Origin of the sequence: Halomonas sp. SL1, from assembly GCF_003030865.2 — a bacterium.
Taxonomy (GTDB): Bacteria; Pseudomonadota; Gammaproteobacteria; order Pseudomonadales; family Halomonadaceae; genus Halomonas; species Halomonas halophila.
Genome location: NZ_PYUQ02000031.1, coordinates 1 through 56,739 on the forward strand (window position 1 = coordinate 1; position 56,739 = coordinate 56,739).

Annotated in this window: 50 protein-coding genes, 1 CRISPR repeat array and 1 riboswitch (1 of these 52 only partly in view); of the genes, 25 read left to right on the forward strand and 25 right to left on the reverse strand. The window is 69.2% G+C overall.

Going from position 1 to position 56,739, the window contains the following annotated elements; genetic code table 11:
• Positions 1-201: 201 nt before the first annotated feature.
• The gene (locus tag C9J49_RS16335; RefSeq protein ID WP_046077947.1) at positions 202-1,416 is read right to left on the reverse strand and encodes an ABC transporter substrate-binding protein; all 1,215 of its coding nucleotides are present in this window, start codon (positions 1,414-1,416) and stop codon (positions 202-204) included.
• Between the two features lie 229 nt (positions 1,417-1,645).
• On the opposite strand from C9J49_RS16335, the gene C9J49_RS16340 reads away from it, so the two are divergent.
• From C9J49_RS16340 to C9J49_RS16350, 3 genes are all read left to right on the forward strand, one after another.
• Positions 1,646-2,392, forward strand: a complete 747-nt coding sequence (locus C9J49_RS16340; RefSeq protein WP_107182481.1) for a dienelactone hydrolase family protein — start codon at positions 1,646-1,648, stop codon at positions 2,390-2,392.
• A 107-nt stretch (positions 2,393-2,499) separates the two neighbouring features.
• On the forward strand, positions 2,500-3,756 hold the full coding sequence (locus tag C9J49_RS16345; protein WP_035595784.1) for a dicarboxylate/amino acid:cation symporter: 1,257 nt from the start codon (positions 2,500-2,502) through the stop codon (positions 3,754-3,756).
• A 108-nt stretch (positions 3,757-3,864) separates the two neighbouring features.
• Positions 3,865-4,917: a C45 family peptidase gene (locus tag C9J49_RS16350; RefSeq protein ID WP_107182482.1), complete on the forward strand. Its 1,053-nt coding sequence runs from the start codon at positions 3,865-3,867 to the stop codon at positions 4,915-4,917.
• Between the two features lie 20 nt (positions 4,918-4,937).
• Here the strand turns inward: C9J49_RS16350 and C9J49_RS16355 are convergent, their stop codons facing one another.
• Entirely contained in the window at positions 4,938-5,201 is a 264-nt protein-coding gene (locus tag C9J49_RS16355) for a hypothetical protein (RefSeq protein ID WP_107182483.1), read from the reverse strand.
• A gap of 193 nt (positions 5,202-5,394) precedes the next feature.
• Here C9J49_RS16355 and C9J49_RS16360 point away from each other — a divergent pair, with 193 nt between their 5' ends.
• Positions 5,395-6,936, forward strand: a complete 1,542-nt coding sequence (locus tag C9J49_RS16360) for an alkaline phosphatase (RefSeq protein WP_107182484.1) — start codon at positions 5,395-5,397, stop codon at positions 6,934-6,936.
• A gap of 58 nt (positions 6,937-6,994) precedes the next feature.
• Here the strand turns inward: C9J49_RS16360 and C9J49_RS16365 are convergent, their stop codons facing one another.
• Positions 6,995-7,585: a DUF4202 domain-containing protein gene (locus tag C9J49_RS16365; RefSeq protein WP_107182485.1), complete on the reverse strand. Its 591-nt coding sequence runs from the start codon at positions 7,583-7,585 to the stop codon at positions 6,995-6,997.
• Positions 7,586-7,751: 166 nt separating this feature from the next.
• On the opposite strand from C9J49_RS16365, the gene C9J49_RS16370 reads away from it, so the two are divergent.
• Positions 7,752-8,678: a glycerophosphodiester phosphodiesterase gene (locus tag C9J49_RS16370; protein ID WP_107182486.1), complete on the forward strand. Its 927-nt coding sequence runs from the start codon at positions 7,752-7,754 to the stop codon at positions 8,676-8,678.
• 59 nt (positions 8,679-8,737) lie between these two features.
• A CRISPR array of direct repeats spans positions 8,738-11,754; the repeat unit is 29 nt; unit sequence CGGATCATCCCCGCGCCTGCGGGGACCGG.
• Positions 11,755-11,860: 106 nt separating this feature from the next.
• Here the strand turns inward: C9J49_RS16370 and cas2e are convergent.
• From cas2e to C9J49_RS16410, 8 genes are read right to left on the reverse strand one after another with little or no spacing between them, the layout of a single operon-like run.
• Positions 11,861-12,157, reverse strand: coding sequence for a type I-E CRISPR-associated endoribonuclease Cas2e (cas2e, locus tag C9J49_RS16375; RefSeq protein ID WP_107182487.1), 297 nt, complete (start codon positions 12,155-12,157; stop codon positions 11,861-11,863).
• Position 12,158: 1 nt separating this feature from the next.
• Positions 12,159-13,079, reverse strand: a complete 921-nt coding sequence (gene cas1e, locus C9J49_RS16380; protein ID WP_107182488.1) for a type I-E CRISPR-associated endonuclease Cas1e — start codon at positions 13,077-13,079, stop codon at positions 12,159-12,161.
• Positions 13,080-13,104: 25 nt separating this feature from the next.
• Positions 13,105-13,797 (reverse strand): type I-E CRISPR-associated protein Cas6/Cse3/CasE, encoded by a 693-nt coding sequence (cas6e, locus tag C9J49_RS16385; protein WP_107182489.1) that lies wholly within the window; start codon positions 13,795-13,797, stop codon positions 13,105-13,107.
• Positions 13,797-14,552 carry a type I-E CRISPR-associated protein Cas5/CasD gene (gene cas5e, locus C9J49_RS16390; protein ID WP_107182490.1) on the reverse strand — a complete coding sequence of 252 codons (756 nt, stop codon included), beginning with the start codon at positions 14,550-14,552 and terminating at the stop codon, positions 13,797-13,799. The genes cas6e and cas5e overlap by 1 nt, the downstream gene beginning before the upstream one ends.
• A 10-nt stretch (positions 14,553-14,562) precedes the next feature.
• The gene (cas7e, locus tag C9J49_RS16395) at positions 14,563-15,636 is read right to left on the reverse strand and encodes a type I-E CRISPR-associated protein Cas7/Cse4/CasC (protein WP_107182491.1); all 1,074 of its coding nucleotides are present in this window, start codon (positions 15,634-15,636) and stop codon (positions 14,563-14,565) included.
• 29 nt (positions 15,637-15,665) lie between these two features.
• The gene (gene casB, locus C9J49_RS16400; RefSeq protein WP_107182492.1) at positions 15,666-16,322 is read right to left on the reverse strand and encodes a type I-E CRISPR-associated protein Cse2/CasB; all 657 of its coding nucleotides are present in this window, start codon (positions 16,320-16,322) and stop codon (positions 15,666-15,668) included.
• Positions 16,319-18,007, reverse strand: coding sequence for a type I-E CRISPR-associated protein Cse1/CasA (gene casA, locus C9J49_RS16405; RefSeq protein WP_258394096.1), 1,689 nt, complete (start codon positions 18,005-18,007; stop codon positions 16,319-16,321). The genes casB and casA overlap by 4 nt, the downstream gene beginning before the upstream one ends.
• Positions 17,998-20,694, reverse strand: a complete 2,697-nt coding sequence (locus tag C9J49_RS16410; protein WP_107182493.1) for a CRISPR-associated helicase/endonuclease Cas3 — start codon at positions 20,692-20,694, stop codon at positions 17,998-18,000. The genes casA and C9J49_RS16410 overlap by 10 nt, the downstream gene beginning before the upstream one ends.
• A 146-nt stretch (positions 20,695-20,840) precedes the next feature.
• On the opposite strand from C9J49_RS16410, the gene C9J49_RS16415 reads away from it, so the two are divergent.
• Positions 20,841-21,707 carry a WYL domain-containing protein gene (locus C9J49_RS16415; protein WP_107182494.1) on the forward strand — a complete coding sequence of 289 codons (867 nt, stop codon included), beginning with the start codon at positions 20,841-20,843 and terminating at the stop codon, positions 21,705-21,707.
• 31 nt (positions 21,708-21,738) lie between these two features.
• On the opposite strand, the gene C9J49_RS16420 is transcribed toward C9J49_RS16415, so the two are convergent.
• Entirely contained in the window at positions 21,739-22,290 is a 552-nt protein-coding gene (locus tag C9J49_RS16420) for an outer membrane protein (RefSeq protein ID WP_107182495.1), read from the reverse strand.
• Positions 22,291-22,531: 241 nt separating this feature from the next.
• On the opposite strand from C9J49_RS16420, the gene C9J49_RS17225 reads away from it, so the two are divergent.
• The 7 genes from C9J49_RS17225 (at position 22,532) to C9J49_RS16450 (ending at position 27,771) form a co-directional block, all read left to right on the forward strand.
• Positions 22,532-22,681, forward strand: coding sequence for a hypothetical protein (locus tag C9J49_RS17225; RefSeq protein ID WP_173834991.1), 150 nt, complete (start codon positions 22,532-22,534; stop codon positions 22,679-22,681).
• Positions 22,681-23,415 carry a metal ABC transporter ATP-binding protein gene (locus C9J49_RS16425; RefSeq protein WP_046077881.1) on the forward strand — a complete coding sequence of 245 codons (735 nt, stop codon included), beginning with the start codon at positions 22,681-22,683 and terminating at the stop codon, positions 23,413-23,415. Before C9J49_RS17225 ends, C9J49_RS16425 begins: the two co-directional genes overlap by 1 nt.
• Entirely contained in the window at positions 23,399-24,292 is an 894-nt protein-coding gene (locus C9J49_RS16430; RefSeq protein ID WP_046077882.1) for a metal ABC transporter permease, read from the forward strand. The genes C9J49_RS16425 and C9J49_RS16430 overlap by 17 nt, the downstream gene beginning before the upstream one ends.
• A gap of 40 nt (positions 24,293-24,332) precedes the next feature.
• Positions 24,333-25,370, forward strand: coding sequence for a metal ABC transporter solute-binding protein, Zn/Mn family (locus C9J49_RS16435; RefSeq protein WP_107182496.1), 1,038 nt, complete (start codon positions 24,333-24,335; stop codon positions 25,368-25,370).
• 108 nt (positions 25,371-25,478) lie between these two features.
• Positions 25,479-26,435, forward strand: coding sequence for a LysR family transcriptional regulator (locus tag C9J49_RS16440; protein ID WP_107182497.1), 957 nt, complete (start codon positions 25,479-25,481; stop codon positions 26,433-26,435).
• Between the two features lie 76 nt (positions 26,436-26,511).
• Positions 26,512-26,937 (forward strand): DoxX family protein, encoded by a 426-nt coding sequence (locus C9J49_RS16445; protein WP_107182498.1) that lies wholly within the window; start codon positions 26,512-26,514, stop codon positions 26,935-26,937.
• Positions 26,938-27,018: 81 nt separating this feature from the next.
• Complete coding sequence (locus tag C9J49_RS16450) at positions 27,019-27,771, forward strand: class III extradiol ring-cleavage dioxygenase (RefSeq protein ID WP_107182499.1); 753 nt, start codon at positions 27,019-27,021, stop codon at positions 27,769-27,771.
• Between the two features lie 75 nt (positions 27,772-27,846).
• Here C9J49_RS16450 and C9J49_RS16455 read toward each other — a convergent pair whose 3' ends face one another.
• Together C9J49_RS16455 and gloA are read right to left on the reverse strand one after the other, a co-directional pair.
• Positions 27,847-28,803, reverse strand: a complete 957-nt coding sequence (locus C9J49_RS16455) for an ABC transporter substrate-binding protein (protein WP_107182500.1) — start codon at positions 28,801-28,803, stop codon at positions 27,847-27,849.
• 110 nt (positions 28,804-28,913) lie between these two features.
• Positions 28,914-29,447, reverse strand: coding sequence for a lactoylglutathione lyase (gene gloA / locus C9J49_RS16460; RefSeq protein ID WP_046077888.1), 534 nt, complete (start codon positions 29,445-29,447; stop codon positions 28,914-28,916).
• 268 nt (positions 29,448-29,715) lie between these two features.
• Between gloA and C9J49_RS16465 the strand changes: the two genes are divergently transcribed.
• From C9J49_RS16465 to thiE, 12 genes are all read left to right on the forward strand, one after another.
• On the forward strand, positions 29,716-30,060 hold the full coding sequence (locus C9J49_RS16465) for a DUF6482 family protein (protein WP_035595751.1): 345 nt from the start codon (positions 29,716-29,718) through the stop codon (positions 30,058-30,060).
• Positions 30,061-30,132: 72 nt separating this feature from the next.
• Entirely contained in the window at positions 30,133-30,648 is a 516-nt protein-coding gene (locus tag C9J49_RS16470) for a C40 family peptidase (protein WP_046077889.1), read from the forward strand.
• An 83-nt stretch (positions 30,649-30,731) separates the two neighbouring features.
• Complete coding sequence (locus C9J49_RS16475) at positions 30,732-31,367, forward strand: peroxiredoxin (RefSeq protein WP_046077890.1); 636 nt, start codon at positions 30,732-30,734, stop codon at positions 31,365-31,367.
• A gap of 127 nt (positions 31,368-31,494) precedes the next feature.
• Complete coding sequence (locus C9J49_RS16480) at positions 31,495-32,130, forward strand: thermostable hemolysin (protein ID WP_107182501.1); 636 nt, start codon at positions 31,495-31,497, stop codon at positions 32,128-32,130.
• Positions 32,114-33,478, forward strand: coding sequence for an AMP-binding protein (locus C9J49_RS16485; protein ID WP_107182502.1), 1,365 nt, complete (start codon positions 32,114-32,116; stop codon positions 33,476-33,478). Before C9J49_RS16480 ends, C9J49_RS16485 begins: the two co-directional genes overlap by 17 nt.
• Positions 33,479-33,482: 4 nt before the next feature.
• Positions 33,483-34,175 (forward strand): TenA family transcriptional regulator, encoded by a 693-nt coding sequence (locus C9J49_RS16490; protein WP_107182503.1) that lies wholly within the window; start codon positions 33,483-33,485, stop codon positions 34,173-34,175.
• Positions 34,162-34,980: an SDR family oxidoreductase gene (locus C9J49_RS16495; protein ID WP_107182504.1), complete on the forward strand. Its 819-nt coding sequence runs from the start codon at positions 34,162-34,164 to the stop codon at positions 34,978-34,980. The genes C9J49_RS16490 and C9J49_RS16495 overlap by 14 nt, the downstream gene beginning before the upstream one ends.
• Before the next feature lie 71 nt (positions 34,981-35,051).
• Complete coding sequence (locus C9J49_RS16500; RefSeq protein WP_107182505.1) at positions 35,052-35,747, forward strand: response regulator transcription factor; 696 nt, start codon at positions 35,052-35,054, stop codon at positions 35,745-35,747.
• Positions 35,744-37,105 (forward strand): ATP-binding protein, encoded by a 1,362-nt coding sequence (locus C9J49_RS16505; protein ID WP_046077894.1) that lies wholly within the window; start codon positions 35,744-35,746, stop codon positions 37,103-37,105. The genes C9J49_RS16500 and C9J49_RS16505 overlap by 4 nt, the downstream gene beginning before the upstream one ends.
• 110 nt (positions 37,106-37,215) lie before the next feature.
• Complete coding sequence (locus tag C9J49_RS16510) at positions 37,216-37,506, forward strand: hypothetical protein (protein ID WP_046077895.1); 291 nt, start codon at positions 37,216-37,218, stop codon at positions 37,504-37,506.
• A 48-nt stretch (positions 37,507-37,554) separates the two neighbouring features.
• Positions 37,555-37,657, forward strand: a riboswitch (TPP riboswitch).
• A 32-nt stretch (positions 37,658-37,689) separates the two neighbouring features.
• On the forward strand, positions 37,690-38,508 hold the full coding sequence (gene thiM, locus C9J49_RS16515; protein WP_046077896.1) for a hydroxyethylthiazole kinase: 819 nt from the start codon (positions 37,690-37,692) through the stop codon (positions 38,506-38,508).
• On the forward strand, positions 38,498-39,118 hold the full coding sequence (gene thiE, locus C9J49_RS16520) for a thiamine phosphate synthase (RefSeq protein WP_046077897.1): 621 nt from the start codon (positions 38,498-38,500) through the stop codon (positions 39,116-39,118). The genes thiM and thiE overlap by 11 nt, the downstream gene beginning before the upstream one ends.
• Positions 39,119-39,197: 79 nt before the next feature.
• Here the strand turns inward: thiE and C9J49_RS16525 are convergent, their stop codons facing one another.
• From C9J49_RS16525 to C9J49_RS16575, 11 genes are all read right to left on the reverse strand, one after another.
• Entirely contained in the window at positions 39,198-40,073 is an 876-nt protein-coding gene (locus tag C9J49_RS16525; protein WP_046077898.1) for a DMT family transporter, read from the reverse strand.
• 91 nt (positions 40,074-40,164) lie between these two features.
• Positions 40,165-41,580, reverse strand: coding sequence for a serine hydrolase (locus C9J49_RS16530; protein ID WP_107182506.1), 1,416 nt, complete (start codon positions 41,578-41,580; stop codon positions 40,165-40,167).
• Positions 41,581-41,618: 38 nt separating this feature from the next.
• Positions 41,619-44,606 (reverse strand): HD domain-containing phosphohydrolase, encoded by a 2,988-nt coding sequence (locus C9J49_RS16535; protein WP_107182507.1) that lies wholly within the window; start codon positions 44,604-44,606, stop codon positions 41,619-41,621.
• A gap of 129 nt (positions 44,607-44,735) precedes the next feature.
• Entirely contained in the window at positions 44,736-45,509 is a 774-nt protein-coding gene (locus tag C9J49_RS16540) for a sulfite exporter TauE/SafE family protein (protein WP_107182508.1), read from the reverse strand.
• Between the two features lie 90 nt (positions 45,510-45,599).
• Positions 45,600-46,967, reverse strand: a complete 1,368-nt coding sequence (locus C9J49_RS16545) for a VOC family protein (protein ID WP_107182509.1) — start codon at positions 46,965-46,967, stop codon at positions 45,600-45,602.
• Positions 46,968-47,082: 115 nt separating this feature from the next.
• Complete coding sequence (locus C9J49_RS16550; protein ID WP_107182510.1) at positions 47,083-47,805, reverse strand: peptidylprolyl isomerase; 723 nt, start codon at positions 47,803-47,805, stop codon at positions 47,083-47,085.
• A 26-nt stretch (positions 47,806-47,831) separates the two neighbouring features.
• On the reverse strand, positions 47,832-48,509 hold the full coding sequence (gene narI / locus C9J49_RS16555; RefSeq protein ID WP_107182511.1) for a respiratory nitrate reductase subunit gamma: 678 nt from the start codon (positions 48,507-48,509) through the stop codon (positions 47,832-47,834).
• Positions 48,506-49,288, reverse strand: coding sequence for a nitrate reductase molybdenum cofactor assembly chaperone (gene narJ, locus C9J49_RS16560; RefSeq protein WP_046077904.1), 783 nt, complete (start codon positions 49,286-49,288; stop codon positions 48,506-48,508). Before narJ ends, narI begins: the two co-directional genes overlap by 4 nt.
• Positions 49,281-50,849, reverse strand: a complete 1,569-nt coding sequence (gene narH / locus C9J49_RS16565; protein WP_046077905.1) for a nitrate reductase subunit beta — start codon at positions 50,847-50,849, stop codon at positions 49,281-49,283. The genes narJ and narH overlap by 8 nt, the downstream gene beginning before the upstream one ends.
• Positions 50,846-54,640, reverse strand: a complete 3,795-nt coding sequence (locus C9J49_RS16570; protein WP_107182512.1) for a nitrate reductase subunit alpha — start codon at positions 54,638-54,640, stop codon at positions 50,846-50,848. Before C9J49_RS16570 ends, narH begins: the two co-directional genes overlap by 4 nt.
• A 13-nt stretch (positions 54,641-54,653) precedes the next feature.
• Positions 54,654-56,739, reverse strand: partial view of an MFS transporter gene (locus tag C9J49_RS16575; RefSeq protein ID WP_046077950.1) — the 3' portion only. Its footprint extends 617 nt past the window's final position; 2,086 of the gene's 2,703 nt are visible here — the last part of the coding sequence; its start codon lies beyond the right edge, outside the window; the stop codon is at positions 54,654-54,656.

Below are 56,739 nucleotides of genomic sequence, written 5' to 3' on the forward strand. Positions count from 1 at the left end.
CATTACCGCCTGCAACGTTGCCCGTCGCCGGCAGCGGATGCGTATCCTACGGGCTATCACCGGGGTAGTGCAAGGACTTTCTGATCCGACCTCCCGAACGGATCGTACCTCGCCCCGTGTCGTGGCGAAGCGGCCGCAGCCAAAAACGCCCCGCCCTCTGAAGACGAGGGCGGGGCGTTCGTTGGAACGGTACGGTCGCGCTTATTCCTCGGCGTCGACGTAGCCCTGGATGGTGAAGGTGCCGTCCTCGACCAGCATCTCCTGCACGACGCCCGGCACGTCGCCGTTGGCATCGAACTCGTGGGTGCCGGAGGCGCCTTCATAGTTGATCTCGGTGCCGGCAGCGATCAGCTCTTTGGCCTTCTCCCATTCACCGGGCAGGATCACCTCGCCCGGGGCGCTGGCGACGCTGCGCAGCGCCTCGTTCAGACCCTCGCGGTCGGCACTGCCATTTTCCTCGATGGCCAGACCCAGCAGGAAGGCGGCGTCGTAGGCCTGGGCGGCAAACACCGCACTGGGATCGATGCCGGCCGCGTTGGCCTGCTGGTTGAACATGGCCGTGCCCGGCAGCTCCGGGCTGCCCGGACGAGTGGCGATCATGCCGTTGAGCACGTCGGCGCCGATGGCCTCGACCAGGCTGTCGCCGACCATGCCGTCACCGCCCACGTACTGGGTGAACATGCCGCTCTCGTAGGCCTGGCGGACCACGGTCTGGCCGGAGGTATCGGCGTAGGCCAGCACCACCAGTGTCTGGGCACCGGTGGCGGCCAGCGAGCCGAGCTCGGAGCGGTAGTCGGCGCGGTTATCCTCGTGGGCGAGGTTCTCCAGCACCATGCCGCCACCGTTCTCGTAGGCGGCCACGAAGGCATCGGCCAGGCCGCGGCCGTAGTCATTGTTGACGTAGGTGACCGCGACTTCCTGGATGCCCTTGTCGAGCAGCAGCTTGGCCAGCATCTCGCCCTGGAAGGCGTCGGAGGGCACGGTGCGGAAGACCAGGTCGTTGTCATCCAGCTCGGTGACCGCCGGCGCGGTGGACGCCGGGGAAACCATGGTCACGCCGCCCGGGATGGCGGCATTGTTGGCCGCGGCCACGGTGGCGCCGGTGCACAGGGCGCCGACGATGGCGGTGACCTGCTCGGTGTTGACCATGCGGTCGGCCGCGTTGGAGGCCGCCGAGGCGTCGGAGCAGGTGGTATCGCCGGTCGGCATGACAATGTCCTGGCCATCCAGCAGACCACCCTGCTCGTTGATCTGCTGTACCGCCAGATTGGCGCCATCGAAGATCGGCGGCGTCAGGCTCTCGATGCCGCCGGTGAAGCCGCCGAGGAAGCCGATCTTGACCTCGGCCTGGGCCATGCCGGAGAGGGCCAGGGTGGTCGCGGCCACCGCCGATGCTAGAACGCGTTTCTTCATGATTGTTGGTCTCGCTCTGGTTGCTCGAATCATCCGCTGCGCGAATCACACCCCCTCAATCTGGAAGGCCTCCGCCTAAAACACAACCCGTGGCTGCCAACGCTGGAAACCGCCAAGCCGCCTGCAACATCTTGATTGGCAAGCCTCCCTTCCCGCGTTTCAGCGATCGAACGAGCGCTTCAACGCTGGCCGCCTATACTGAGGATCCATTCCTCCATCGCCGAGCCCCACGATGCGACCGCTGACGTTTCTGACCCTGGCCGCGCTGGCCAGCACCGCCCAGGCCGACGGCCGGGAAATCGACTATCGCGTGAACGACGAAGCCTTCACCGGCTACTTCGCCCCGGCCGACGACGAACCCCGCGGCACGGTGTTGATCGTCCATGACTGGGACGGCCTGACCGACTACGAGCGCCGGCGCGCCGAGATGCTTGCCGAACAGGGCTATGACGCCTTCGCCCTCGACCTCTACGGCCAGGGCAACCGCCCGGTGGAAACCGACGCCAAGAAGGCCGAGACGGCGAAGCTCTACCAGGACCGCGAGCGCATGCGCGAGCTGACCCTGGCCGGGCTGGCCGAGGCCCGCGCCCAGGGCGCGGCAACGCCGACCGTGGTGATGGGCTACTGCTTCGGCGGCGCCGTGGCGCTGGAGCTCGCGCGCAGCGGCGCGGCCGAGGACGTGCACGGCTACGCCACCTTCCACGGCGGCCTGGCGACCCCCGAGGGCCAGGGCTATGGGCCGGACACCCCGCCGATCCTGATCGCCCACGGCGGCGGCGACGAGGCCATCCCGCTGGAAGACGTGACATCGCTGGCCCGTCAGCTGGAAGGCGCGGGCGTCGACTACGAGATCGGCATCTACGCGGGCGCGCCCCACGCCTTCACCGTCCTCGATACCGACCGCTATCGGCAGCGCGCCGACGAGCGCTCATGGTCGGCCTTCATGGCACTGCTGGACGAGGTGCTGCCACAGCAGTGAATCACTGCCGCACTTACGTAAGTTTTTAAATACTCCTTTCTGTAGAATCGCGCTCCGGCATGATTTCCCGCTACTAAAAGCCGATAAAACAGAAAGGAGCCATTCCCTTGACCGATTCCACGACGACCACCGGCGGCGGCCTCTGGCGGCGCATCCCGCTGTGGCAGAAGATCCTCGCCGGCCTGGCGCTCGGCGTCCTGACCGGCGCCCTGCTCGGCGACGATGCCAGCCTCTTCAAGCCGCTCGGCGATATCTTCATCAACGCCATCAAGATGCTGATCGTGCCGCTGGTGTTCTCGACCCTGGTGGTCGGCATCACCGCCATGCGCGACCCGCAGAAGATGGGCCGCATCGGCGCGCGCACCATCGCTCTCTACCTGCTGACCACGGCCTTCGCCATCGCCATCGGCCTGTTCGCCTCCTGGCTGTTCCAGCCCGGCACCGGCCTGGAGATGAGCTTCGACGGCGGCGTCGAGGCCAAGGAGGCGCCCAGCCTGCGCGAGATCCTGGTCGGCCTGGTGCCGCAGAACCCGATCGATGCCCTGGCCAGCGGCAACATCCTGCAGATCATCGTCTTCGCCATCGGGCTCGGCATCTCGCTGACCCTGATCGGCGACAAGGGCGAGCCGGTGGTGCGCGTGTTCGAAGGCTTCGCCGAGGCCATGGTCAAGCTGACCAACATCGTCATGGCCTTCGCGCCGATCGGCGTGTTCGGCCTGATCGCCCATGTGGCCGGCAGCTACGGCCTCGAGGTGCTGCTGCCGCTGGCCAAGGTGATCGGCGTGGCCTACCTGGCCAGCGCCCTGCACGTGCTGCTGGTCTACTCCGGCCTGCTGGCGCTGATCGGCCGGCTGAATCCGCTGCGCTACCTGCAGGGCATCCTCGACGCCCTGGTGGTGGCCTACTCCTCGGCCTCGTCGTCCGGCACCCTGCCGGTATCGCTGCGCTGCGCGCGCAACAACCTCGGCGTCTCCGAGGGCGTGTCCGGCTTCGTGCTGCCGGTGGGCGCCACCATCAACATGGACGGCACCGCCATCTATCAGGGCGTGGTCGCGGTGTTCATCGCCCAGCTGATCGGTTTCGACCTGAGCCTGGCCGACTACGGCATGATCATCGTCACCGGCACCCTGGCCTCGATCGGCACCGCCGGCGTGCCCGGCGCCGGTCTGGTGATGCTGTCCATCGTCATGGCCCAGATCGGCCTGCCGCTGGAGGCCATCGCGGTGATCGCCGGCATCGACCGCCTGCTCGACATGGCGCGCACCAGCGTCAACGTGGCCGGCGACCTGATGGTCACCACCCTGGTCGGCAAGAGCGAAGGCGAGCTGGACGAAAGCGTCTACAACGCCCCGCGCAAGAGCTGATGCCACCCCACTGCCCAGCATGAAACGGGGCGCCGGGCGGCTTCCGCCCGGCGCCCCTCTCGTCCCTGCTAGGCTGAGCGCACTCCCTCTCTTGCTCTGGAGGCCAGCATGCTCAGCGTCTTTTCCGGTTCCCGCGCCGAGATCGGCGAGGCCCACGGCCGCACCCACGCCGCCCTGATCACCTCGAGCATCGAGGTCTACGATCGGCTGTTCCACGACTTCGTCGGCCTGCGCTGGGCCGAGGCCCGCCGCGTCGCCGAGCGCTTCGTGCCGATGATCGAACGCGGCTTCCCCGAGATGCTCGACGAGATGGCCGGCATCGCCCGCGGCGCCGGGCTCGATCTCGAGGACATCCTCACCCTCAACTGCCGCAGCGAGATCTCGCTGACCCAGGCCAGCGGCGGCTGCACCGCGCTCTCGATCAACCGAGACGGCACCCAGTGGCTGGCCCAGAACTGGGACTGGCGCAGCGACCAGCTGCACAACGTGGTGGCGATGGAGCTGCGCCCGACGGGCGCCCCGGCGCTGGTCAGCGTCGGCGAGGCGGGCATGGTGGCCAAGATCGGCCTGAACGAGAACGGGGTGGGCGTGTGCCTCAACGCCATTCGCTCGCGGACCCTGGGCGAGGGGCTGCCGATCCACGTGGCGCTGCGCAAGATCCTCGAGGCCGAGTCGTTCGACGCGGCGACCCGGGTGGTCACCCACGACCGGGTCTGCTCGCCGGCCCACTTCCTGATCGCCAGCGGCGACGGCCGCTCCGCCGGCTTCGAGGTGCATCCCGGCCTGCCCGGCGTGCTGGAGCCCCGCGGCGGCGCGGTCACCCATACCAACCACCTCTACGCCGAGACCGCCACCTGCCAGGTGGAGGACTTCCCGCGGCCGGACTCCGACACCCGGCTCACGCGCATCGACGCGCTGCTGCGCGAACGGCTGCCGCTAGGCGCGGCGGTCGATGCCGAGGCGCTGTTCGCGATGCTCGCCGACCACGACAACGCCCCGCTCTCGATCTGCCGCCACTTCAACCCCGACCAGCCGGCCGAGGAACGCATGGAGACGCTGTTCGCGGTGGTCATGAACCTGCGCCAGCGGCGCCTGGTGCTGCGCCACGGCAAGCCCTGCGAGGGCGAGGACACGCTGACGGTGACGCTCGGCGACGCCTGAGTGCCGGCTCGGCCGCTCGCTCAGCTTCGGCGCCAGGCGCCCAGGCGAGGCATGCCATCCAGCTCGCCCTTGAGATAGCGCTCGGTGGTCTGCAGGAAGCGGCGCAGATGCTCGGCGATGGCCTCATCGCGACGCAGCGCCTCCAGCTCGGCCTCATCCTCTTCTTCGCCCGACGCCACGCACGGCTGCCAGGCCATGCGTACGGAACAGGCGCTGACATCGCAGATCTGCAGGCTGGGGCTGGGGCTGGTACCGCGAGACGCCGCCCGGATGTGATAGGCCATGTCACCCTCCCGATAGGGCTATTTAATGATAACGATTATCAAGTGCAAATATGGGGAGGGAGGGGCCGATCTGTCAAGCGAGGGCAACGATGGCATGACGCAGGTCAAGGTCACCGCGACGTCACACGGCTGCCAAGCCAGCGTCATCGACCGCCGCCATCCTAGGGGATTCACCCCTGAGGAGAGACGGATCATGCGCATGACGCGACGCGGCGTACTCAAGCTCGGCCTGGCCGGCGGCGCCACGCTGGGCACCGGCCTGGTCGCCCCCGGCATCGTGCTGGCCGAAGCCCGGCGCCCGGTCGTCGACGGCGGCGTGATGAGCGGCGACATGCTCGCCGACCGCGCCATGCTGTGGTCGCGGGTCGACCGCCCGGCCCGGATGCTGCTCGAGATCGCCGACAACCCCGAGTTCCGCGCCGCCCGCCAGCTTCACGGCCCCGAAGCGCTGCCGACCGGCGGCCTCACCGCGAAGCTGGACGCCACCGGGCTCGGCGGCATGGACGAGGTGCACTACCGGGTGCGCTTCGCCGCCCTGGGCGACCACCGTGCGATCAGCGAACCGGTCACCGGCCGGCTGCGCCTGCCGCCGCAGACGCCACGCGACGTGCGCTTCGTGTGGTCCGGCGACACCGTGGGCCAAGGCTGGGGCATCGACGAGTCGCGCGGCGGCATGACCACCTACGCCACCATGCTCGACCAGCGCCCCGACTTCTTCATCCACTCCGGCGACACCGTCTACGCCGACGGCCCGCTCCAGGAGAGCGTCGAGCTCGCCGACGGCAGCCTGTGGCGCAACCGGGTGACGCCGGAGAAGCTCAAGGTGGCCGAGACCCTGCAGGAATTCCGCGGCCAGCACGCCTACAACCTGCTGGACGCCAACGTGCGGCGCTTCAACGCCGAGGTGCCGATGCTGGCCCAGTGGGACGACCACGAGACCACCAACAACTGGTATCCCGGCGAGCTGCTGGAAGACGACCGCTACACCGAGAAGAACGCCTCGCTGCTGGCCGCCCGCGGCCGCCAGGCCTTCCTCGAGCACATGCCGCTGCGTCAGCGCCCCGAGGCGCCCGGGCGCATCTACCGCCGCTTCGCCTACGGCCCGGGCCTGGAAGTGTTCATGCTCGACATGCGCACCTTCCGCGGCGCCAACGACCGCAACCGTCAGGAGCGCGGCGCCGATCTGCTCGGCGCGGAGCAGCTGCGCTGGCTGCTGAATTCGCTGCGCGATTCCACCGCCACCTGGAAGATCGTCGCCTCCGACATGCCCATCGGCCTGGTGGTGCGCGACGACGATCGCTTCGAGGCCGTGGCCAACGACGAGCCCGGCCAGCCGCTGGGCCGCGAGCAGGAGATCGCCCGGCTGCTCAAGGCGATCCGCGACGAGGCGATCCACAACGTGGTGTGGCTGACCGCCGATGTGCACTACACGGCGGCGCATCACTACTCGCCCGAGCGCGCGAGCTTTCAGGACTTCGCGCCGTTCTGGGAGTTCGTCAGCGGCCCGCTGCACGCCGGCACCTATGGCCCCGGCGAACTCGACGCCACCTTCGGCCCCGAGGTGGTGTTCCAGAAGGCGCCGCCGGAAGGCCAAGCCAACCTGCCACCCTCCGACGGCTACCAGTTCTTCGGTCAGGTCGACCTGGACGGCGAGAGCGAGACACTGACCGTGACGCTGAAGGACGCGGCCGGCCAGTCGCTGCATCGCCAGGTGCTGGAGCCCCAACGGGCCTGAGCCCTGCACCGCCGCCGGGCAATCCGGCGGCGGCGCGCCCGTGACGACGGGCCGGCGCTCAGCCCGCCAGCGCTTCCTCCACCAGCCGGCGCGCCTCGTCGCTCATCGGCAGCCCCAGGGCCAGCTCGTGGGCCCGGGGCGACATCTTCTTCCAGGTCTTCTGCACGATGCGGATCAGGTGGTCGTGATCGACCTGCTTCGAGAAATCGGCGAAGTAGTTCTCCAGGAACACCAGGCAGGCGCAGTCCTCCACCGCCTGGGTGCCCGCGTCGCGCCCCAGGCCCTGCTTGCGGATCATCGCCGCCACCCGCTCGGCGTCCTCCTCCGCGTAGCCGGCCTCGCGCATCGCCCGGGCGGTCGTCTCGCCGGCGCGCTTGCCCTGGTCGCGGCGCCAGGTCAGGTAGCCCACCCGGCCTTCGGGATAATCGCCCCGCGGCACCTGCCAGCGCTGCAGGTGCTGGTTGTGCACCGCCAGGCGCACCAGCTCGTCCGGCGCCTCGTCGAGCGCGTTCAGCCAGTCGCTCATGCGTCCGGCGTGCCACAGCTCCAGCGGCAGCGTTTCCCCCGCCACCTCCACCCGGCGCGGGTCCTGTGCGTGCAGGGCATCCAGCGCGGCCTGGGTCCGCTCATAGGGGGACGAATCGCTCATGGTGTCTCCTCGTGCTGATGGCAGGGTGATGGCACGGCCGCGAAGCGGTCATCTTCCCATGGAAGCATGTCGAGGCAGCGTTGACAGCCCGCACGTCGAACGGCCGTTTGCTCACTCGGGCCAGGCGCGCTACGTTGTTGTACGATCATTCAATAAAAGGACTCCCATGACGATCGCCATCCGCCTTCCCCTCGCCACCGCCCTGGCCCTCGGCCTCGCCGCCCCGCTCGCGGCCCAGGCCGACGCCCTCGAGCAGCAGCTCGACGACCTGCAGGACTTCCAGATCATCGCCCACCGCGGGGCCAGCGGCCACGCCCCGGAGCACACCTGGCCGGCCTACCAGCAGGCCCGCCGGATGGGCGCCGACTACCTCGAGCTGGACCTGCACATGAGCGCCGACGGCGAGCTGATGGTGATCCACGACGACACCCTGGACCGCACCACCGACGGCAGCGGCCCGGTGAAGGACCACAGCCTGGCCGAGCTCAAGACGCTGGACGCCGGCAGCTGGTTCAACGAGAGCCACACCGACCGCGCCGAGGAAGCCTACGCCGGCGCCGAGCTGCTGACCCTCGACGAGGTGATCGACCGCTACGGCACCGACGTACGCTACTACATCGAGACCAAGTCGCCGGAGCGCTACCCGGAACTGCAGCGTGCCCTGGTCGAGACCCTCGAGGCCGAGGGGCTGGTGGCCTCCGGCTCGGTGGTGATCCAGTCGTTCAGCCAGGACAGCCTCGAGCAGGTCCACGCGCTGAACGCCGACATCCCGCTGGTACAGCTGGTGTGGTACTCCCCCGCCGAGGACGGCAGCGGCCTGACCGAATGGACCGGGGTGACCCCGCCGCCCGCCGAGATCAACGACGCCGACTTCCAGGCCATCGCCGACTACGCCATGGGCATCGGCCCCAACGTCGTCTACGACGGCGAGGGCGTGATCGACGCCGGCTTTGTGGAACAGGCCCACGACAACGGCCTGCTGGTGCACCCCTACACCATCAACGACCCCGAGCAGATGCAGCGCCTGCTCGACTGGGGCGTGGACGGGATGTTCACCAACTTCCCGGATCGGTTGAACGGGCTGGTGGAGTAAGGGAGGCTCGAAGCCTCAAGGCGTCTACGGGCAGATTGCCACGTGCCATTAGCCTGACTGGCAAGCGCCCCGCGTCTGCGGGGATCGGGGCACCGCATCGATGCCGTTATCCTTGTGGAACGGCTCATCCCCGCGTCTGCGGGGACCGGAACCTGATGGGGCTGGCCATCGAGGCCCGGGACGGATCATCCCCGCGCCTGCGGGGACTGGGCCGGTCTCCTTATATCTGAGCTCGCTGGCGACGGATCATCCCCGCGCCTGCGGGGACCGGCGCTCGCCGGCGACGGGGTTAGTGTCGAGCTCCGGATCATCCCCGCGCCTGCGGGGACCGGGCACCGACTTCTCCGGGTTATGAGCCCGGCGTCGGATCATCCCCGCGCCTGCGGGGACCGGCCACCAGGGCCAGGGCGCCCCGACGCCGACCGCGGATCATCCCCGCGCCTGCGGGGACCGGAACATCACCAAGCCCGTGGAGCCCGCCGTTAACGGATCATCCCCGCGCCTGCGGGGACCGGTTGACCACGCGCCACGGGCGCACCGGCTGACCCGGATCATCCCCGCGCCTGCGGGGACCGGCCGATGAAGTCGGAATTCGGGCCGCTGAGATACGGATCATCCCCGCGCCTGCGGGGACCGGTTCATCGGCCACGAGCACAACTCGAAGGAGCACGGATCATCCCCGCGCCTGCGGGGACCGGCTCGAGGCCCAGAAGGAGGTGGACAGCGCCACCGGATCATCCCCGCGCCTGCGGGGACCGGTGTGAACGGGAAGCTGGTCTACGGCCGGCGCACGGATCATCCCCGCGCCTGCGGGGACCGGCAGCGATCCCGCTCCATGACCAGCTGACGCAGCGGATCATCCCCGCGCCTGCGGGGACCGGATCACCACCCATGAAGAGCCCAACCACGGGGCTGGATCATCCCCGCGCCTGCGGGGACCGGGCGGGCTTGGTGTCGCCGCCCTTCTCGGCCGGCGGATCATCCCCGCGCCTGCGGGGACCGGCTCAGCTACCCGTAAGAACAAGAGCCTGACCCCGGATCATCCCCGCGCCTGCGGGGACCGGGTGAACACGGTGTAATCGTTGTAGTCCTTCACCGGATCATCCCCGCGCCTGCGGGGACCGGCCGAATGGTTCACCGAGATGAGGGCGCGTCGACGGATCATCCCCGCGCCTGCGGGGACCGGAGGAGAGTATTGTCGAGTACGCCAACGCCTCGCGGATCATCCCCGCGCCTGCGGGGACCGGAGGCGGCCACGTCGTCCCATAGCTCGTTTCCTCGGATCATCCCCGCGCCTGCGGGGACCGGTTGATTATTGCTGGCGAACCTGGCCTTCATCTCGGATCATCCCCGCGCCTGCGGGGACCGGCTTCTGGGTGCGTTGGAAACTCACTCGGCAGGCGGATCATCCCCGCGCCTGCGGGGACCGGCGTGAGTCGTACAACTACTACTCGCAGCAGACCGGATCATCCCCGCGCCTGCGGGGACCGGATCGCGGCCAGTGGATTGATTAGCCCGGCCAGCGGATCATCCCCGCGCCTGCGGGGACCGGTCCAGCGCGATCATGGCGTCGATCAGCTCGGGCGGATCATCCCCGCGCCTGCGGGGACCGGAATTCCGACTTGATCGGACATGGCGCCGCCGGCGGATCATCCCCGCGCCTGCGGGGACCGGTATCGCCACGGCGGCAAGCAACAGCGCGTGGACGGATCATCCCCGCGCCTGCGGGGACCGGTCAAATAAGTCCGCGCCCAGGGGCCGCGAAGACGGATCATCCCCGCGCCTGCGGGGACCGGCAGAAACTGGCATAGGGTGTGCTGATATCCGCCGGATCATCCCCGCGCCTGCGGGGACCGGCTCCGCGTTGCTGATTCCGTAGTCGATGCCATCGGATCATCCCCGCGCCTGCGGGGACCGGATGAGCATCGGCAACGTCGCTCTTCCTCTTGCCGGATCATCCCCGCGCCTGCGGGGACCGGAAAACAATAATCCCAATAGTCATCGACTATTACGGATCATCCCCGCGCCTGCGGGGACCGGTCGGCGATCCCCGCCGTGACCGTCCCCCCCGCCGGATCATCCCCGCGCCTGCGGGGACCGGTGGAACGGGCATGGCCACAAGCATGGCCACAACGGATCATCCCCGCGCCTGCGGGGACCGGCGCCGTAGATCAGGTAGAAGTCGGCGAAGAACGGATCATCCCCGCGCCTGCGGGGACCGGGGACGATGAAGAAGCGCCTGCCGAATGGGGTGCGGATCATCCCCGCGCCTGCGGGGACCGGGGACGGACGCCTGGGTTATCGACCACAGATTTCGGATCATCCCCGCGCCTGCGGGGACCGGGCCGGCGGCAGGCCCTCGCCATTCCACTCCTGCGGATCATCCCCGCGCCTGCGGGGACCGGGACACCAGGCCCATCATCGTGCGTAGCGAGTCCGGATCATCCCCGCGCCTGCGGGGACCGGTGGTCCGCTGTGACGCCCACCTTGGGCGCGATCGGATCATCCCCGCGCCTGCGGGGACCGGGGCTGCAAGCGCGTGGCCGGCGGCACCTCCGGCGGATCATCCCCGCGCCTGCGGGGACCGGTGATTCCTCCTGCCAGCTCAAGGCACAAGTGCCGGATCATCCCCGCGCCTGCGGGGACCGGTTGCTGGTCGATAACCGCGAGCGGCTGGCCGCCGGATCATCCCCGCGCCTGCGGGGACCGGATTGCCGGCCGGCCCCTTGTTGCGCGCGGTGACGGATCATCCCCGCGCCTGCGGGGACCGGGACGCCAAAGCCCGAGGTGCCCGAGGCGGCTACGGATCATCCCCGCGCCTGCGGGGACCGGGAAGCCCGGCGCGCTGGGGAGCGAGGACCGGGCGGATCATCCCCGCGCCTGCGGGGACCGGGAGACCTGGCCGGCACCCCACCAGCTGGCCAGCGGATCATCCCCGCGCCTGCGGGGACCGGTTCTTTAAAGGACTTCTCAAGGTTAGCTTTTTCGGATCATCCCCGCGCCTGCGGGGACCGGGCCCCAGAGCGGCCCTGTGAGCCGTTCTGGGACGGATCATCCCCGCGCCTGCGGGGACCGGACTAATTGTAGCCACTTGTTTATAAAGAGGAAAATCGCCAGCGGAATTTCCACCAGCGATTTTGCTTACTTTTTGATCAGACTATATTGTTAAAGATCCTGAAAAATCAGCCAGTTGGCTCTGGCGGCAGAAAACGCACCAGCCGCAGTCCATCATGCTCGACCGGTTCACGCCGGTTGGCGCCATAGGTCTGGAATTCGAAGCCCGATTCATGGCTACTGGCCCAGGCCATCGCGACATTGCCATCCTCGGCCAGTGCATTGATCTGTTCCCAGATCATCTCACGCACACGCTTGGTGACATCCCCCACATACACACCGGCGCGAATCTCCAGCAGCCAGACGGCGAGCCGGCCACGTAGGCGCGGTGGCACCGCCTCGGTCACTACGACCAACATCGCCATATCACTTGCTCCGGTGTCCCTGGTCGCCGACGGAATCCGGTTCGGGAATCGCCGGCGGCATGGCCTCGGGCGCAGGCGGCGGTGGCTCGATGTCGCCGGCCGCCAGCACCTCCTCGATCATCGGGATCAGTCGCTGCAAAAGTTTCGTCTGCTTGAAGGCATCGCGGCAGGCAATACGCACTTCACGCTCAGGCGCGACCGGATTGCGCGCAGCCACCCGAAAGGCGGCGGGCACCACCGTCTCGAACTTCACGATATCCGCGATATCGTAGACGAAGCTCTGTGGCTTGCCGGTATGCAGGAAACCGATAGCCGGCGCATACCCCGCCGCCAGAATCGCCGCCTCGGTGATGCCATACAGGCACGCCGTCGCGGCAGACAGGCACTGGTTGGCCACGTCCGACGCGCTCCACTGCGTCGGATCATAGCGTCGCCCCTGCCACTTCACGCCGTACTGCTTGGCGAGCAGCTGATAGGTCTTGCGAACCCGGGCGCCCTCCATGCCTCGCAGCTGATCGACGCTGCGCCGCGAGGGTGGCGGCTCCCCGAAGCGCAGCTCGAACATCTTGCGCACGACCTTCAACCTCAGCGAATCATCCAGCGCCAACTGCGCCTGATACAGCAGCTTGTCGGAGCGTGCCCCACCGGGCTGGCCAGCGCTGTAGAGACGTACGCCGGCATCGCCGACCCAGATCAGCAGCGTCCCGGCGACCGACGCCAGCTTGACGGCGGCGTGCGAGATGCGAGTGCCGGGCTCAAGCAACAGGCAGGCCACCGAACCAACGGGGATATGCATCCGCTCTCCGTTGACCTCATCAATGACGACAAAGGCGCCGTCGCGCACATCGATCTGCCCCATGCCAACGAAGATCATCGACATGCGATCCTTCTCGGGAATCGGCTTGATCGGAATGAATCCCATATGGCCTCCCTGCCGCAACGTAGCGCTATGGACGACGCAGCAGCATCAGGCCACAACCGAAGGCCTTGGCACGCCCGACGCCTTGCGCCATGGTTTCGATCAACCGCCCGGGGTCAGTCACCTCGAGCAGGCCCTCATAGTCGACGCTGGAAAAGCGAATGGGGCGCCCCTTGTCCTTCGATAACGCATGCTGCCGATAGGCCCCCACCTCAGGGTCGACTGGCAGACGAAACCCGAATGACTCGGCGCGAGCCACCAGCCACTCTCGGGCCGCCGCGTCCATCGCGGCGCCACAGGCCTGGCTTTTCCTCTCGCCACCAGCCTCAAATGGGTACTTGGCCGCCATCAGTACATCGGCACGACGCCCACGCTGGCCCGCCACCGATTTCGCTACCGTGGGGTTCGCGCGCAGGCGAAAGGCCAGCCGCTCCCCCGGCTCCAGCGTCGGAGAAAAGGGTTTGCACTGCGCTTCCAGAAGACCGGCAATCGGCACCGGCTCTCGATCGGAGAGCACATAGAACAACGGCAGCCCTCGCGGCGCTCCCTCGCCTTCGGGCTCCTCCATTTCCTGACGGAACAGAAACGGCCTCTCCCCCTGATGCTCCGGAAACAACCGCCAGAGCAGTTGGTGGGCGGCATAGGCCCGGCCGTCCATGATGTCGAATAATGCTCCACGAGAGAGGCCATTGAGATCGACACGCACTCGAGAAAGGTACATCAGCGCTCCTCCTCTACCCGGACCATGCGGCGATATTCGGTGCGCGGTCCGAACTGCCAGCGGCGGCGATTGAGCGGGACGTCCCAAGTCTCGCTGGACTCCACGCCTCGGCCATCACCATCAAGACATGCCGCGTCACCCTCCCAGGCGTACAGCACGTTATCCGGCAGCCTCAATGCCCGGCGCTCTTCTTCGGCGTTCCTGCCACACAGCAGTGGAAACTCAGCATCCAGCGCGTCACGCAGCCGAGAAAACGCCACGCACCGTGGTGCGAGCGGCGCCCCCGGCGGACAGGCCTTGCGTCCCAGATAGAGCGGAAACTGCGGCGTCTTGAGTGCCTGCTCCAGCGTCTCGAGCGCCAGTTCCGCCTGCGGTGTCAACCAGACGGCGACGGTCCAGAGACCGTCGCAGCGGTAGTCACGGCTGGAAAGAATGGTATTGATGATCCTCTTCGGGGCACTCAATTCGTCCCGTCGAGTGCGGTAGGTCACCTTGGACTGCGACGCCGGCACCTGCACCGTGTGATAGTCACGCAGCAGGCTGCCCGGCGAGCGCTGTTTGATGGCGATACCGACGCTATCGCGCAGCCGGCGCTGCCCCTCGTCGTCGTCGCGGCGAACGCCCAGTGCCGCCCCCAGCAAGCCGACGATGGCGCTGCGCCCGGGGTAAGTGGCGGTGGGGCGCGACTCCCCCACCGCCGCCTCGCCCCAGCTGGCAAGCGGCGCATAGAGCCGAAAGACCAGATACTCCGTCATGACGACTCCTTCAGTGATCCCGGTTGAGGAACTCGACCAGCTCCGACAGGCTGCCCTTGAGCACCCCGCCTGAAAGCTGCGGCTCCCGGTAGTCGGGGTCGGCCGCCACGACGAAGCGCTGATCGGCGCCGGCGCCGTAGGCCTCATCGAAGGCTCGGGCCTGGCGCTCCAGACGGGTGATGGCATCCAGCGTCTGATCCTGCCCCGCCACGGGGCGCAGGAAGGCCGGTGCCAGCGAACGCGGCTGCTGATCACCCTTCTCGGCGAGCACATAGCTCGCATGGGCCCGGGAACCGAAGCTGTTCTGCTTGCCCTTGGGCGAGGTCTTCACGGCCGCCTCGGCCAGCGCCGCGATGGCACGGTCGGCCAACGCTTCGTCGCCATTAAGGTTCTCGATCAGCTGCTGGCGGTCGATGCACACGTAGCTATAGAAAAGACCCGCACCGAAACCCGCTTCACCGACGTGGGCCGCCCCGCGATGCTCGTCGCCGGTATTCAGGTCATCCACCGCCGTGAAGTAGTCATCCTCGACTTCCGCAGCATGCACGGTAACGGCATGGGCGACCTGGCAGGCGGCCTCAACGTTGAAGGCCGGCGACGCCGCCAGCATGCGGCCGAACAGCGCGATGTCCACGGCCGAGGGCTTGTGGCGCAGCAGATCGAGGTCTTCCTTCTCCGGCGCACGATTCTCGTGGGCCAGCTTCTCGACCAGGGCATCGACCGCTGCCTGCTCCTCGGGGCCGATGTGGACCAGCTGGCTGGTTTCCAGCTCGCCCTTGGCTACATCGCCGAAGACCTTGGCAATCTCCGTGGCCCAGGCTCGGGCATCTTTGTCTTTTACGCCCTTCTCCTGGAGGCGCTTTTCGGCCTGGACGCCCACCTGTTTGGTACGCATTCCGCGATGCTGACCCACGGCGTCCTCGAACAGCGCCGAGGTTCGCCAGGTCCGCTTGAGGCTCTGCGACGAGACACGAAGTCGCTTGGCACCGCCCATGATGGCGGTCTTGGGCCGCCCCAGATCATCGCGGTTGAGATTGGCCGGCGGATAGGCGGTCAGCAGATGCAATTGAATGAAGTGGCTCATGTGCTTGGCTCCCTGTCATGGTTGACGAGTTACTGGTTATCTTGCCGATAGCCGGCCGTAGCGCCGAAGTAGTCGTTGGCCCAGATGAAACCGAGCCGCTGGGTCGGTTTAGGTGAAACCCCACCCTGATATTCGCGCCACCACAGCGCGATATTGTCGGCCAGATGTACGACGCTGACGCCGCGTTTGTCGATCAACGCCAGAGCTCGGCGCAGGCGCTGCACCAGTTCCTCCGGCGTACGCGAGGTCATCAGCTGCTGAAAGCGAAGCTCGCTCATATATGGCTTGCCGGTCTCGCGCTTCTGCTGGCCGAGGCGGGCACCCAGCGGCACCTTGGGCGCGTCCTCGCGCAGTTCAGCCACCACCAGGGAGATACAGGACCAGGCCTGAAGTCGGTGATCGCGCTGCCTATCTGACTGATCTTCCCTCGTCGGCAGTAAGTTCCATAGGTGGCGGAAGGCTTCCGTCAGCATCGCCGCCTCGCCGGTATCGCAGCGGCGCAGCGTCGCCCGCATGCCCTTGGGCCAGGTCGGGGCATCGGTATGGGCCTTCAGCGCCTCGGCGGACAGCGTCAGACGCTGCCACCAGCGCCGCAGGGCATCGGCCTCCCGGCGCTCGATGGCATAAGGCCGCTCCGGCACGCGCGAAGGCGCCTCCGCTTCGGGGGCAAGTTCTGTTTCACTCACGACACGCTCTCCTCGGTGGCTACCGGCTCGGCGGTTAATGAAAATCCGCCGGTCTCGGCAAATTGACGAATGACCTTGCTGCCCTTGCTGCGCCCGGCCAGGAATCCCTGCAGCTGGCGCCGGGCCGCAGTAGCGCGCTTCAGGTCTGCCGCTTCCAGGGCGCCGCTCAGTGCCTGCTCCTCGAATAGCGCCATCCCTTCGCGCTTCAATGAGAGATACCACTGTTTGGCAACGTCGGCGGGCAGAAAGGAATCGGTCTCTGTCTCCCCCAGAACCGCCTGAAAATCATGCAGGATCTTGAAGAATGCATGGCGAGTGGCGTCGTAGAAGGCGAGATCGAGATAGCTCATATCGCCCTTGGCCTCGCTGGGCCGGTCGAACCAGGCATTCTTGATCTGGGTGCGCACCATCCAGGCAATCTGCCGAGCCAGGTCGGTGAACTGCTGGACCCAGGCGCGCAGCCGTTCCTGCTGCGTGGGAGGCACTGCCACCAGCGGCATCTCGACGCTGTACCAGCCGCGCGGTTTCATGTTGTCCATGTCGTAGCCGAAGGCCCACAGCCGAACATGCTTGAGCAGTGCGTCGATCTCTTCGCCGGCGCGACGCTCCTCATCGACGTCTCGCACCTTCTGCGAGACGTAGTCCTGCACCGCCAGTGCGGGCAGCGCGCCGCTGCCGTCGGCATCTTGCAGTACCAGGTTCGACCAGTGCTGATAGCCCAGGCCACCCGGCTGCCCCTTGGTGGATAGCGGTGGCTCGTTGGGCTTCTTGGGATCGCGCCGATAGGGCGTCAGCGGGTGAAGCCAGGGGCCGTCATAGTTGGCCCCCTGTTTCTTGCCACGGATGCGGCGCACGCGGCGCTCGGTTGCTCGGCCACAGACATCGCAGCGACATGGTTCATCCTCGAACAGCAGCCTGAAGCGGCGCGGCATCGACCAATAGGGGTGCAGCGAATGCATGCTCTCGGGCAGCACCTCGGCCCCCTTCTTGTCGCTGACCCGCGTCGGCGCCATCCACAGGAACAGGCTGTCGTCATCGACTCGCGGCGCCTGCCATGACTGGCCGGAACGCGTCAGCGTATTGGGCGTCACGACGTTCAGCCACAGCCGAGACCACAGGCTGGCGTCGGTCGACTCGGGCAATACCAGCGTGGTCAGCGGCCCACCGCCTCGCAGACCAACGCGTATGCCCGCCCCGCCTGCCGGGGCATTGATCTGCATGGCGAACAGGGCGAGTGCTGCGCAGTCCTCGCACATCGTCTCGACACGACCGCGCTTGACGAAGAAATCGGTGTTGTTCTTGATGCCGTTCGCACCGGGCGCATCGATCAGCAGGCCGCTGACCGTGGCCTCCTTGACGTCGTCCAGCGGATCGAGGTCCTGCATGAAGCGCGGCCCGTCACCGTCCAGCTCGAAGGCAGCGGCAAAGGGCACTAAGGCGGCTTCCAGCTCTTCGACACTAGGCGGCTCGATAAAGCGGTCCAGCCAGTCGCCGTGATCCTGCGGCGGCAGCGCTGTCTGTAACAGGCCGATCAGGAACTGGTAGGCGGCGCCCTGGAAGTCGGCCCGCGGCAGGGCGAGATCGACGACCTCGGGATCGGCCAGCGCAGTGGGCGGCCGGTAGTCGATGGCACCGTCCTTGGTACGGAAAGGCAGCCATGGATCATTGAGCAGATTCACATCCATCCCCCCTGATTGTCCGAGTTCATTGAAAACCTCACCCCCCACTGGGCGTCGTAGACACAGCCGGTATCGGCCTCGACCAGCCATGGCCGCGTAAAGCGCAGTGCCTTGTAACGTTCCTGAAGCACTTCCCACTGGGCCTGCTCATCGGCAGGCAGCTCCGCCAGCTTCTCCGCCTGGCTCTGGCGTAGCTTGACCTGGCTGAGCATCGCGGCGTGATGCTCGTCTTGCGCCCACAGCGCCATTTCGCCGTTGGCATCACGCTTGAGCAGCACGATGTTGAGCGTCGGCTCGTCGACCAGGCGCGTGCCGATCTCCAGTTCCTCCTGCCACTGATCGATATCCAGCTGGCGAAGATAGCCCCGCTCAAGCGACAGGGCGTTGAAGTTGGCCATCGAGACGGCCACGCCCTGCATGCCGCGCTGCTCCCATCTCGCCTCTTGCAGTCCATCCGGCACCAGGTCGGCGACCGGACCATAGACGCCCTCGATCAGCGATCGGGCCTGATCGGGCATGCGGATCGTGCCGAGTTCGCGTAGCACACGCTGGGTCAGCCAGAGCAGGGATGTATCGCGATAGACCGCCTGAGTGCCCGGCAGAGCGTTCTTGAGCCACTGGGCATCCGGCTCATCGCTCCATTCGGGCGCCAGCACGGACAGTACAGGCGCACGACGCGGGCCGCGCACGTGACGCTGCAGGCGCCCGGCGCGCTGAACCAACAGATCGATAGGGGCCAGATCGCTGATCATGAGGTCCACATCGCAGTCGAGCGACTCCTGGAAGACCTGCGTGCTGATCAGCACCTGACCGCGGCGCTGATCGGAGGTGGAGGCTTTGCCCAGCCGCTCGATGACATCCGACTCGATGCGCTGACGATCTACCATCGCGAAGCGGCTGTGGAACAGCAGGCATCGTTCGGGGTCGGGATGACGTTGGCTTAGCTGCTCATAGGCACGTATGGCATCGTCGACGGTATTACGCACCCAGGCGACGCACTCGCCTGCCTCGACGGCCGCCATCACGGCATCGAGCGCCTGCTCCTCAGATGTCAGCCAGTCGATGCCGACCTCGCGCGCAACCTCGGGACGCGTGGCCAACGGAGCCTCCCGGACACTGTCATGGCCGACTTGCGTCAACAGCGGGAATGCATCGTCCTGAAGCGCGGGTAGCTCCTGTGCCAAGCCCTGGCGCCATGCCGCGGTCAGCGCCTCGCGCATGCCTCGCGGCATGGTGGCAGTCAGCAGAATGGCGCTACCGCCCTGGCGGGCGTGATGCGCCAGCAGTTGATTGAGCAGCGTCTGCATGTAGTGGTCGTAGGCGTGCACCTCATCGACGATCAGCACCTTGCGTGCCAGCCCATAGAGGCGCAGCGACTGATGCCGAAACGGCAGCAGCCCCATCAGCGCCTGGTCGATGGTGCCGACGCCGACGTCGGCCAGCATTGACTTCTTGCGCGAGTCGGCCAGCCAGCGGTTGCAGCGCGTGGTGGCCGTCATGTCATCAGCGGCGTAATCCCAGTCTTCGGGCTGCTCCGCGGCCACGGCCTTCATGAAGGTGTCATTCAGCTCTCTGGCACCGTGTGCCAGAACACAGGACGGCTGAGACGCCTCGGTATAGAAACGTCGATGCAGATGACCGAGGCGTTCATACATGGCGTTGGACGTGGCCATGGTCGGCAGCGCGAAATAAAGTCCTTCGCCATGGCCGGCCGCAAGCAGCCGCTGGGCGAGTATGCAGGCCGCCTCGGTCTTGCCGGCGCCAGTCACGTCTTCGAGGATAAATAGCTGAGGACCATCGCCAAGTGCCAGGCGCTCGGCCTCACCCTGAAGCGGGGTCGGCGTGACCGACTGACCGCCGAACCAGCTGCCTAGTCCGGCATAGGGCACCGGCTCGGGAGGCTGCGCGAAGCCGCTTTCCTGCAATGCCTCCTCGGCACGCTTCAGCGCTAACGGCCAGTAGTCGGCCAGCGATATCTCCTGCTGACAGTAGGTGAAATGATCGCGGTTCGAGCCAATCCAGTCGCTGAGGGTCGCCCAGCCGGCGACGGTCCAGCTCACCGTCAGGAAGGCCTCTCGCCATTCCTGGGAAACCAGCCTGTCGAGCGGCCAATCCAGCTCGATCAAGACGGACCAGTCGGCGATGAACTGGCGTGCCGCCTCAAGATCGGAAGCGTGTTCGTCCTCACCGAAGAACCGCTCTTCACACAGGTTTCCGGCCTCGACCGGCTGACCATGGTGGCCGAACATCGGCGCCAGCAAGGCACGCAGCGTCTCAGCCAGCTGACGGCGCTCGCGCCGCGGCGGCAGCTCTCTTGCTCTTCCCAAGGTGCCGTCCTGCCACCATTCCAACCAGCAGGATTGCCACAGCAAGGCTCCCAGCCGGTCATGGCGTTCGGTATAGGCCAGACGCTCGATCGGAGACACAAGATCAGCGCCTTCGGGCCAAGCCAGGCCCTGGAAGGCTCGGGCAAACTTGCCGAGATCATGCAGACCCAGCAGAAAGACAAGGAGGCGCCGAAGCTCATCGGGGGAGAGATTCAGTTGGCTGGAGAGTCGTTGCGTCAGCGGCTGCTCGGGCGCGAGCAGATACCAGCCGACGGCGGCCACATCCAGGCTATGATAGGGCAACAGATGGCAGTTATCGCCTTTGTCAGATGGCTTCGCCTTGCCCCAGTAGCGGTAATACAACATCCCTGTCTCCAAGCTCCGTTGCGTCTGCAAATTCATACAAGCATGCTTAACTCGCCTTTGCCACCGCCTGGAAATGCATCCACCGTACTGATCAACCCGGTTCTGATCCGGGGCATCCACCTCATCCCTCCATGGACGGAACCCGCATGAACGACGCCCCGCTCCCCTGGGACACCCTGGCCCGCTATCGCCTGATCGAGATCCTCGCGTTCTGGGAAGGGCGGGTGGTGGCCTCGCAGGTCGGTGAGGCCTTCGGCATCGGCCGCCAGCAGTCCCAGAAGGTGCTGCGAAACTATCGCAAGGAGGCGCCGGAGAACCTGGCCTACGACGAGTCGCGGCGCGGCTGCATTCCCACACCGGCCTTCCAGCCCCGCTTTACCCGCGGCCGGGTCGAGGAGTATCTGCACCTGCTGAGCGCGCATGCGGACCTGGACTCGCCCTTCGCGGGCCTGGGACTGGGTGCGGCGGACACCGAGTCGCTGCCGCTGCCGAGCCGGGCGGTGAATCCAGATGTCGTGCGCGAGGTGGTCAAGGCGGCCCGAGCGGGGCGTCGGCTGGAAGTGGTCTATGCCTCCTTCCGCAATCCCGCCGGAGAAGAGCGCATCCTGGTGCCGCATACCCTGGTATTCGCCGCCGGGCGCTGGCACGTGCGTGCCTACTGCGAGAAGCACCGCGGCTATCGCGACTTCGTGCTGAGTCGCTTCCGCGGCGTGCCGGAAGACAGCGGCGAGATGCTGGGTGAACATGGCAAGAACGGCGACGAGGCCTGGCAGACGCAGGTAGAGGTGCGCCTGATTCCCGACCGCCGACTGCCGCAGGAGGAACGCGACATGCTCGCGGTGGACTACGGCATGCGCGACGGCGAGCTGACGCTTCACTGCCGTGGGCCGCTGGTGCTCTACGCCCTGCGCAAGCTGGGCGTGAACCCGCATCATATGGATGGTGAGCCCCGCGCTCAGCAGATCGATATCGCCAACCGCGAGGCCCTGGCCAAATGGATCCGGTGGGGCTGAGACGCCGTCCAGGACGCCTCAACTGACAACATCAGAAGGTGTAAACGACGCCGGCGGTGACCATGTCGATATCGCCGATCTCGTCGGTGTCGAGGCGCTCGACCTCCACGCGGCCGGTCAGGTCGAGCAGCTCGACGCGCGCGCCCAGGCCGTAGACCGGGTCGGTGCCGGAGTCGTCGCGGGTCAGGCCGCGGCCGCGACGCTCGGCGTCCCAGTCGGCCATGCCGGCCTTGGCGTAGACGCCCAGCGGGCCGAAGCTCAGCCCGGCCACGCCCATCGCCTCGAAGGCCTCCACCTCCAGCGTGCCGGAGCGGCCGTCGACGTCGCCGTGCAGGCTGTCGCCGTTGACATAGCCGACCTCGGCGCCCAGGTCGAGGAACGGCAGCCAGCCGAAATTGTAGCCAGCGGTCAGCTTATACATGCCGGCTTCGTCGTCGAAGTCGTTATCACCGTGCATCTGGCCCAGGCCGCCGCCCAGGTAGAGGCCGGTGGTGCCGGTGGCGAAGGCGGGCGCGGCAGTCACGGCCAGGCCGGTGGCCAGGGTGGCGGCAAGCAGGGAGCGCAGGGGCGTCTTGCGGGTCATGACGATTCCTTCCGAGCACAGGGAGTGAGCGCGCAGTGTAGCGCGCCGGCCGCCGGCGGGTCAGGTCGCTGGTGGTGCGGTGCCCGCCGCCCGTGGCCGGCCCGGCGCCTCGTCGCGGTGCTAGGATCAGGGGCCTGGCGCCGCACATGCGTCGATGCCGCGCCAGTCGCGGGAGACGGCGCTGGCGAGCGCCCGTATTGTTATGTTATAACGCATGCCACTTTCGCGGAGATGTATCACCATGGCGCATCGATCCCATCGCCATCGCCCCGAAGGGCCCTGCCATTTCTCGCTGATGTCGCTGTCCGCCCCGCGCCGGCTGCTGTTGGTCGCCGCCCCGCTGGCGATCCTGTGGCTGGCGGTGGTCTGGGCCACGGGAGGCTTCGCCTGATGGCACGCCTGCAACTGCACGACCTTCAGCTCGCCCGCGGTGGCCAGACGGTGCTCGAGCACCTCGACGGCCGCTTCCAGGACGGCGCGGTGACCGCGCTGATCGGCGCCAACGGCGCCGGCAAGAGCACCCTGATCGCCGCCATCATGGGCATGCTGACGCCGGTATCCGGCAGCGTCGAAAGCCAGGTGCCCAAGGAGCGCCGCGCCTGGCTGCCCCAGCAGCTGGCCCTCGACCTGTCCTTCCCGATGAGCGTGGAAGAGCTGATCATGAGCGGCACCTGGCCCAGCCACGGCGCCTTCAAGGGCTACTGCGGCCCGCACTATCGCCGCGGCCGCGAGATCATGGCGCGCCTGGGCATCTCGCACCTGGCACACCGCCAGCTCGGCGAGCTCTCCGGCGGCCAGCGCCAGCGCGCGCTGATCGGCCGCACCCTGATGCAGGAGGCCGAGCTGCTGCTGCTCGACGAGCCCTTCGCCAACGTCGACGCCGAGACCGTCGAGGTGCTGATGGACGTGCTGCGCGACATGGCCGCCAAGGGCGCCACCCTGATCGTGGTGCTGCACGACATGGAACAGCTCTCGCGCCTGGCCGACGACGTGCTGATGCTCTCCGGCGGCCATGGCCGCTGGGTCAGCCCCGAGGCGCTGCTCGAGTATAACGCCGGCCAGCCCGCCCGCGCCCCGCGCCTGCCCTTCGATTTTCCCGAGGTTTCCCATGCTGGCCCTGCTTGATGCCTGGCTCGCCGCCCCCTTCGATTACGGCTTCATGAAGCGCGCCCTGGTGGCGGGCATGGCGCTGTCGCTGGCCGCCCCGCCGCTGGGCGTGTTCCTGATGCTGCGCGGCATGAGCCTGATCGGTGACGCCATGTCCCACGCCATCCTCCCCGGCGTGGCGCTGGGTTTCCTGTTCGCCGGCTTCTCGCTGCCGATGATGAGCCTCGGCGGCATCCTCTCGGGGCTGCTGGTGGCGGTGCTGGCCGGCAGCGTGTCGCAGATGACCGGCCACCGCGAGGACTCAGCGATGGCCAGCTTCTTCCTGATCTCGCTGGCCGCGGGGGTGATGATGGTGTCGCTGGGCGGCAGCAGCGTCGACCTGACCCACGTGCTGTTCGGCTCGATCCTGGCCGTGGACTCCACCGCGCTGCTGCTGATCGCCGGCATCGCCAGCCTGATCGTGGTGTCGCTGGCGGTGATCTTCCGCGCCCTGGTGGTGGAATGCCTGGACCCGCTGTTCCTGCGCGGCCAGGGCGTGCGCGGCGGCCTGGTGCACGGCGTCTTCCTGGGGCTGGTGGTGCTCAACCTCACCGCCGGCTTCCAGACGCTGGGCACCCTGATGGCGGTGGGCCTGATGATGCTGCCGGCCACCACCGCGCGCTTCTGGAGCAATCGCCTGGAGGGCCTGATCGTCATCGCCATCGGCGTGGCCATGGTGGCCAGCGCCGGCGGCCTGCTGCTGTCGTATCACCTGAGCCTGCCTTCCGGCCCGGCGATCATCCTGATGGCCGGCGTGGCCTACGTGTTCTCGGCGCTGTTCGGGCGCCAGCACAGCCTCACCGCCCGCTATCGGCGCCGCGCCGCGCCGCTGAACGCGCCGACCGCCGACCACTGACGCCTCACCCGTCATTCCTTTCCTGTCTCGGAGCCCACTGATGACCTTCGCCAAGCCCTCTGCCCTCGCCGCCGGCGCCGCCGCCCTGCTGACCCTGCCCGCCGCCCAGGCCAAGGAGCCCGTGCAGGTGCTCGCCAGCTTCAGCGTGCTCGCCGACATGGTCGAGCAGATCGGCGGCGACCACGTCGAGGTCACCTCGCTGGTCGGCGCCGACAGCGACGCCCACGTCTTCACCCCGCGCCCTACCGACGCCCGCGCCCTGGCCGAGGCCGACCTGGTGGTGCTCAACGGCCTGCAGTTCGAGGGCTGGATGTCGCGCCTGGTCGAGGCCAGCGACTACGCGGGGCCGACCGTGGTGGCCACCGACGGCATCGAGCAGGCGCTCGGCGAGGCCGCCCACGCGGACGAGGTGGAGCACGGCCATGACGACGGTCACAAAGAACATGGCCACGACGAGCATGACCACGAAGAGCCCGGCCACGACGATCACGGCCACGCCGGCCATGCCCACGCTCACGAGGGCATGAACCCGCACACCTGGCTGGATCTGGGCCTCGGCGAGCTCTACGTGAACAACATCCGCGACGGCCTGATCGCCGTCGACCCGTCCCACGAGGCCGACTACCGCGAGCGCGCGGCGGACTATCAGCAGCGCATCGATGCCCTGGACGCCGAGGTCCACGCCCTGATGGACGAGCTGCCCGAGCACACCGCGGTGATCACCGGCCACCAGTCCTTCAACCACTTCTCGCGCGCCTACGGCGTCGACTTCCTGTCGCCGGCCGGACTCTCCACCGAGGCCGAACCCAGCGCCGCGCGCATGGCCGAGCTGATCGAGGTGATCAACGACCAGGGCGTTCAGGCGCTGTTCCAGGAGAACATGACCAGCCCGGCGATCATCGAGCAGCTGGCCGAGGAAACCGGCCTGCCGATCGCCGGCACCCTCTACTCCGGCGCCCTGGCGGCCGAAGGCGAGGCCAGCACCTGGCTGGGCATGATGCGCCATAACGCCTGGCTGCTGCACGACGCCCTGGCCACCGAGGACGCGGCCCACGAGCACGCCGACCACGACCACTGAGCCGCCTCCCAGGCTCGCTCCACGCGGCGCCGCCCTCGGGTGGCGCCGTCGTCGTTTCAGGGGCGGGCGTGCGAAGATAGCCCCGTCGGCCACGCCAGGGAGCGCCCCATGAACCTGCTGGATGCCATGACCGCCTTCGTGCGGATCGCCGAGCTCGGCAGCTACACCCGCGCCGCCGAGGCGCTGGACCTGTCGCGCACCCGCGTCTCGCGGCAGGTGATGGAACTCGAGGATCACCTCGGCGTGCGCCTGCTCCAACGCACCACCCGCCGGCTGCACCTGACCGAGGCCGGCGAGCGCTACCTGCTGCGCGCCCAGGGCATCCTGCAGTCGCTGGAGGAGGCCGAGGCGGAGGTCGGCAGCGGCGCCAGCGAGATGCGCGGCCGGCTGCGCCTCAACGGGCCGATGAGCTTCGGCACCCGCCACCTGGCGCCGCTGGTGGCCCGCTTCATGGTCGAGCATCCCGCCCTGGAGGTGCGCCTCGACCTCAACGACCGCCGGGTCGACCTGCTCGAGGAGGGCTACGATCTGGCGATCCGCATCGGCCACCTGCCCGACTCCACTCACGTCGCCCGCCGCCTCACCCGCTGCAAGCTGGTGCTGTGCGCCTCGCCGGGCTACCTGGCCGAACACGGCACCCCGCGCCGTCTGGCGGACCTGGAGCGGCACCGCTGCCTGCGCTACCGCCCCGGCGGCCGGGGCGGGGAATGGCAGTTCGTCGACAGCCGCTTCCGGGTCAACGGGCCGCTGGAGAGCAACAACGGCGACGTGCTGACTCACGCCGCCGAGGCCGGGCTCGGCATCGCGCAGCAGCCGAGCTTCCTGGTCACCGACAGCATCCGCGAGGGCCGCCTGGTGCCGCTCGAGCTCGAGGAGGCCGCGCCGGTCCTGGACGTGAACGGCCTCTACCCGGCCCGCCGCCACCTGCCGGCCAAGGTCGACCGCTTCCTGGCCCTGCTCGCCGATGCCTGGGGCGATCCCCCTGCTGGGAACACGAGCTGGGTCTCTGATCGCCGGATTTCCCTCCGACATTGTTGCCAAATAGGCAATAGTAATGTGTCTTAGCAGCGGATTATCGCGCCATCGCCCGCGTTTAGAGTGTCCGTCCATCACGACAACATCCCGCTGACGGAGAGACACCATGACGACCCACACCGCCGCCCAGCCGAACGCCCTCGACCGCCTCCAGCCGGCGGCCATCACCCTGCTGCGCCTGTCGCTGGGCGTCATGGCGCTGGCCCACGGCCTGCTCAAGGTGCTGGTGTTCACGGTGCCCGGCACCGTCGGCTACTTCGAGTCGCTGGGCCTGCCGGGCGAGTTCGCCTACCTGACGATCCTGGCCGAGATCGGCGGCGGCGCCGCCCTGCTGCTGGGCGTCTACACTCGCTGGGTCGCCCTGGCCATGATCCCGACCCTGCTCGGCGCCACCTGGGTACATTCCGGCAACGGCTGGATGTTCTCCAACGAGGGCGGCGGCTGGGAGTTCCCGCTGTTCTGGGCCATCGCCCTGCTGGCACAGGCCGGCCTCGGCGGAGGGCGCTTGGTGCTCAGCCGCCGCTTCGCCTGAGCCGCGTTTCGACAGCACCGAGACGCCGCCCGCCGGGCGGCGTCGAGCCCTTCTCCCGCTCCCGATCAGGAGGCCGTGCTCATGTTACCCAGCCTGTTCATCTCCCACGGATCGCCGATGCTGGCGCTGACGCGCACACCGGCCCACGAGTTCCTGCGCGAGCTGGGCAGCCACCTGAAACCCGCCGCCGTGGTGATCGTGTCGGCCCACTGGGCCAGCCGACGCCTGATGGTCAGCGTCAGCGAGCGGCCCGAGACCATCCACGACTTCGGCGGCTTTCCGCGCGCGCTGTTCGAGTGCCAGTACCCGGCCCCGGGCGAGCCCGAGCTGGCCAGGCGCCTGGCCCGCGAGCTCAGCGCCGTGCCGGTGGAGCGCGGCCTGGATCACGGCGCCTGGGTGCCACTGTCGCTGATGTTTCCCGCGGCCGACGTGCCGGTGGTCTCGCTGTCGCTGCCCACCATCTGGTCCAACGCCGAGCTGGTGGCGCTCGGGGATCGGCTCAAGGCGCTCTTGAGAAAACCGGAGGGTGAGGAGAACATGCTGGTGATCGGCTCCGGCAGCCTGACCCACGACCTGCGCTCGACCCAGGCGCTGGACGCGCCGATGCCGGGCTGGGTCGGCGGGTTCGCCGACTGGACCCACGAGCGCCTCACCGCCGGCGACCGCGAGGCCCTGCTCGACTGGCAGGCCGCGCCCCAAGCGCGGGCCAACCATCCCTCGCCCGAGCACTTCCAGCCGCTGCTGGTGGCCATGGGCGCCGGTGGGCCCGCCGAGCGGCTGCACCACAGCATCGAGCACGGGGTACTGGCGATGGACCTCTACGCCTTCGCCTGAAGCGATCGGTCCCCTGAACGCAGCGAGGCCGCCCCGAAGGGCGGCCTCTTGCGTCGTGCGATGGCGCATCGCGCATCAGGCGTCCGGAATCTCCAGCGCCTGCTGCACCGCAGGCCAGGCCGGCTCGCCGTCGCGGGTGGTCACGCCGTCGAGGAAGGCCTTGACCCGGGCCGGATGCTCGCGCAGCCACTCCAGGGCCACCGCATCGGGCTCGCGCTCCTCGTAGCTGAAACCGAGGATCATCTCGCTCTGGTCGTCGGCGCTGAAGCTCAGCTGGTCGAGGAGCCTGGAAGCGTTGGGATTGGACTCGGCGAACGCCGGCGTCACCAGGGTCTTCACGTCGCTGGCGCCCTCGTCCGGGCCCCACATGTTCTCGGGATCGTCGAGGTACTGAACGTCGTATTCGATGTTCATCCAGTGCGGCGTCCAGGCGGCGAAGAGGATCCATTCCTCGCGATCGATGGCGCTCTTCACCGCGCTCAGCATGCCCGGCGTGGAGGTCTCGGAGAGACGCCAGTCGCCCAGGCCGTAGGTGTCGTTGTCCACCGCCCCGTTGAGGATCTCGCTCATGCCGGAACCGGCCTCGATGGAGTAGATCGCGCTGTCGAGCTGGTCGGCATACTCCGGATCGTCGAGCTGTTCGGCCGAGGTCAGGCCGGCCTCGTAGACGTAGGTGGGCACCGCGAAACCGAGGCGCGCACCGTCCACGTTGTTGCCCAGGTCGACGATCGACTCACGCTCGAGGGCGGCCTCGTACATGCTCTGCTGGCCCGGCAGCCAGGCGGCGAGGAAGGCGTCCAGTTCGTTCTGGGCCAGCGCCTCGTAGGTGATGGTGGAGCCGAGCTCGGCCGACTGGGGCGCGTAGCCCAAAGTCTCGAGCAGGGTGGACGCCAGCGCGGTCTTGACGGTCACGCCGGGCCAGGCGGGGACGGAGAAGCGAACCTGTTCCGGTTCGGCGGCCTGGGAAACGCCGCTCACGGCCAGCAGGGAGCCGGCCAGCACGAGAGAGAGGGGACGACGGGACAGGGACATAGGGACTCCTTGGCGGGATGCGCCGTGGTGAAACACGTCGCAGACCCTAATGCCCCTGGGCTATATCGACAAGCCAGGCCGTCAACGCTCGCCGACGACCCGGGCCCGATTCAGTCGCCCTTGCCAATCATCTTCGCGGCCTCGACCACCTCGATCCAGTAGCCGTCCACGTCCTTGACGAAGACCACGTCCTTCATCTTGCCCTGGTCGGGGCGCTTGATGAATTCGACCTCGTTGGCGTCGAACCAGGCCACCGCGGCGTCCAGGTCCGGCACCGTGAAGCAGATGTGGCCGAAGCCCTGGGGCTCGGCGTTGCCGTCGTGATAGGCGAAGTCGGGCTGGTGCTCGGTGCCCCAGTTGTGGGTCAGCTCCAGCAGGCCCTTCTGGGAGAAGGTCCAGACGGTGCGCTCGTCGGTGTCTTCCGGCACCTGATCGCCGTCCTCGAGCTTGGCGAGGAAGTAGAGCGAGAACTGCATCTCCTCGAAGTCGAGGCGGCGCAGCACGCACATGCCGAAGACCCGGGAGTAGAAGGCCAGCGCAGCCTCCGGGTCCTTGACCCGCAGCATGGTGTGGTTGAGGCGGAAGCCATCGGTGTCACCGGTGGCGGTCTTCACGCCGGGATGTTGCTCGCCGTTGAAGCTCATGGGATCTCCTGGTCAGGGCTCGAACGTCGTCGAATCGATGCGATGCCTCAGGTATGGAGGCAAGATGGCGACTTTTCCACCCCGAGCGTCATGCTACCGCGAAGATTTTCCGATACGGAGATTGTACAAATACTGATTTCCACGCCAAACACCCCGGCCACGCCTGCTGCGCCTGTTCTCGTATCCTGACATGCAGGATCGCCACTGGCGAGGGGCGTCTCCCGATTCTACATTGTCTGTACAACCCACCACGCGTCAGGAGTCCGAGATGGCCAACATCGACCAGAGCCTGGGAGACCACATCACCCTCAAGGAGCTCGCCCATGCCCTCGGCCACGGCTTCTCGCCGATCGTCGAGGTGGAGTCCATGGACGGCATCTACACGGTGCGCTTCCACCACGCCAACGGCATCTCCACCCTCTCCGACAAGCAGGGCAAGACCCTCACCTTCCTCGGCACCGGCGAGATCCGCGACCTGCTGGGCGATCTGGGCCTGAGCCACGGCGTGCTGACCTGGGCCGACCAGTGCGGCGACGAGATGATCGGCGTGCCCGGCCATGCCATGACCCCGGACGAGATGCTGACCCACGGCACCAGAATCGCCTTCCGCTGATGTTCACAGCCGCGGGCTGGACGGCTAGGCTGGGAACGACGAGAGGGAATACGAACGCCCCGAGAGATGCCCATGTCAGCGACGCCAGCCTCATCCACCCCGGCGCCCTGCGTCGAGATACGCCTCGAGCGACTGATGCCGCTGGTGATGCTGGCGCTGCTGACACTCGCCGGCTGCGCCGGCCCCCAGCTCGCCACCCGCGACGCCGAGGGGCTGTCGATGGATCGGGCGATGATCCTGTCCGAAGCCCGCCAGTCGCTGGGAACGCCCTATCGCTTCGGCGGCACCGATGCCAGCGGGCTGGACTGTTCGGGGCTGGTGCAGCGGGTCTATTCGCGGGCGGGTATCCCCGTGCCACGCACCTCGCGCCGCCAGTTCGAGCAGCTGCCACCGATCGACGAGGCGCGCCCCGGCGACCTGCTGTTCTTCGATACCGCCGGCGGCGGGGATGCCAGCCACGTCGGCATCTACCTGGGTGACGACGAGATGATTCACGCCCCCGGCCGCGGTCGACGGGTCAGCGTGACCTCGCTGGCGCTGGACTACTGGCAGGAACGCTTCCTGGGCGCCGCCGCTCCGGCGCCCTGAGGGCTCGCCCTCTCCGATTTCCCGGCATCGCGCCGCGATGCCACCCGACGCATCGAACTTCGAACACGATTCAGGAGGCCAGCATGGCACTGCGACTCGGCGACATCGCCCCGGACTTCACCCAGGAAAGCACCGAAGGCCCGATCCACTTCCACGAATGGGCCGGCGACAGCTGGGTGATCCTGTTCTCCCATCCCAAGGACTTCACCCCGGTGTGCACCACCGAGCTCGGCGAGGTCTCGCGGCTCAAGCCGGAGTTCGAGAAGCGCAACACCAAGGCCATCGGCCTGTCGGTGGACCCGCTGGAGGATCACAAGGCCTGGGTCGGCGACATCCAGGAAACCCAGGGCTGCGCCCTGAACTTCCCGCTGCTGGCCGACGCCGACCGCAAGGTCAGCGATCTCTACGACATGATCCATCCCAACGCCAACGACACCCTGACGGTGCGCAGCGTCTTCATCATCGACCCGAACAAGAAGATCCGCCTGATGCTGACCTATCCGGCCAGCACCGGTCGCCACTTCGACGAGATCCTGCGCGTGCTCGACAGCCTCCAGCTGACCGACTCGCACAAGCTGGCCACCCCGGTGAACTGGCAGCCGGGCGGCGACTGCATCATCGTGCCGGCGCTCAGCAACGAGGAAGCCGCCAAGCTGTTCCCCGAGGGCTGGGACGAGCAGAAACCCTACCTGCGGCTGGTCAAGCAGCCCGGCAAGTAAGCCAGCGCTCGCCTCGCTTCCTCGACGCCGGCCCCAGGGCCGGCGTTTTCGTATGCGTCTGGCGATATTAAGGGCCGGTTAAGTATTAAATCCCAGACTGTCGGGGAATCGTCACGGAGACACCCCGATGTCCTTGACCCTCATACGCCCCACCCCCGAGTCGCCGATCGAGTGGCGTGAAGCCCGCCACTGGTCGGAGCGCCACCGACTGGAGCAGCTGGTCAGCCACTGCTTCGCCACCCAGCACGATGCCCGCATCACCCAGTACCTGCCGCGCCTGTTCGGCCTGTGGCTGCAGGAGCGGCCCGTGGCCGCGGTGGGCGTGCGCCGCGCCGACGAGGGTCGGCTGTTCCAGGAGGGCTATCTCGACGCCTCCGCCGAGGCCAGCCTGACCCAGGCTCTGGGCACGTCGATCGCCCGCGGCGGCATCGCCGAGATCGGCAACCTGGTGAGCACCCGGCGCGGGCTGCAGCGGGTGCTGTTTCCCTACCTGATCGACCAGCTGGCCGAGGAAGGCCTGCACTGGGTGCTGTTCACGGCCATCCCGGCGGTGATCAACGGCATCCGCCGGCTGGGCATCGAGCTGATGCCGCTGCGCTTGGCCGATCCGGCCTGGCTGGGCCAGGAGCGCGAGGCCTGGGGCCACTACTACGATCAGCACCCCTGGGTGATGGCCGGCGACCTGCGCCTGGCCCGCGAGCGGCTGCGCGCCGCCGGCCTGCTCTCGACGCGACGGGAGGGCGACCATGTCCGACCGGCGTGAGCGCTTTCTCGACCGCCTGGCCGCCCACGCCGAGCGCGCCCCCGAGGCCACGGCGCTGTGGGACGGCACGCAGCGGCTGAGCTACGGCGAGCTGGCCGCCGCCATCGACGCGCGGCGCGCTCGGCTGGCGGCGGTCGGCGCGACCCGCGTGGGCCTGGCGCTGGACAACGGCGTCGAATGGGCACTGTGGGACCTGGCGCTGCTGACCGATTCCTGCGTCGCGGTGCCGGTGCCGGCCTTCTTCGGCGACGCCCAGCGTAGCCACCTGGTCGAGCGGGCCGGCCTCGATGCCTGGATCGGCCCCGGCGGCGAGGCGCTGGGCTTCGGTACGCCCGACCCGGGCGGCGTCGCCACACGCCCGGTTCCGGCCCCGCTGGCCCTGCATCCCGGCACCACCCGCATCACCTTCACCTCCGGCACCAGCGACGCGCCCAAGGGCGTGTGCCTGGACACCGAGACGGTGCTGGCGGTGGCCATCAGCCTCGCCGAGGTGGTCGCCCCGGCCGATATCGAGCGCCACCTGGCGATGCTGCCGCTGGCCACCCTGCTCGAGAACCTCGGCGGGCTCTACCTGCCGCTGTGGCTCGGCGCCGGGGTGGCGCTGCCCGGCGCCGCCGAGCTCGGCTGGCAGGGTGCCAGCGGCTTCGACGCCGGGGCCGCGCTGGCCGCCATCGAACGCTACCGGCCGCACAGCCTGATCCTGATGCCACAGCAGCTCCAGGCGCTGGTCGAGCGCGCCCTGGCCGCCGGCTGGCCGGTGGCCGAGGGCTACGGCCTCTCGGAGTGCGCCTCGGTGGTGTGCCTCAACCGGCCCGGCGAGGTCGAGGTGAGCGGCGCCACCATGCTCGGCTACCTGGGCGAGCCGCCGGTCGCCGGCTGGCACGCCACCGGCGATCTGGGCCGCTGGGAGGGCAACGCCCTGGTGCTGGAGGGCCGCCGCCGCGAGGTCTTCATCACCGCCTATGGGCGCAACGTCGATCCCCAGTGGGTCGAGGGCGTGCTCGCCACCCGGCCGGGCATCGCCCAGGCCCTGGTCCACGGCGAGGCCCTGGCCCACAACCGGGCGCTGATCGTGCCGGCCGCCGCGAACCTGCCCGACGCCGCCATCGAGGCCGAGATCGCCGCCGCCAACACCACCCTGCCCGACTACGCGCGGGTGAGCGAATGGCGCCGCTGCGCGCCCTTTACCCCCCACAACGACCAGCTGACGGCCAACGGCCGCCTGCGCCGCGAGGCCATCCTGGCCGCCTACCGGGACTGGCTGACCCGCCCCGGCGCGAATGTCACCACGACCGACGCATCGCGGCCGACCTATCGAGTTCGCCCCATCACGACCACCGAGGAGTGACCCCATGAGTGCCTATCAACGCCTGCAGGACGCCACCCGCGCCGAGCGCGAATGGCTGCTCGACACGCCCATGATGACCCGCGCCATGCAGGGCGAGGTCGGGCGCGACGAGTACCTGGCCTTCCTCGGCCAGGCCTACCACCACGTGCGCTTCACGGTGCCGCTGATGATGGCCTGCGGCGCCCGCCTGCCCGACCGGCTGGGCTGGCTGCGCGGCGCCCTGGTGGAGTACGTCGAGGAGGAATACGGCCACGAGCAGTGGATCCTCGACGACATCCGCGCCGCCGGCGGCGACCCCGAGGCGGCGGCCGCCGCCTCGCCCGACCCGGCCACGACGCTGATGGTGGCCTACGTGCGCGACCGGATCGAGCACGGCAATCCGGTGGTCTTCTTCGGCATGGTCCAGGTGCTCGAGGGCACCAGCACCGCGGTGGCCACCCGCGCCGCCGAACAGCTCCAGGCGAGCCTCGGTCTGCCCGACAACGCCGTGCGCTACCTGAGCTCCCACGGCAGCCTCGATATCGGCCACCTGGCCTTCTTCGAGACGCTGATCGACCGCCTGGAGGAGGACGATCTGAACGCGGTGATCGAAGGTGCGCGCATGGTCTATCGCCTCTACGGCGCCATGTTCCGGGGCGTCACCGCCCGCTGCACGGGGGGCGAAGCCGCCCGGGGGCTGACCGATGCGCTGGTCTGAACCGCACTATCTCACCCAGGGCTGGCCCGGCCAGCGGGTGCTGATCACCGGCGCCAGCGGCGGCATCGGCCAGGCGCTGGTCGACGAACTCGCCGCCGCCGGCGCCCAGCTGCTGGTCACCGGCCGCGACGCCGAGGCCCTGGAGCGGCTGTGCCGACGGCATCCCGGCCAGATCACGACCCAGGCCGCCGACCTCACCCGCACCGAGGATCGCGCCCGGCTGGTGGCGGCCGCCGAACGGCTGGAGTGCACCATGCTGATCAACGCCGCCGGCGCCAACCGCGCCGAGCTGTTCAAGGACGCCGACGACGAGGCCATCGAGCGCCTGGTGACGGTCAACCTGACCGCCACCCTGCAGCTGACCCGCGCCCTGCTGCCCCGGCTGTGCCGCGCCGAGCAGGGCCTGGTGGTCAACGTCGGCTCGGCCTTCGGCCATATCGGCTATCCCGGCCAGGCCGCCTACTGCGCCACCAAGTTCGCGCTCTACGGCTTCACCCAGGCGCTGCGCCGCGAACTGTCGGACTCGCCGATCGCGGTGCACTACATCGCCCCGCGGGCCACCCGCACCGCCATGAACGCCCCGGCCATGGAGGAGATGAACCGGGCGCTGGGCAACGCCATGGACGCCCCGGAAACAGTGGCCGTCCAGATCCGCCGCGCCATCGAACGCGGTCGCAAGGAGACCCGGCTGGGCCGCGCCGAGCCGATCTTCGCCCGGCTCAACGCCCTGTGGCCGGGGCTGATCGATCGCGCCCTGCGCCGCCAGCTGCCCACCATCCGCCGCTTCATCACCCCGCCACCCTGAGCCGCCAGGGTCGACAGGCGCGGCCTTCGAGGCGAGTATCGGCATGACCGGAGCACCGACAAGGAAGGCCCATGCGCATACTGCTGGTGGAAGACGATCCCAGCCTGGCGTCGGGCATTCGCCTGGCGCTGAAACCCGAGCACTACACCGTCGACATCCTCGGCGACGGTATCGAGGCCCTCAACGCCCTGCGCGACGAGGAGCCCTTCGATGCCGTCATCCTCGACCTGGGCCTGCCCCGGCTCGACGGCATCGACCTGCTCACGCGGCTGCGCCGCGGCGGCCATCGCGTGCCGGTGCTGGTGCTGACCGCCCGCGACGGCATCGAGCAGCGCATCCAGGGCCTGGATGCCGGGGCCGACGACTACCTGACCAAACCCTTCGAGGTCGACGAGCTCAAGGCACGGCTGCGCGCCCTGATGCGCCGTAGCCAGGGCCTGGTCAGCAGCGAGCTGCGCCACCGCGGCGTGGTGCTCGACCCGGAGAACCGCCGCGTCACCTACCAGGGCCAGCCGGTCACGCTGTCGCGCCGCGAGTTCACCCTGCTGCAGGAATTCCTCAGCCACCCGGGCCACGCCTTCACCCGCGACACCCTAGCCCGCCTGCTCTACGGCTGGGACGAGGACGTGGAGAGCAACGCCATCGAGGTCCACGTTCACCACCTGCGCAAGAAGCTGGCCCCGGAGTTGATCCGCACCCTGCGCGGCATCGGCTACATCATGGACAAGGCCCCGGCGGACGAGGCACCCGGGAACAGGATCCCATGAGCTCCATCCGCCGCCGCACCCTGGGCATCGCGCTGCTGGTGGTCGCGCTGTGCATGCTGGCGATCGGCGTGACCAGCTATCGCGACGCCGCCCGCGAAGTGGCGGCGCTGTTCGACGCCCGCCTGGCCCAGCAGGCCCGGCTGCTGGAAGGCCTGGTGCGCACGCCGCTGCCCGAGGCCCGGCGCGAGGCGCTGCTGGCGAGCCTCGACGACGCCCTGCGCCGCAACACGCCGGGCACCGACGGCGGCCACCGCTACGAGGGCGAGGTGGCCTTCCAGGTCTGGCGCGACGAGCGGCTGCTGCTGCGCTCCGCCGGCGCGCCGACCGCGCCGTTCACCGAGCGTCGTGCCGGCTACGGCGACGCGACCCTGGACGGACGCGAGTGGCGCGTCTTCGTCCTCGGCGGCGACGACCTGCGGGTGCTGGTCGGCGAGCGCGGCGACGTGCGCGGCGAGCTGGTCCGGGGCATCGCCCTGCGCACCCTGGTACCGGACCTCGTGGGCCTGCCGGCACTGGCGGTGCTGCTGTGGTGGGCGATCGGCTGGGGGCTGCGGCCGCTGTCACGGCTGGCCGCCCAGATCGAAGCCCGCGACCCCCAGCGCCTGAACCCACTGCCCGACGACCCACTGCCCCGCGAGCTGGCCACCATCGTCGGCGCCCTCAACGGCCTGCTGGCGCGGATCCGCACCCTGCGGGCCCGCGAGAAGCGCTTCATCGCCGATGCCGCCCACGAGCTGCGCACCCCGCTGACGGTGCTCGACCTGCACGCCCAGAACGCCCTGGCCACCGAGGATCCGGCGGATCGGCGCGAGGCGCTGACCCTGTTGCGCGACGGCCTGGCCCGCGCCACCCGGCTGGTCGGCCAGCTGCTGACCCTGGCACGCCTGGACCCGGAGCAGGAAGGCGCCCCGGATCAGCGCATCGACCTGCTGCACGAGGTGCGCGAGTCGCTGGCCGAGCTGATGCCGCTGGCCACCGACCACGACCAGAGCCTGCACTTGGAGGCCGACGAGGCGGCAGACTGGGCGCTGACCACCGAGCCCGGCGCCGTCACCACCCTGATCAAGAACCTGGTCGGCAACGCCATCCGTCACTCCCCCGCCGGCAGCCGCATCGACGTGGCACTGACGGCGGAAGAGCGAGTGCTGGTGCTGCGGGTGGACGACAGCGGTCCCGGCATCCCCGAGGACGGCCGCCAGCAGGCGCTGGCGCGCTTCCACCGCGGCGGTGCGGGAGCCGGGGCCGGCCTCGGACTGTCCATCGTCGACCGTCTGGTACAGCGCCACGGCGGCCGCCTGACGCTGGGCGACGCCCCCGGCGGCGGGCTGCGCGTGAGCGTGCGGCTGCCCCGCGCCTGACACGGCATCGTCATGTCGCTCCCTTAGCGTTGGTGTAAGCCGACTTTAAGCCAACGCCGTTACGGTGGTGGGCTGAATCGCCCAACGACAACCGGAAAGGAGACATCGACATGCACGCCATGCCCCCGACCTCTCTCGACGCCGCCCTGCGCCGCCCCCTGTGGCTGGCCCTGGGCGGCGTGCTGCTGCTCGTCGTCGAATGGCTGATCAGCCCCTGGGGCGTGGGTAGCCTGCCGCTGGCGTTGGTCGCCCTGGCCGCCGGCGCCGCCTTGCTGCTTCGCCCCCTGAACGCGGCGATGCGCCTCGAACCCGAGGAGGAAGGCAACGGCATGAGCGCCGATCTCCAGAGCGTCTCCCAGGCCAGCCTGCTGACCCTGGCCGTGCTCCAGCTGGCCGCCTGAGGCGACGCCCGCCGGCTTTACATGCATCGGACGAAGGGCGATAGTGAGGCCCGACGACAGGGGCGCCGGGGCGATGATCCGCCGCGGCTGAGAGGCACCCTCACTACCTGACCCGGATAATGCCGGCGGAGGGAGTCGTGCCGGCTCCCTCGGTGGCCGCGCCTCCCGTCGCCAGGAGGCCCGATGCATTCCCTCGATCCCGCGCCGCATCTGGCGCGCGTGCGCCGCACCACCCCGCTGGTTCACAACATCACCAACCACGTGGCGATGAACTTCATGGCCAACGCGCTGCTGGCGCTGGGCGCCTCGCCCGCCATGGTCCACGCCCGCGAGGAGGCCGCCGAGTTCGCCGGCCTGGCCACCGCCCTGACGCTGAACATCGGCACCCTCTCGCCCCACTGGCTCGACGCCATGGACGACGCCGCCCGCGCCGCCAATGACGCCGACACGCCCTGGGTGCTCGACCCGGTGGCGGTGGGCGCCACCCGCTTTCGTCGCCAGGCCGGCGCCCGGCTGCTGGCGCTGGGGCCGACCGCGATCCGCGGCAACGCCTCGGAGATCCTGGCGCTGGCCCGACAGGGCGGCGGCGGGCGCGGCGTGGACAGCACCGACAGCGCCGACAGCGCCGAGCGCGCCGCCGTGGCGCTGGCCCGCGAGCATGCCACCGTGGTGGCGGTCACCGGCGAGGTCGACCTGGTCACCGACGGCCGACGCCTGACGCGGGTCTGCGGCGGCCATGCGCTGATGCCTCGCGTCACCACCATGGGCTGCGCCCTGACCGGCGTGGTCGGCGCCTTCCTGGCCGGCGCCGAGGATCCGTTCGAGGCCACCGTAGCGGCGCTGACCGCCTACGCCGCGGCCGGGGAGATCGCCGCCGAGACCGCCGCCGGCCCCGGCAGCTTCGCCGTGGCCTTCCTCGACGCCCTCTATGCCCTCGATCCCGACACCCTCGCTACGCCGCTGGCCGACCGTATCCACCTGGAGCTCACCGATGCGCCTTGATCTGTCCCTCTACCTGGTCACCGACCCCGAGCTGTGCGCCGCCCTCGGCGTGGAGCAGACCGTACGGGCCGCGGTGCGCGGCGGCGTCAGCGTCGTCCAGCTGCGCGACAAGCACGCCGCCGACGCCGAGATGATCCCGCTGGCCCGGCGCCTGAAGGCTGCCCTGGCCGGCAGCGGCGTGCCGTTGATCATCAACGACCGCCTCGAGGTCGCGCTGGCCAGTCGGGCCGACGGCCTGCACATCGGCCAGGACGACGGCGAGGTCGCCGATGCCCGTGCCGCGCTGGGCCCGGACGCCATCCTCGGCCTCTCGGTGCAGACCCACGAACAGCTGGCACGGCTGGACGCCGGGCGCCTCGACTACCTGGGCCTCGGCCCGGTGTTCGCCACGGCCACCAAGCAGGACCATGCCGCGCCGCTGGGCGTCGACGGCCTGGCGGCGCTGGCCGCCGCCAGCCCGCTGCCCACGGTGGCGATCGGCGGGCTCAAGGTCGAGCACGTCGAGGCGGTGCGCCGCGCCGGTGCCGGCGGCCTGGCGGTGGTCTCGGCGATCTGCGGCACCCCGGACCCGGAGGCCGCCGCCCGCGCCTTCCCGCCGTTCCACCGCTGACGCCTGAACGGCCAGCCCCGAACGCAGGCGGCCCCGCGCGAAAGAGCGCGGGGCCGCCGGGTCGCCGACGCGACCTGCGTCACAGGGAAGGCCGCCGGTTCAGCGCGACGCGCCGCTCCTGATAGGCGATGGCCAGGCCGCTGGCGATGATCAGGCTGCCGCCGGCGAACACCCAGGGGTCGGGCATCTCGCCCCAGAAGCCCCAGCCCAGCAGGGTCGCCCACAGCAGTGCCGTGTAGTCGAAGGGCGCGGCAATGGCCGCCGGGGCGTAGCGGAAGGCCTGGGTCAGGCCCACCATGGCGCCGACGCCGAGCACGCCAGCGCCCAGGAAGCCCAGCCAGTGCAGCGGCGCCGGGGCCTGCCAGACCCAGGGCAGGGTCAGGGAGGCGGCCAGGCAGGGCACCAGGGTGGTGTAGAAGACCATGGCCCAGAGGTGCTCCCCTTCGCCGTAGCGGCGCGCGGTGATCATGGTCAGGGCATAGAACAGCGCCGCGGCGACCACCACCAGCATGGCGGGCTGGAAACCGGCCGCCCCGGGCCGCACCACCACCAGCACCCCGACGAAGCCGAGCAGCGTGGCCAGCCAGGTCGGACGGTCGACCCGCTCGCCGAGCAAGGGCACCGACAGCAGCGTCACGAACAGCGGCGCGGCGAAGGCGATCGCCGTGGCGGTGGCCAGCGGCAGCAGCACCAGCCCCCACATGAAGGTGATCATGGTGGCGGTGAAGATCAGGCCGCGCAGCAGGTGCACGCCCGGACGCCGCGTGCCGAGGGTGCGCAGGCCGCCATTGAAGCGCGCGATCAGCACGATCAGCGGCAGCGACACCAGGGTGCGGAAGAAGATGATCTGCAGCGGCGAATGCACCGCGCCCAGCCACTTGGTGAGGGCATCGCCCAGGGCCAGACACAGCACGCCGCCGCACATGAACAGGATGCCTTTCAGAGAGGGAGCCATGCAGCGCCTCCGTGCGCGCGTCGAGGGAGGGGAAACGACACCGCCCCGACGGCCTGACCGTCGGGGCGGTGAGAGGGGCCGGAACCGAGGGTCAGAGCGAGGCCTGGACCACCATGCAGTCCATGCCCTGGGACTGGAGACGCTGGCAGGCGCTGCGGGCCTGGCGCTCGCCCAGATCGACCAACCGCGCCCGGTAGACGCCGGCTTGCGCCACCCAGGGCACGTCGACCCGGGCGTCATCCAGCTCCGCGGCCAGTCGGGCCGCGGCGCGGTCGGCCAGGCGACGAGCGTGATCGGCGTCGCTGAAGGCGCCGACCTGCACGCCCCAGCCGCCGGTCCGCTCGTCGCGGTCGATCAGCGCGGTCAGCGGATCCGCCTCCGCCGCACCGCCGACGGCCGCGTCGGCGCTCGGCGCCGAGGCCACGATCGCCTCGTCCGGCGAGGGGGCGGCGACCTCCTGCACCACCGGCCCCGGCGCGGCGGCGCGGCTCGGCTCGCTGGCCGCCGGCGTCGAGGCCGGCTCGGGCGCCCGGGCGGATACCGTCGCGGCCGGTGCCGGTGCCGGCGCGGCGCTGTCGCGGCTCGCCAGCATCTGACCGGCCGGCGGCAGCGTGCGGCCCGGCAGCGGCATCAGGCGCTCGTCGGCGATCTCGGTGCGGGCCAGCCAGCCGTGGCCGTCGGCCAGGGCGGCGCGGGCGAAGCCGCGGTTCAGCAGGTCGGCCATGTGCTCGTCGCGGGAGGCGGCGGTGAAGCCGCCCATCACCACCGAGAGCATGCGCCGGCCGCCATGCACCGCCGAAGTGGCGACGTTGAAGCCGGAGGCGCGGATGAAGCCGGTCTTGAGGCCGTCGGCGCCCGGGTAGTTGGCCAGCAGGCGATTGTGGCCGCGGTAGGTGTTGCCGCGCCAGGTGAAGTCCTGCAGCGAGAAGTAGTGGTAGTACTGCGGGAAATCGAGCATCAGCCGACGGGCCAGCACCGCCATGTCGCGGGCGGTGGTGACCTGGGCGTCGTCCGGCAGGCCGGAGGCGTTGCGGAAGGTGGTGTGGCGCATGCCGAGCTCGCGGGCGCGCTCGGTCATCATCCGCGCGAAGTGGCGCTCGCTGCCGCCCAGCGCCTCGGCGACGACCACCGCCACGTCGTTGGCCGAGCGCACCACCAGCGACTCGATGGCGGTCTCCACCGGGATGCTGTCGCCCGGCTTGAGATAGAGCTTGGTGGCCGGCATGGCCGCCGCCGCCCGCGACACCGGCAGCGGCTGCCCCAGGCTCATGCTGCGCCCTTCAATGGCCTCGAACAGCATGTAGAGGGTCATCATCTTGGTCAACGAGGCCGGATAGCGCGGCGCATCGGCGTTCTCGGCGTAGAGGATCTCGTGGGAGTCGGCGTCGATGACGATGCCCGCATAGCGGGGATTCTCGGCCTGGGCGAGCGGTGCCAGCAGCACGCTGGCCATGACGAGGGCGGCGAGCAGACTCACTCGCCAGCCGGAAATCGGAGTCGGCAGCATCGGTGTTCCCCTGAAGAATGACGCGCTTTATAAGTGCATTATGACCCAGGGGCCTGCCCTGTACAGGGCGAAACGCGGCCCGAGGCGCCATTTCCACTTTTCATTGTCGGACATCCAGCCTCGTTCTTGAGCGCGTCGATGTCCACCTCGTCGATCTGCGCCGGCGCCAGGAAGCGCTCGGCGTAGTCGCGCCACACCCCGCTGTCGAGCAGCAGGACGAAGACGTCGGGATCCAGATGGCCGTCGCGGGCCATGCCGGCCAGGATCGACAGCGAGCGCGACAGCGTCAGACCCGGCTTGTAGGGCCGGTCGGCGGCGGTCAGCGCCTCGAACACGTCGGCCACCGCCATGATGCGCTCCTCCAGACTGGCCTCGGCCAGCACCAGCCGGCGCGGATAGCCCCGGCCGTCCATGCGCTCGTGATGGTTTCCGGCGATGGTCGGCACCCGCCGCAGGTGTGCCGGCCAGGGCAGCGACTCGAGCATCATGATGGTCTGGACGATGTGCTCCTGGATGCGGAAACGCTCGACGTCGTTGAGCGTGCCGCGGGCCACCCGCAGGTTGTAGAGCTCGCCCTGGTCGCCGGCCACCTCGGGCGGCTGCATGGCGAAGCCCCAGCGGTTGCGCGGGTCGTCCTCGGCCACCGGCGGCGGCGCGACGGCCCAGTCGAGGCGGTCCCGCGGGCGGTCGGCCAGCAGCCGCTCCTCGGCGGGCGGCGGCGCCTCCGGCTCGCGCGCCAGGCGCCCGGCCTCCTCCTCGGACACGCCGAGGCGGTCGTCGAAGTGGCGCCACCAGCGCCAGTCGGCGATCGCCTCGAGCCGCGCCAGGCGAGTCTCGTCGAGCGCCTCGCCGCCGCGGTTGAGCTCGGCCACCAGCCGGAAGGCCTCCTGCAGCTCGGCCTGCCGGCGCCGTCGCGCCTCGGCCAGCGCGGGTTCGTCGCCGCCCTCGGCGAGCCCGCGCCAGTAGGCGACGTCGGCGTCGCGCCACAGCACCTCGAAGCGGGTGCGGATCTCGTGGATGCGGTTGTAGCGGGCCTCCAGCTTGGTGGCCTTCTCCATGACCTCGTCGGGCGTGGTCAGCTTGCCGCAGTCGTGCAGCCAGGCCGCCAGGTGGAAGGCGGTGCGACGGTCGTCATCCAGCGTCTCGTCGGCGAAGGGGCCGCTGGTCGAGCGGTGGGCGCCCTCCAGCAGCATCTCGGCCAGCTGCGGCACCCTCGAACAGTGGCCGCCGGTATGCGCCGACTTGGCGTCGGTGGCTCCGGCGATCAGCTCGACGATGGCGTCCAGCAGGCGCTTCTCGCCCTCCAGCAGGCGGCGGGTCTCGATGGCCACCGCCGCCGCGCCGGAGAGCTCCTCGACGAAGCGCCGCCAGGAACGATCGCCGCCCGATCCCGACGCGCGCAGCGCCAGTATCAGCAGCCCCATGCGATGGCCACTGCGATTGCACAGCGGCTGCACCAGATAGCCGCTGGCCGCGGCCCGGCGCTCCAGCGCCGCCATGCCGGTCTCGTCGGGGGCCTTCAGGGTCAGGCACGCCGGCAGTGGATCGTCGGGATCGCCCTGGCCCTGCTCGGCCTCACAGGCGAAGCGGGTGGGATCGCTCTCGTCCTCGAGGTAGATGGCGCCGTGGCGGCTGTCGGTGATGTTCAGCAGGTCCTCGAGGACGGTGGCGAGCAGCGTATCCAGCCGCGGCTCGCGGCTCAGCGTGCGGGTCATGCGCTGGAAGCCCGCGATGCCCTCGGCCATGCCCGTCAGGGCGCCGCTCAGCTGCTGCACCTCGCGCACCGGCGAGCGCACCCCGCGGCAGGCGGAGAAGTCGAAATCGCCCAGCGCCCGGACCTGCTCGGCCAGGGCGTTCAGCGGGCGGCTGAGCCGATGGCCGACCCACACGCCCAGCGGCAGCAGCGCCAGGGCCAGCAGCACGGCCACCAGCGAGCGCTGCCACAGCAGCTCACGGGTGCCGGCGAGCAGCTCGCGCTCTGGCACCACCATCAGCAGCGTGGCCGGCTCCACGCCGGGAATGCGGAACGGCAGCCGCATGCCGAACCAGTCCTCGCCGTCGACCCGGAAGCGGGCCGAGGCGCCGAAGGCGTCGTCGTCGGAGGCCGCCTCGCCCGGGGCCGCGGCCCCCAGCGAGGCGCCCTCGTCCCGGGTCAGGCGGCCGAGCCGCCGCAGCACCGGGTCGTCCAGTTCATCCAGCGTCGCCAGCCGCGGCGAGCCGCCATGCTCGGCGAGCAGCGCCTCCACGTCGGGATGCGCCAGCAGCCGGCCGTCGCGGGACACCACCGCCAGCCGGGTGCCGGGCGTGATGCCCAGCGCGTCCATCTCGTTACCGAGATCGGCCAGCGAGGCGTCCAGCCCCACCACCGCGCGCCCGTGGCGGCTGCGCCGGGCCAGGGTGATGCCGATCTCGCGGGTGGTGAAGAAGGCATAGGGCTCGGTGAGCCAGGCGCCGCTGGCCGCCATCGCCCGCCGATACCAGGGCCGCTCCCGGGGATCGAAGGCGTCGCCCGGCTGGAGCCGCCGGCCCAGCAGGTTCAGGTCGCGGTCGTAGAGCCGCCACTCGGCCTGGGCGTTGCCACTGGCATCGCGGTCGACCGCCTGCACCAGATAGGCCGCCTGGTCGGCGTCGGGCACCTCGGGCAGCCGCTCTTGCGGCACCCGCCCGGCCGGACGCAGCAGCAGGAAGTCGCCGTCCTCATAGCCCACGTAGACGGCGCTGGCCGCCGAGTGCGCCTCCAGCGAGGCGGCCAGCAGCGGCAGGTGCCGCAGGCGATCGACGAGCCGCTGGCGCGACGCCAGGTCGTCCTGGGCCAGCAGCGTCACCACCACCCGGGCCGGATCGATCAGCCGCCGCGCCCGCTCCTCGGTGGTCACGGCCAGCTGGCGGCCGGTGTCTTCCACGGCGCGGACCATCATCTTGTCGGCACCGCGGACGCCATGCCACAGCAGCACCCCGGCCACGATCAGCATCAGGCCGACGATGGACACGGCGGTCAGCGCGCGAAGGGAGAGGGAACGGCGCATGGGTGGCCTCGGCAGCGACGAGTCAGGCGCCGACGAGGTGCCGGCGCTGCCTTTCAAGATACGCCAAGTCCGCCGAGGATGACGGCGCCTTGCGGGAACGCCTTTCAACGTGCGGCTCGGACGCGCCGCTCAGCCGCCCCAGAGACGCGCGGCGCCGAGCCAGGCCAGGCGCAGCGAGAGCAGCGTCAGCACCAGCCGGAACAGGTCGTCGAAGCGGCGATCGGAAAGCCGCTTCAGCAGGTTCAGGCCCAGCCAGGTGCCGACGAAACCCGCCGCGACCATGGCCAGGATCAGTCCCAGCCAGTCATGGAACACGAAGCCGGCGGCGCCGAACACGAAGGCCTTGGTGAGATGCTGGGCCACCATGCAGGCGGAGAAGGTCGCCACCTTGGCCAGGCGGCCTTCCTGGCGCTGCTTGATGAAGGCCGCCACCACCGGGCCGCTGGCCCCCACCAGGCTCGAGAGCAGGGTGGTGACCGCGCCGACGATCAGGGTGCCGAACCGGCCCAGGGCGCGCCCGGGCAGCCCCGGGCCCCACAGGGTGAAGAGCACGAAGGCGGCGATGCACAGCTCCAGCACCCCGGCGGGCAGGCGGATCAGCAGCCAGGCGGCCGCCAGAGCACCGAGCGCCACCCCGGGCAGGAAGGCCAGCAGGGTGGCGCGGTCGAGGTGGCGCCAGGTCATGCACACGCGGCCGACGTTGGACCCCAGCTGCACCATGCCGTGCACCGGAATCAGCGCGGCCGCCGGCATCACCTGGGCCAGGGCCATGATCATCAGCACCCCGCCGCCGGCACCGAAGGCCGCGGTGAAGGCCGAGGTCAGCACCGACAGCAGGATCAGCGTGAGGTCGAGGCCGCCGGACAGCGGCGACAGCGTATCGAGAACAGACAGCAGCGGCATGCGGGGTCCCGGTCCATGGGCGACACTCCATCATAGCCGAGCGCCGCCCTCGCGAGGCAAGGCGGCGCCCGGCTTATTCATCGTCGACCGCTAGCCGGCCAGCGCCTCGCGCACCGCGGCCAGCGAGGCGCGTTCCCGCTCGGCGTAGAGGCTGAGCTCGTCGGTCACCGCCGCCCCCAGGTCGGCCTCGAAGGCCGCTCGGTTGGCGTGGCCGGCGTAGGCCTCGCCGTCGCCGTCGCCCAGGTTCGACTGGAAGATGCCCGCCGCGCTGACCGGCAGGAAGTCCTCGTAGGTGATCGGCCGGGCGACCACCAGGCCGCGAGCGATCAGAGCCTCGGGATCCGAGGCGTCGACCGGGCCGGAGGCGCGCCCGGCGTCGGTGAGCCGATATTCGAAGAACGCCAGGCCGCGGCGGCGCAGATCGGCCTCGTCGTCCGGGAAGTCGGCGAAGGCCTCGGCCAGGGCTTGCTGGTGCGCCTCGTGGGCGAGCCCGGCGGTGCCTTCCTTGGAGGCGGCGAGCAGGCGGTCGTAGAGCGCCCGGCCCTCGGCGGTCAGCGCCACGCCGCGCTGTTCGATCTCGCCGAAGCGCGCGGTGTGGGTGCCCTGGCGATCGCCGGCGAAGCGGATCGGCTCCTCCAGCGCCTTGAAGCTGGTCTGGCGCAGCAGGATCGGGCAGTCGCGGCGCGGCGGGCCCTCGATCACCGCCTTGGGATTCATGCCGGCCGCCGGCATGCGCCGCTGGACCTCGTCGATGTCCAGGGTGCGCGGCGTCAGATGGTTGATGTGCGGCCCGCGGAAGCAGACCACGTCGGCGATCAGCCGATGCTCGGCGTTCAGCGCCTCGTAGGTGTCGAGGTCCACGGTGGCGTCGCGGTGCCAGCGGAAGGTCTCCAGCGCCGCGGTGACGAAGCGATCGGCCTGCTCGTCGGTGAGCCCGCCCTGGTCCTCGGCCAGGGCGATCAGCTCCCGGGCCTCGGGGCTGAAGATGTCGCGCTCGGCCAGGATCGCCGCGGCCCGCTCGCGCAGCGCCTCGCTCTCGATCAGCTCCAGGCGCAGCAGCGAGGTGAAGAGGCGGAAAGGGTTGCGCGCCAGCGCCGCGTCGTCGACCGGGCGGAAGGCGGTGGAGTGCACCGGCACCCCGGCCTCGGCGAGGTCGTAGTAGCCCACCGGATACATGCCCATCACCGCGAACAGCCGGCGCAGCATGGAAAGTTCCTCGGCGCTGCCGACGCGGATGGCGCCGTGGCGCTCGACGCCGAGGCGGCCCAGCTCATCGAAGGCCTCGAGCCGCTCGGCCAGGGCGGCATCGCGCGCCAGGGTCTCGCGGTTCACCTCGTCGACCAGCGTGAGCAGGGTCTCGTACTGGGGCACCTCGGCCTGGTACATGGCCGACATGGCCCGGGAGAAACGGTCGCGGATCTCGTCGGCGGAGACGAAGGCCGTGGCGGTGGCGGTCATCAAAGAGTCCTCGAATGGAGAAAACGGTCGTCCTCCATCTAAGCAGAGCCGGCTCCGGCGCCCTACCGGAATGGCGACGTCCTCTTTCATCTCTTCGCTGCCACCACCATCGACCTCACTGCATCAGGGCGCCGGCGGCGTCCTCGTCCAGCGCGATGCCCGCCACGCCGATCTCCTCCGCCAGCGCCAGCAGGTAGTGGCGCAGGGCGCGGCGGGTGGCGCGCTCGCGCAGGCTGTGCCGGACCCGGTCGGCGATCTCGTCGTAGGGCAGCGCCCGGCCCTCCTGCCGCTCGTCGATGCAGACCAGGTGCCAGCCGTAGCGGGAGGCCAGCGGCCGGCCGTGAAGCCCGACCGGCAGATGCCGCAGGGCGCGGTCCAGCTCGGGCACCGTCTGGCCGGGCGCCAGCCAGCCCAGCTCGCCGCCCTGGTCCTTCGAGGGGCAATCCGAATGCCGCTGGGCCAGCTCGGTGAAGCGCTGCGGCGCCTCTCGTAGCTGCTCGAGGAGCGCCTGTCCGCGTCGATAGCCGGCGTCCCGGGCCTCGGCGTCGTCCGGCGCCGCTGCCAGCAGCACGTGGCGCACCCGCCGTCGGGTCGGCTCGCTGAAGCGCTCGGGGTGGGCGGCGTAAAAGCGGCGGCAGTCCGCCTCGCCGGGCTCGGGGACGTCCAGCTCGCGCACCACCAGGGCGCGGGCCGCCCGGCCCCGGGCGTCGCCGGCGCTGTCCGCCGGGTGGTACTGCATCTCGCGGGCGATCTCGGCGTGGTCGATGGATGCCTCGCCGACCCGGATCGGGGGTGGCGTCGCGCCGCCCGGTACGGTCTCGATATCGATCTTCTGCATGATGTCGCCTCTCCCTGGAGGGTCGCTCAGGCCCGACGGCGCACGATCTGGTAGCGCCGCATCAGATAGCCCAGCGGCGCGCTCCAGACGTGCACCAGGCGGGTGAAGGGGAAGACCAGCACGATGGTCAGCCCCACCAGGATGTGCAGCTGGTAGATCAGGCCGATGCCGACGAGATGCTCGGCGGCGCCGCCCTGGAAGAACACGATGGCCTGGGCCCAGCTGGCGAGCCGGAGCATCACGCCGCCGTCCAGGTGGCCCAGCGCCGGGATGATGGTCGCGAGGCCCAGCGACACCTGCAGCACCAGCAGCAGGATGATGACGGTGTCCATCGGGCCCGACGAGGCCTTGACCCGGGCGTTGGTCAGGCGGCGCCAGGCCAGCATGGCACCGCCGATCAGGCACATCACGCCGGCGATGCCGCCCACCACGATGGCCACCATCTGCTTGGTGCCGGCACTCATGAAGGGGGCATAGACCCAGTGCGGCGTCAGCAGGCCCATCAGATGGCCGAAGAAGATCACCAGGATGCCGACGTGGAAGAGATTGCTGGCCAGGCGCATGTTCCGTGAGCTGAGCATCTGGCTGGAGCCGGTCTTCCAGGTGTACTGGCCGTGGTCGAAGCGCAGCAGGCTGCCGATCAGGAAGACGCTGCCGGCGAGATAGGGATAGAGCCCGAACAGCAGGGTGTGGACATAGCTCATGACGATTCTCCTTGTTGCCGCGGGGCGCCGGGCTCGAGGATCCGGACCGCCTCGTCGTGCGTCGCCTTCTTGCGTTCGGCCAGCCGCCGGCCCTCGGCGGACTGCAGGGCGCAGTCCTGGTCGGAGGCGGCGGAGAAGCGCACCGCCTCCTCTTCCCAGACGGCGTCCAGGGCCTCGGGGGTATCGTCCCGCGCCTCCTGACTCACCGGCTCGCGATGCGCGTTCACGTCGTCCTCGGCGCCGATCAGCGCCAGCAGGGCCAGTATCGCCAGGGCGTGATCGGCCTCACGCTCCTCGAGGCGTGCGGTGAGCCTGGCCAGGATGTGGCGGACCTCGCCCAGCCAGCGGCCGATCTCCGCTTCGGGCCGGGTGGAGAGATACTCCAGGAACAGCGGCAGGTGATCGGGCAGCTCCCGGGCGTCGAGCTCGAAGCCGGCGGCGCGATACTCGGCCAGCAGGTCGACCATGGCCTGGCCGCGGTCGCGGGACTCGCCGTGGACGTGCTCGAAGAGCAGCAGCGAGGTGGCCCGACCACGGTCGAACAGCGCCACGTATTCGGCCTGCAGGTCCAGCAGATCGGCCGCGGCCAGGCGTCGGCACCAGTCCATCAGGGCGGTGCGCAGATTGCCCGGCAGCCGCCGCTCGGCGTCGAGGATCGCGTTCATCTCCCCGACGGCGGCCTGGAGCTCACGATCGGGGTAATCCAGCAGCCGGGCCAGCACCCGCAGGCTCAGCATGTCATCCGCCGGTTCGGGCTGGACGCGGGCGGCATCAGTCATGACGGGCCTCCTCGGCGCTGCCGCCATGCGGGTCGAAGACCTCGACGGGCTGGACCAGGGTGGTGGTCTGCTTGCGACCGCCGAACAGGCTGGCTTCGCTGTCGCCGCCGTGGCAGCCGTCGCCGAAGCTGAAGCCGCAGCCGCCGCGCTCGGGGAAGGCGTCGACGGCCATCTCCCGATGGGCGGTGGGGATGACGAAACGATCCTCGTAGTTGGCGATGGCGAGGTAGCGATACATCTCCTCGACCTGGGCCTCGCTGAGTTCGACCTCGTCGAGCACCGCGGCGTCGGCCGCGCCGTCCACGTGCTTGCCGCGCATGTAGAGGCGCATCGCCATCAGCCGCTTGAGGGCCAGCACCACGGGCGCCTCCTCGCCGGCGGTGAGCAGGTTGGCCAGGTACTTCACCGGGATGCGCAGCGACTCGATCTTCGGCAGCACGCCGTCGTATTCCACCTGACCCGCCTCGGCAGCGGACTGGATCGGCGACAGCGGCGGCACGTACCAGACCATGGGCAGGGTGCGATACTCCGGGTGCAGCGGCAGCGCCAGGCCCCATTCCATGGCCAGCTTGTAGACCGGGCTCTGCTGGGCCGCGGTGATCACGCTGTCGGCGACGCCGTCGCGGCGGGCCTGGGCGATCACCTCAGGGTCATTCGGGTCGAGGAAGATCTCGCGCTGGCGATGATAGAGGTCGCGCTCATCCGCGGCACCGGCCACTTCCTCGATGCGATCGGCGTCGTAGAGCAGCACGCCCAGGTAGCGGATGCGGCCCACGCAGGTTTCGGAGCAGATCGTCGGCTGGCCGGCCTCGATGCGCGGGTAGCAGAAGATGCACTTCTCGGACTTTCCGCTCTTCCAGTTGTAATAGATCTTCTTGTAGGGGCAGCCGGAGATGCACATCCGCCAGCCGCGGCACTTGTCCTGGTCGATCAGCACGATGCCGTCTTCCTCGCGCTTGTAGATCGCCCCGCTGGGGCAGGACGCCACGCAGGTGGGGTTCAGGCAGTGCTCGCACAGCCGCGGCAGATACATCATGAAGGTGTTCTCGAACTGGCCGTAGATATCGGCCTGCACCTGCTCGAAGTTGGCGTCGCGGCGTCGCTTGGCGAACTCGGTGCCGAGCAGTTCCTCCCAGTTCGGCCCCCACTCGACCTTGTTCATGCGCTGCCCGGAGATCAGCGAGCGCGGCCGGGCGGTGGGCTGGTGATCGCCCGGCAGGGCAGTGTGCAGGTGCTGGTAGTCGAAGGTGAACGGCTCGTAGTAGTCGTCGATCTCCGGCAGGTCGGGGTTGGCGAAGATGTTCGCCAGCACCCGCCACTTGCCGCCGATGCGCGGCTCGATGCGGCCGTCCTGGCGACGCAGCCAGCCGCCGTTCCACTTGTGCTGGTTCTCCCACTCCTTGGGATAGCCGATGCCGGGCTTGGTCTCGACGTTGTTGAACCAGGCGTACTCGACGCCCTCGCGGCTGGTCCAGACGTTCTTGCAGGTCACCGAGCAGGTGTGACAGCCGATGCACTTGTCGAGGTTCAGGACCATCCCGACCTGGGAGCGAATCTTCATTTCACGGCCTCCTGCGCGTAGTCGTTGCCTTCGCCGTCCAGCCAGTCGATGCGCTTCATCTTGCGCACGATGACGAACTCGTCGCGGTTGGAGCCGACGGTGCCGTAGTAGTTGAAGCCGTAGGAGAGCTGGGCATAGCCGCCGATCATGTGGGTCGGCTTGGGGCACACGCGGGTGACCGAGTTGTGGATGCCGCCGCGGGTGCCGGTGATCTCGGAGCCCGGCATGTTCAGGATGCGCTCCTGGGCGTGGTACATCATCGCCATGCCGTTCTTGACCCGCTGGCTGACCACCGCCCGGGCGGCGATGGCGCCGTTGGCGTTGTAGAGCTCGATCCAGTCGTTGTCCTCGACGCCGATGGACGCCGCGTCGTCCTCGGACAGCCAGACGATGGGCCCGCCCCGGGACAGGGTCTGCATCAGCAGGTTGTCGGAGTAGGTGGAGTGGATGCCCCACTTCTGGTGCGGCGTGATCCAGTTGAGCGCGATCTCCGGGTTGCCGTTGCCCTTGTCATCGGCCAGGCCGACCGCGGCCTTGGTGTCGATGGGCGGCCGATAGACCAGCAGGCTCTCGCCGAAGGCGCGCATCCAGGCATGATCCTGGTAGAACTGCTGGCGGCCGCTGACGGTGCGCCAGGGAATCAGCTCGTGGACGTTGGTGTAGCCGGCGTTGTAGGAGACGTGCTCGTCCTCGAGGCCGGACCAGGTCGGGCTGGAGATGATCTTGCGCGGCTGGGCTACCACGTCGCGGAAGCGGATCTTCTCCTCTTCCTTGGGCACGGCCAGATGCTTGTGGTCGCGGCCGGTGATCGCCGACAGCGCGTCCCAGGCCTTGACCGCCACCTGGCCGTTGGTCTCGGGCGCCAGGGTGAGGATCACCTCGGCGGCGTCGATGGCCGACTCGATGCGCGGTCGCCCCTTGGCCGGCCCTTCGGACTTCACCTGATTGAGCCTGCCGAGCAGCTCTACCTCCTTCTCGGTCTTCCAGCCGATGCCCTTGCCGCCGTTGCCCAGGCGGTCGAGCAGCGGCCCCACCGAGGTGAAGCGCTCGTAGGTGGCCGGGTAGTCGCGCTTGACCTCGACCAGCGCCGGCAGGGTCTTGCCGGGGACCGGCTCGCACTCGCCCTTCTTCCAGTCGCGGACCTCGGGCTGGGCCAGCTCGGCGGGGGAGTCATGCTGCAGCGGCTGAGTGACCAGGTCGGTCTCCTCGCCCAGGTGGCCCACGCAGACCTTCGAGAACGCCTTGGCGATGCCCTTGTAGATCTCCCAGTCGCTGCGCGACTCCCAGGCCGGGTCGGTGGCCGCGGTCAGCGGATGGATGAAGGGGTGCATGTCGGAGGTGTTGAGGTCGTCCTTCTCGTACCAGGTCGCCGTGGGCAGCACGATGTCCGAGTACAGGCAGGTGGTGGACATGCGGAAGTCCAGCGTCACCAGCAGGTCGAGCTTGCCCTCAGGCGCCTGCTCGCGCCACACGACCTCCTCGGGCGTCTGGCCGCCGGCCTCGCCCAGGTCCTTGCCCTGGATGCCGTGACGGGTGCCCAGCAGGTACTTGAGCATGTACTCGTGGCCCTTGCCCGAGCTGCCGAGCAGGTTGGAGCGCCAGATGAACAGGTTGCGCGGGAAGTTCTTCGGGTCGTCGGGGTCCTCGGCGGCGAAGCGCAGCTCGCCGGCCTTGAGCCGGTCGACCACGTAGTCCGCGGTGGCCTGGCCCGCCTCGGCGGCCTGGCCGGCCAGCGACAGGGGATTGGTGGCCAGCTGCGGCGCGGAGGGCAGCCAGCCCATGCGCTCGGCGCGCACGTTGAAGTCGACCAGGCTGCCGGAGTAGTCCTCGGCCTTGGCCAGCGGCGAGAGGATCTCCTTGACCTCGAGTTTCTCGTAGCGCCACTGGCTGGAGTGGTTGTAGAAGAAGGAGGTGGAATTCATCTGCCGCGGCGGCCGCTGCCAGTCCAGGCCGAAGGCCAGCGGCAGCCAGCCGGTCTGCGGGCGCAGCTTCTCCTGGCCCACGTAGTGCGCCCAGCCGCCGCCGCTCTGGCCGATGCAGCCGCACATGACCAGCATGTTGATCAGGCCACGGTAGTTCATGTCCATGTGGTACCAGTGGTTCATCCCGGCACCGACAATGATCATGGAACGCCCGCCGGTCCTGTCGGCGTTGTCGGCGAACTCCCGGGCAATGCGCAGGCACTGCTCGGCGGACACGCCGGTGATCTTCTCCTGCCAGGCCGGGGTATAAGGCTTGACCTGGTCGAAGGCGGTGGCGCCGTCGTCCTTGCCCTCTTTGCTTCTAAACCCGCGGTCGATGCCGTAGTTGGCGCACATCAGGTCGAACACGGTGACCGCCAGCACCTCGCGGCCGTCTGCCCGGGTCATCCGCTTGGCCGGCAGGCAGTGGAACAGCAGCTCGTCGCTGGCGCCGCCGCTCTTCACGTGATCGAAGTGCTGATGCTCGATCCCGCCGAAGTAGGGAAAGGCCACCCGAGCCACCTCGTCATGGGCCTCGGCCAGGCTGAGCCTCGGCCGGATCTCGGTGCCGTCGGCGTCGAGAGACTCGAGGTTCCACTTGCCCTTGCTCTCGTCCTCGTCGTCGCCGCTCGCTTCGCCCCAGCGGAAGCCGATGGAGCCGCGCGGCACGACGAGGCGATCGCCGAGCTCGTCCCAGACCAGGGTCTTCCACTCGGGATTGTTGTCCTGACCCAGGCCGTCGGCGAAGTCGCTGGCGCGCAGCTGCCGGCCGGGCACGTGGCTGCCGTCCTCGCGAACCTCGAGCTCCACCAGGCAGGGCATGTCGGTGTAGCGGCGCACGTAGTCGGTGAAATAGGCGCTGGGGTTGTCGAGATGGAATTCCTTGAGGATGACGTGGCCCATGGCCAGGGCCAGGGCCGCGTCGGTGCCCTGCTTGGCGGACAGCCACTCGTCGGTGAGCTTGGCGACCTCGGCATAGTCCGGGGTGACCGCGACGGTCTTGGTGCCCTTGTAGCGCACCTCGGTGAAGAAGTGGGCGTCCGGGGTGCGGGTCTGGGGCACGTTGGACCCCCAGGCGATGATGTAGCCCGAGTTGTACCAGTCGGCGGACTCCGGCACGTCGGTCTGCTCGCCCCAGGTCATCGGCGAGGCCGGCGGCAGGTCGCAGTACCAGTCGTAAAAGCTCATGCACACGCCGCCGATCAGCGACAGATAGCGGCTGCCGGCGGCGTAGGAGACCATCGACATGGCCGGAATCGGCGAGAAGCCGATGATGCGGTCCGGCCCGTACTGCTTGGCGGTGTAGACGTTGGAAGCGGCGATCAGGCCGTTGAGTTCGTCCCAGTCGGCGCGCACGAAGCCGCCCATGCCGCGGGCGCGCTTGTACTGCCTGGCCTTGGCCGGGTCCTCGACGATGGAGGCCCAGGCGTTCACCGGGTCACCATGCTCGGCAAGGGCCTCCCGCCACAGCGCCAGCAACGGCTTGCGGATCAGCGGATGTTTCAGGCGGTTGGCGCTGTACAGGTACCAGGAGTAGCTGGCCCCGCGCGGACAGCCGCGGGGCTCGTGGTTGGGCAGGTCCGGGCGGGTACGCGGATAGTCGGTCTGCTGGGTCTCCCAGGTGACCAGGCCGTTCTTGACGTAGATCTTCCAGCTGCACGACCCCGTGCAGTTGACCCCGTGGGTACTGCGCACCACCTTGTCGTGCTGCCAGCGCGCGCGATAGCCGTCCTCCCAGTCGCGGGTCTCGTCGCGGGTCTCGCCGTGTCCCCCGGCGAAGTCGTCGGGGCGGCGGGTCAGGTACTTCAGGCGGTCCAGAAAGTGACTCATGGATGCTCTCTCCTCAGCGGCTCGGCGAGGCGGTTGGCGTCTGCGCCGCGTGCTCGGGCGCCTGCAGGCGGATCTCGGCGTGGCGGCGGGTGTAGTAGAACCAGGTCAGGGCCACGCAGATCGCGTAGAAGGCAATGAAGCCGTACAGCGCCATTTCGGCCCCCCCGGTCAGCGCGATGGAGCTGCCGAAGGTCTTGGGAATGAAGAAGGCCCCGTAGGCGGCGATCGCCGAGGTGAAGCCGATGGTCGCCGCGGCTTCCTTCTCGCTCTGCTGACGCTGAGCCGCCTCGTCGAGGGTCGGCATCAGTCGCGCCACCTCCTGGCGGAAGATCTCGGGAATCATCTGGAAGGTGCTGGCATTGCCCACGCCGGTGAAGAAGAACAGCAGCAGGAACATCGCGAAGAAGCCCCAGAACGCGCCCGGCTGGTCCTTGATCCCGAGGAAGAACAGCACCCCGGCCACGCAGGCGATCATCGCCGCGAACACCCACAGGGTGACCCTGGCCCCGCCGAAGCGGTCCGAAACCCAGCCGGTGCCGGCCCGGGACAGGGCGCCCACCAGCGGCCCCAGGAAGGCGAACTGCAGCACGTCGACCTCCGGGAACTGGTTCGACGCCAGCAGCGGGAAACCCGCGGAGTAGCCGATGAAGCTGCCGAAGGTGCCGGTGTAGAGCACGCACATCAGCCAGTTGTGCTTGCGCTTGAAGATCACCGCCTGATCCTTGAACGAGGAGCGGGCACTGGCGATGTCGTTCATGCCGAACCAGGCCGCCACGGCGCCGAGCAGGATGAACGGCACCCAGACGAAGCCGGCGTTCTGCAGCCACAGGCGCTCACCGTCGCCCAGCGTCTGCGGCTCGCCGCCCAGCACGCCGAACACCCCGGCGGTGATCGCCAGCGGGATCAGGAACTGCATGACGCTGACGCCCAGGTTGCCCAGCCCGGCGTTGAGCGCCAGGGCGTTGCCCTTCTCGCGCTTGGGATAGAAGAACGAGATGTTGGCCATGCTCGAGGCGAAGTTGCCGCCGCCGAAGCCGCACAGCAGCGCCAGGATCAGCATCACCAGATAGGGGGTGTCGGGATTCTGCACCGCGAAGCCGATCCACAGCGCCGGCAACGCCAGTGAGGCGGTCGACAGCGCCGTGAAGCGCCGGCCGCCGACGATCGGCACCATGAAGCTGTAGAAGATGCGCAGCGTGGCGCCGGACAGGCCCGGCAGCGCGGCCAGCCAGAACAGCTGGTTGGAGGTGTAGTCGAAACCCACCTGGGGCAGCTTGGCCACCACCACCGACCACACCATCCACACCGAGAAGGCCAGCAGCAGATTGGGAATCGAGATCCACAGGTTGCGGGTGGCGATGCGCTTGCCCTTCTCGGACCAGAAATCCGGATCCTCCGGGCGCCAGTCCTGCAGCACGAAACGGCTGGGCGTGGCGAGCTCCGGCAGGTCGGTGACCTCCCGGCCGGCCCGCCACTCCTGACGGCTGGCACGCAGGATGGCGTAATGCATCCACACCAGCGCCGCGGCGGACACCGCGAACAGCAGCATGAAGCAACTCTGCCAGATGCCCGCCACGTCGTTGAGCATGCCGAAGGTCAGCGGCAGGAAGAAGCCACCGAGCCCCCCGATCATGCCCACCACCCCGCCGACCGCGCCGACGTGCTGCGGATAGTAGCTGGGGATGTGCTTGAACACCGCTGCCTTGCCCAGCGACATGAAGAAGCCCAGCACCATGATCAGCACGACGAAGCCGACCAGGTTCATGGCGAAGGAGAATTCCAGGATGTCGTGAACGCCCTGCACGCGGTAGCGGGTCGGCGGGTAGCTGAGCAGGAAGGTGCAGGCCACCGAGGCGATCAGGGTCCAGTACATCACCCGTCGCGCGCCGTAGCGGTCGGACAGCCAGCCGCCAAGGACGCGGAACAGCGACGCCGGAATGGTGTACAGCGCGGCGACGATGCCGGCGGCGGTGATGCTCAGGCCGTAGACCTCGACCAGATAGTGCGGCAGCCACAGCGCCAGGGCGACGAAGCCGCCGAACACGAAGAAGTAGTACAGCGAGAAGCGCCACACGCGAACCTCGACCAGCGGTGCCAGC

Coding starts and splice junctions, on each gene's coding strand:
- cas5e (WP_107182490.1), bottom strand. CDS start 14,552: ATGACGGAGTATCTGGTCTTTCGGCTCTATGCGCCGCTTGCCAGCTGG.
- C9J49_RS16480 (WP_107182501.1), top strand. CDS start 31,495: ATGTCCTTGACCCTCATACGCCCCACCCCCGAGTCGCCGATCGAGTGG.
- thiM (WP_046077896.1), top strand. CDS start 37,690: ATGCATTCCCTCGATCCCGCGCCGCATCTGGCGCGCGTGCGCCGCACC.
- C9J49_RS16420 (WP_107182495.1), bottom strand. CDS start 22,290: ATGACCCGCAAGACGCCCCTGCGCTCCCTGCTTGCCGCCACCCTGGCC.
- C9J49_RS16445 (WP_107182498.1), top strand. CDS start 26,512: ATGACGACCCACACCGCCGCCCAGCCGAACGCCCTCGACCGCCTCCAG.
- narJ (WP_046077904.1), bottom strand. CDS start 49,288: ATGACTGATGCCGCCCGCGTCCAGCCCGAACCGGCGGATGACATGCTG.
- C9J49_RS16440 (WP_107182497.1), top strand. CDS start 25,479: ATGAACCTGCTGGATGCCATGACCGCCTTCGTGCGGATCGCCGAGCTC.
- C9J49_RS16435 (WP_107182496.1), top strand. CDS start 24,333: ATGACCTTCGCCAAGCCCTCTGCCCTCGCCGCCGGCGCCGCCGCCCTG.
- C9J49_RS16495 (WP_107182504.1), top strand. CDS start 34,162: ATGCGCTGGTCTGAACCGCACTATCTCACCCAGGGCTGGCCCGGCCAG.
- C9J49_RS16365 (WP_107182485.1), bottom strand. CDS start 7,585: ATGAGCGATTCGTCCCCCTATGAGCGGACCCAGGCCGCGCTGGATGCC.
- thiE (WP_046077897.1), top strand. CDS start 38,498: ATGCGCCTTGATCTGTCCCTCTACCTGGTCACCGACCCCGAGCTGTGC.
- C9J49_RS16485 (WP_107182502.1), top strand. CDS start 32,114: ATGTCCGACCGGCGTGAGCGCTTTCTCGACCGCCTGGCCGCCCACGCC.
- cas2e (WP_107182487.1), bottom strand. CDS start 12,157: ATGGCGATGTTGGTCGTAGTGACCGAGGCGGTGCCACCGCGCCTACGT.
- C9J49_RS16525 (WP_046077898.1), bottom strand. CDS start 40,073: ATGGCTCCCTCTCTGAAAGGCATCCTGTTCATGTGCGGCGGCGTGCTG.
- C9J49_RS16465 (WP_035595751.1), top strand. CDS start 29,716: ATGGCCAACATCGACCAGAGCCTGGGAGACCACATCACCCTCAAGGAG.
- casA (WP_258394096.1), bottom strand. CDS start 18,007: ATGGATGTGAATCTGCTCAATGATCCATGGCTGCCTTTCCGTACCAAG.
- C9J49_RS16550 (WP_107182510.1), bottom strand. CDS start 47,805: ATGCAGAAGATCGATATCGAGACCGTACCGGGCGGCGCGACGCCACCC.
- C9J49_RS16410 (WP_107182493.1), bottom strand. CDS start 20,694: ATGTTGTATTACCGCTACTGGGGCAAGGCGAAGCCATCTGACAAAGGC.
- C9J49_RS16415 (WP_107182494.1), top strand. CDS start 20,841: ATGAACGACGCCCCGCTCCCCTGGGACACCCTGGCCCGCTATCGCCTG.
- C9J49_RS16570 (WP_107182512.1), bottom strand. CDS start 54,640: ATGAGTCACTTTCTGGACCGCCTGAAGTACCTGACCCGCCGCCCCGAC.
- C9J49_RS16355 (WP_107182483.1), bottom strand. CDS start 5,201: ATGGCCTATCACATCCGGGCGGCGTCTCGCGGTACCAGCCCCAGCCCC.
- C9J49_RS16425 (WP_046077881.1), top strand. CDS start 22,681: ATGGCACGCCTGCAACTGCACGACCTTCAGCTCGCCCGCGGTGGCCAG.
- C9J49_RS16490 (WP_107182503.1), top strand. CDS start 33,483: ATGAGTGCCTATCAACGCCTGCAGGACGCCACCCGCGCCGAGCGCGAA.
- C9J49_RS16530 (WP_107182506.1), bottom strand. CDS start 41,580: ATGCTGCCGACTCCGATTTCCGGCTGGCGAGTGAGTCTGCTCGCCGCC.
- C9J49_RS16545 (WP_107182509.1), bottom strand. CDS start 46,967: ATGACCGCCACCGCCACGGCCTTCGTCTCCGCCGACGAGATCCGCGAC.
- C9J49_RS16360 (WP_107182484.1), top strand. CDS start 5,395: ATGCGCATGACGCGACGCGGCGTACTCAAGCTCGGCCTGGCCGGCGGC.
- C9J49_RS16430 (WP_046077882.1), top strand. CDS start 23,399: ATGCTGGCCCTGCTTGATGCCTGGCTCGCCGCCCCCTTCGATTACGGC.
- C9J49_RS17225 (WP_173834991.1), top strand. CDS start 22,532: ATGGCGCATCGATCCCATCGCCATCGCCCCGAAGGGCCCTGCCATTTC.
- cas7e (WP_107182491.1), bottom strand. CDS start 15,636: ATGAGCCACTTCATTCAATTGCATCTGCTGACCGCCTATCCGCCGGCC.
- C9J49_RS16540 (WP_107182508.1), bottom strand. CDS start 45,509: ATGCCGCTGCTGTCTGTTCTCGATACGCTGTCGCCGCTGTCCGGCGGC.
- narI (WP_107182511.1), bottom strand. CDS start 48,509: ATGAGCTATGTCCACACCCTGCTGTTCGGGCTCTATCCCTATCTCGCC.
- C9J49_RS16470 (WP_046077889.1), top strand. CDS start 30,133: ATGTCAGCGACGCCAGCCTCATCCACCCCGGCGCCCTGCGTCGAGATA.
- C9J49_RS16370 (WP_107182486.1), top strand. CDS start 7,752: ATGACGATCGCCATCCGCCTTCCCCTCGCCACCGCCCTGGCCCTCGGC.
- cas6e (WP_107182489.1), bottom strand. CDS start 13,797: ATGTACCTTTCTCGAGTGCGTGTCGATCTCAATGGCCTCTCTCGTGGA.
- C9J49_RS16340 (WP_107182481.1), top strand. CDS start 1,646: ATGCGACCGCTGACGTTTCTGACCCTGGCCGCGCTGGCCAGCACCGCC.
- C9J49_RS16505 (WP_046077894.1), top strand. CDS start 35,744: ATGAGCTCCATCCGCCGCCGCACCCTGGGCATCGCGCTGCTGGTGGTC.
- C9J49_RS16350 (WP_107182482.1), top strand. CDS start 3,865: ATGCTCAGCGTCTTTTCCGGTTCCCGCGCCGAGATCGGCGAGGCCCAC.
- C9J49_RS16450 (WP_107182499.1), top strand. CDS start 27,019: ATGTTACCCAGCCTGTTCATCTCCCACGGATCGCCGATGCTGGCGCTG.
- narH (WP_046077905.1), bottom strand. CDS start 50,849: ATGAAGATTCGCTCCCAGGTCGGGATGGTCCTGAACCTCGACAAGTGC.
- C9J49_RS16500 (WP_107182505.1), top strand. CDS start 35,052: ATGCGCATACTGCTGGTGGAAGACGATCCCAGCCTGGCGTCGGGCATT.
- gloA (WP_046077888.1), bottom strand. CDS start 29,447: ATGAGCTTCAACGGCGAGCAACATCCCGGCGTGAAGACCGCCACCGGT.
- C9J49_RS16455 (WP_107182500.1), bottom strand. CDS start 28,803: ATGTCCCTGTCCCGTCGTCCCCTCTCTCTCGTGCTGGCCGGCTCCCTG.
- C9J49_RS16510 (WP_046077895.1), top strand. CDS start 37,216: ATGCACGCCATGCCCCCGACCTCTCTCGACGCCGCCCTGCGCCGCCCC.
- C9J49_RS16475 (WP_046077890.1), top strand. CDS start 30,732: ATGGCACTGCGACTCGGCGACATCGCCCCGGACTTCACCCAGGAAAGC.
- C9J49_RS16535 (WP_107182507.1), bottom strand. CDS start 44,606: ATGCGCCGTTCCCTCTCCCTTCGCGCGCTGACCGCCGTGTCCATCGTC.
- cas1e (WP_107182488.1), bottom strand. CDS start 13,079: ATGGGATTCATTCCGATCAAGCCGATTCCCGAGAAGGATCGCATGTCG.